General features: G+C 30.6%; 56 protein-coding genes and 2 tRNA genes (1 of these 58 cut by a window edge). 51 read left to right on the top strand and 7 right to left on the bottom strand.

Annotated elements, in window-relative coordinates:
- Nucleotides 1-700 carry the 3' portion of an aspartate-semialdehyde dehydrogenase gene (gene asd, locus J3477_RS08990; RefSeq protein ID WP_206869438.1) on the top strand. 380 nt of this gene lie to the left of the window's left edge, so 700 of the gene's 1080 nt are visible here — the last part of the coding sequence; the start codon falls outside the window, past its left edge; the stop codon is at nucleotides 698-700.
- Nucleotides 701-752: 52 nt separating this feature from the next.
- Here asd and J3477_RS08985 read toward each other — a convergent pair whose 3' ends face one another.
- The 3 genes from J3477_RS08985 to J3477_RS08975 form a co-directional block, all read right to left on the bottom strand.
- A complete protein-coding gene (locus J3477_RS08985; protein ID WP_206869436.1) occupies nucleotides 753-1850 on the bottom strand; it encodes a GerAB/ArcD/ProY family transporter in 1098 nt (365 codons plus the stop codon).
- 229 nt (nucleotides 1851-2079) lie between these two features.
- Complete coding sequence (locus J3477_RS08980) at nucleotides 2080-3225, bottom strand: Ger(x)C family spore germination protein (protein WP_206869435.1); 1146 nt, start codon at nucleotides 3223-3225, stop codon at nucleotides 2080-2082.
- 4 nt (nucleotides 3226-3229) lie between these two features.
- A complete protein-coding gene (locus J3477_RS08975; protein WP_228731236.1) occupies nucleotides 3230-4747 on the bottom strand; it encodes a spore germination protein in 1518 nt (505 codons plus the stop codon).
- 332 nt (nucleotides 4748-5079) lie between these two features.
- On the opposite strand from J3477_RS08975, the gene J3477_RS08970 reads away from it, so the two are divergent.
- The 9 genes from J3477_RS08970 (at nucleotide 5080) to J3477_RS08935 (ending at nucleotide 13052) form a co-directional block, all read left to right on the top strand.
- The gene (locus J3477_RS08970) at nucleotides 5080-5766 is read left to right on the top strand and encodes an ABC transporter ATP-binding protein (protein WP_206869434.1); all 687 of its coding nucleotides are present in this window, start codon (nucleotides 5080-5082) and stop codon (nucleotides 5764-5766) included.
- Nucleotides 5767-5790: 24 nt separating this feature from the next.
- Nucleotides 5791-8310, top strand: a complete 2520-nt coding sequence (locus J3477_RS08965) for an ABC transporter permease (protein WP_206869432.1) — start codon at nucleotides 5791-5793, stop codon at nucleotides 8308-8310.
- A 20-nt stretch (nucleotides 8311-8330) separates the two neighbouring features.
- The gene (locus tag J3477_RS08960; RefSeq protein ID WP_206869430.1) at nucleotides 8331-8714 is read left to right on the top strand and encodes a hypothetical protein; all 384 of its coding nucleotides are present in this window, start codon (nucleotides 8331-8333) and stop codon (nucleotides 8712-8714) included.
- A gap of 207 nt (nucleotides 8715-8921) precedes the next feature.
- Entirely contained in the window at nucleotides 8922-9053 is a 132-nt protein-coding gene (locus J3477_RS26285) for a hypothetical protein (RefSeq protein WP_284691987.1), read from the top strand.
- Nucleotides 9054-9090: 37 nt separating this feature from the next.
- Nucleotides 9091-9792 carry a response regulator transcription factor gene (locus tag J3477_RS08955; RefSeq protein WP_206869428.1) on the top strand — a complete coding sequence of 234 codons (702 nt, stop codon included), beginning with the start codon at nucleotides 9091-9093 and terminating at the stop codon, nucleotides 9790-9792.
- A gap of 12 nt (nucleotides 9793-9804) precedes the next feature.
- A complete protein-coding gene (locus J3477_RS08950) occupies nucleotides 9805-11052 on the top strand; it encodes a sensor histidine kinase (protein ID WP_206869427.1) in 1248 nt (415 codons plus the stop codon).
- 503 nt (nucleotides 11053-11555) lie between these two features.
- Entirely contained in the window at nucleotides 11556-12071 is a 516-nt protein-coding gene (locus tag J3477_RS08945; protein ID WP_206869425.1) for a hypothetical protein, read from the top strand.
- Nucleotides 12072-12090: 19 nt separating this feature from the next.
- Nucleotides 12091-12579: a flavodoxin family protein gene (locus J3477_RS08940; protein WP_206869422.1), complete on the top strand. Its 489-nt coding sequence runs from the start codon at nucleotides 12091-12093 to the stop codon at nucleotides 12577-12579.
- Between the two features lie 215 nt (nucleotides 12580-12794).
- Complete coding sequence (locus J3477_RS08935) at nucleotides 12795-13052, top strand: hypothetical protein (protein ID WP_206869420.1); 258 nt, start codon at nucleotides 12795-12797, stop codon at nucleotides 13050-13052.
- 67 nt (nucleotides 13053-13119) lie between these two features.
- Here J3477_RS08935 and J3477_RS08930 read toward each other — a convergent pair whose 3' ends face one another.
- A complete protein-coding gene (locus tag J3477_RS08930; RefSeq protein WP_206869418.1) occupies nucleotides 13120-13542 on the bottom strand; it encodes a hypothetical protein in 423 nt (140 codons plus the stop codon).
- 482 nt (nucleotides 13543-14024) lie between these two features.
- Here J3477_RS08930 and J3477_RS08925 point away from each other — a divergent pair, with 482 nt between their 5' ends.
- The 12 genes from J3477_RS08925 to rho all read left to right on the top strand — a co-directional run bounded on the left by J3477_RS08925 (nucleotide 14025) and on the right by rho (nucleotide 29021).
- Complete coding sequence (locus J3477_RS08925) at nucleotides 14025-14222, top strand: alpha/beta-type small acid-soluble spore protein (protein ID WP_183278749.1); 198 nt, start codon at nucleotides 14025-14027, stop codon at nucleotides 14220-14222.
- 280 nt (nucleotides 14223-14502) lie between these two features.
- Complete coding sequence (locus tag J3477_RS08920; protein ID WP_206869417.1) at nucleotides 14503-15048, top strand: hypothetical protein; 546 nt, start codon at nucleotides 14503-14505, stop codon at nucleotides 15046-15048.
- 367 nt (nucleotides 15049-15415) lie between these two features.
- A complete protein-coding gene (locus J3477_RS08915) occupies nucleotides 15416-15652 on the top strand; it encodes a Veg family protein (protein ID WP_183278747.1) in 237 nt (78 codons plus the stop codon).
- A 465-nt stretch (nucleotides 15653-16117) separates the two neighbouring features.
- On the top strand, nucleotides 16118-17683 hold the full coding sequence (locus tag J3477_RS08910; RefSeq protein ID WP_206869416.1) for a DUF3794 and LysM peptidoglycan-binding domain-containing protein: 1566 nt from the start codon (nucleotides 16118-16120) through the stop codon (nucleotides 17681-17683).
- Between the two features lie 323 nt (nucleotides 17684-18006).
- A complete protein-coding gene (locus J3477_RS08905; RefSeq protein WP_371876582.1) occupies nucleotides 18007-18822 on the top strand; it encodes a cyanophycinase in 816 nt (271 codons plus the stop codon).
- Nucleotide 18823: 1 nt separating this feature from the next.
- On the top strand, nucleotides 18824-21463 hold the full coding sequence (gene cphA / locus J3477_RS08900) for a cyanophycin synthetase (RefSeq protein WP_206869414.1): 2640 nt from the start codon (nucleotides 18824-18826) through the stop codon (nucleotides 21461-21463).
- Nucleotides 21464-21682: 219 nt separating this feature from the next.
- Nucleotides 21683-22531, top strand: coding sequence for a 4-(cytidine 5'-diphospho)-2-C-methyl-D-erythritol kinase (gene ispE, locus J3477_RS08895; protein WP_206869413.1), 849 nt, complete (start codon nucleotides 21683-21685; stop codon nucleotides 22529-22531).
- 64 nt (nucleotides 22532-22595) lie between these two features.
- Nucleotides 22596-23276: a stage II sporulation protein R gene (spoIIR, locus tag J3477_RS08890; RefSeq protein ID WP_206869412.1), complete on the top strand. Its 681-nt coding sequence runs from the start codon at nucleotides 22596-22598 to the stop codon at nucleotides 23274-23276.
- 360 nt (nucleotides 23277-23636) lie between these two features.
- Nucleotides 23637-24059 (top strand): YwiB family protein, encoded by a 423-nt coding sequence (locus J3477_RS08885; protein WP_206869410.1) that lies wholly within the window; start codon nucleotides 23637-23639, stop codon nucleotides 24057-24059.
- 808 nt (nucleotides 24060-24867) lie between these two features.
- Nucleotides 24868-25155 (top strand): hypothetical protein, encoded by a 288-nt coding sequence (locus J3477_RS08880; protein ID WP_206869409.1) that lies wholly within the window; start codon nucleotides 24868-24870, stop codon nucleotides 25153-25155.
- A gap of 164 nt (nucleotides 25156-25319) precedes the next feature.
- On the top strand, nucleotides 25320-26930 hold the full coding sequence (gene pyrG / locus J3477_RS08875) for a CTP synthase (protein ID WP_206869408.1): 1611 nt from the start codon (nucleotides 25320-25322) through the stop codon (nucleotides 26928-26930).
- Nucleotides 26931-27548: 618 nt separating this feature from the next.
- Nucleotides 27549-29021 carry a transcription termination factor Rho gene (gene rho / locus J3477_RS08870; RefSeq protein ID WP_206869406.1) on the top strand — a complete coding sequence of 491 codons (1473 nt, stop codon included), beginning with the start codon at nucleotides 27549-27551 and terminating at the stop codon, nucleotides 29019-29021.
- Between the two features lie 39 nt (nucleotides 29022-29060).
- Here the strand turns inward: rho and J3477_RS08865 are convergent, their stop codons facing one another.
- A complete protein-coding gene (locus J3477_RS08865) occupies nucleotides 29061-30164 on the bottom strand; it encodes an MGDG synthase family glycosyltransferase (RefSeq protein ID WP_206869405.1) in 1104 nt (367 codons plus the stop codon).
- A 260-nt stretch (nucleotides 30165-30424) separates the two neighbouring features.
- Entirely contained in the window at nucleotides 30425-30631 is a 207-nt protein-coding gene (gene rpmE, locus J3477_RS08860; protein WP_183279837.1) for a 50S ribosomal protein L31, read from the bottom strand.
- Between the two features lie 426 nt (nucleotides 30632-31057).
- Between rpmE and J3477_RS08855 the strand changes: the two genes are divergently transcribed.
- The 26 genes from J3477_RS08855 (at nucleotide 31058) to J3477_RS08730 (ending at nucleotide 55724) form a co-directional block, all read left to right on the top strand.
- A complete protein-coding gene (locus J3477_RS08855; RefSeq protein ID WP_206869404.1) occupies nucleotides 31058-31651 on the top strand; it encodes a thymidine kinase in 594 nt (197 codons plus the stop codon).
- A gap of 44 nt (nucleotides 31652-31695) precedes the next feature.
- On the top strand, nucleotides 31696-33447 hold the full coding sequence (gene prmC, locus J3477_RS08850; RefSeq protein WP_206869403.1) for a peptide chain release factor N(5)-glutamine methyltransferase: 1752 nt from the start codon (nucleotides 31696-31698) through the stop codon (nucleotides 33445-33447).
- A gap of 193 nt (nucleotides 33448-33640) precedes the next feature.
- Nucleotides 33641-34723, top strand: coding sequence for a peptide chain release factor 1 (gene prfA, locus J3477_RS08845; RefSeq protein ID WP_206869402.1), 1083 nt, complete (start codon nucleotides 33641-33643; stop codon nucleotides 34721-34723).
- Between the two features lie 73 nt (nucleotides 34724-34796).
- Nucleotides 34797-35384 (top strand): hypothetical protein, encoded by a 588-nt coding sequence (locus J3477_RS08840; protein ID WP_206869401.1) that lies wholly within the window; start codon nucleotides 34797-34799, stop codon nucleotides 35382-35384.
- A 22-nt stretch (nucleotides 35385-35406) separates the two neighbouring features.
- Nucleotides 35407-36456 carry an L-threonylcarbamoyladenylate synthase gene (locus J3477_RS08835; RefSeq protein ID WP_206869400.1) on the top strand — a complete coding sequence of 350 codons (1050 nt, stop codon included), beginning with the start codon at nucleotides 35407-35409 and terminating at the stop codon, nucleotides 36454-36456.
- Between the two features lie 13 nt (nucleotides 36457-36469).
- Nucleotides 36470-36925: a low molecular weight protein arginine phosphatase gene (locus J3477_RS08830; protein WP_206869398.1), complete on the top strand. Its 456-nt coding sequence runs from the start codon at nucleotides 36470-36472 to the stop codon at nucleotides 36923-36925.
- Between the two features lie 41 nt (nucleotides 36926-36966).
- Nucleotides 36967-37416, top strand: coding sequence for a ribose 5-phosphate isomerase B (gene rpiB, locus J3477_RS08825; RefSeq protein WP_206869397.1), 450 nt, complete (start codon nucleotides 36967-36969; stop codon nucleotides 37414-37416).
- An 18-nt stretch (nucleotides 37417-37434) separates the two neighbouring features.
- Nucleotides 37435-38064: a uracil phosphoribosyltransferase gene (gene upp / locus J3477_RS08820; protein WP_200269629.1), complete on the top strand. Its 630-nt coding sequence runs from the start codon at nucleotides 37435-37437 to the stop codon at nucleotides 38062-38064.
- 159 nt (nucleotides 38065-38223) lie between these two features.
- A complete protein-coding gene (locus tag J3477_RS08815; RefSeq protein WP_206869395.1) occupies nucleotides 38224-38712 on the top strand; it encodes a deaminase in 489 nt (162 codons plus the stop codon).
- Nucleotides 38713-39000: 288 nt separating this feature from the next.
- Nucleotides 39001-40128, top strand: coding sequence for a non-hydrolyzing UDP-N-acetylglucosamine 2-epimerase (gene wecB / locus J3477_RS08810; RefSeq protein ID WP_206869707.1), 1128 nt, complete (start codon nucleotides 39001-39003; stop codon nucleotides 40126-40128).
- Nucleotides 40129-40557: 429 nt separating this feature from the next.
- Nucleotides 40558-41739, top strand: coding sequence for an acetyl-CoA C-acetyltransferase (locus tag J3477_RS08805; RefSeq protein ID WP_206869393.1), 1182 nt, complete (start codon nucleotides 40558-40560; stop codon nucleotides 41737-41739).
- A 1146-nt stretch (nucleotides 41740-42885) separates the two neighbouring features.
- Nucleotides 42886-43257, top strand: a complete 372-nt coding sequence (locus J3477_RS08800) for a hypothetical protein (protein WP_206869392.1) — start codon at nucleotides 42886-42888, stop codon at nucleotides 43255-43257.
- 1 nt (nucleotide 43258) lies between these two features.
- The gene (locus tag J3477_RS08795; protein ID WP_183278724.1) at nucleotides 43259-43945 is read left to right on the top strand and encodes a F0F1 ATP synthase subunit A; all 687 of its coding nucleotides are present in this window, start codon (nucleotides 43259-43261) and stop codon (nucleotides 43943-43945) included.
- 26 nt (nucleotides 43946-43971) lie between these two features.
- Nucleotides 43972-44196 (top strand): ATP synthase F0 subunit C, encoded by a 225-nt coding sequence (gene atpE / locus J3477_RS08790; RefSeq protein WP_183278723.1) that lies wholly within the window; start codon nucleotides 43972-43974, stop codon nucleotides 44194-44196.
- A 94-nt stretch (nucleotides 44197-44290) separates the two neighbouring features.
- The gene (locus J3477_RS08785) at nucleotides 44291-44770 is read left to right on the top strand and encodes a F0F1 ATP synthase subunit B (protein WP_206869706.1); all 480 of its coding nucleotides are present in this window, start codon (nucleotides 44291-44293) and stop codon (nucleotides 44768-44770) included.
- Between the two features lie 2 nt (nucleotides 44771-44772).
- Nucleotides 44773-45312, top strand: coding sequence for a F0F1 ATP synthase subunit delta (locus tag J3477_RS08780; RefSeq protein ID WP_206869391.1), 540 nt, complete (start codon nucleotides 44773-44775; stop codon nucleotides 45310-45312).
- Between the two features lie 10 nt (nucleotides 45313-45322).
- Nucleotides 45323-46831: a F0F1 ATP synthase subunit alpha gene (atpA, locus tag J3477_RS08775; RefSeq protein ID WP_206869390.1), complete on the top strand. Its 1509-nt coding sequence runs from the start codon at nucleotides 45323-45325 to the stop codon at nucleotides 46829-46831.
- A 38-nt stretch (nucleotides 46832-46869) separates the two neighbouring features.
- The gene (atpG, locus tag J3477_RS08770) at nucleotides 46870-47730 is read left to right on the top strand and encodes an ATP synthase F1 subunit gamma (RefSeq protein WP_206869389.1); all 861 of its coding nucleotides are present in this window, start codon (nucleotides 46870-46872) and stop codon (nucleotides 47728-47730) included.
- Between the two features lie 15 nt (nucleotides 47731-47745).
- Nucleotides 47746-49137, top strand: a complete 1392-nt coding sequence (atpD, locus tag J3477_RS08765) for a F0F1 ATP synthase subunit beta (RefSeq protein WP_206869388.1) — start codon at nucleotides 47746-47748, stop codon at nucleotides 49135-49137.
- A 25-nt stretch (nucleotides 49138-49162) separates the two neighbouring features.
- Nucleotides 49163-49558 carry an ATP synthase F1 subunit epsilon gene (gene atpC, locus J3477_RS08760; protein WP_206869387.1) on the top strand — a complete coding sequence of 132 codons (396 nt, stop codon included), beginning with the start codon at nucleotides 49163-49165 and terminating at the stop codon, nucleotides 49556-49558.
- Between the two features lie 344 nt (nucleotides 49559-49902).
- Entirely contained in the window at nucleotides 49903-50565 is a 663-nt protein-coding gene (locus J3477_RS08755; protein ID WP_206869386.1) for a hypothetical protein, read from the top strand.
- A 20-nt stretch (nucleotides 50566-50585) separates the two neighbouring features.
- Nucleotides 50586-51854 (top strand): UDP-N-acetylglucosamine 1-carboxyvinyltransferase, encoded by a 1269-nt coding sequence (gene murA / locus J3477_RS08750; RefSeq protein ID WP_206869385.1) that lies wholly within the window; start codon nucleotides 50586-50588, stop codon nucleotides 51852-51854.
- Nucleotides 51855-52089: 235 nt separating this feature from the next.
- The gene (gene spoIID / locus J3477_RS08745; protein WP_228731235.1) at nucleotides 52090-53142 is read left to right on the top strand and encodes a stage II sporulation protein D; all 1053 of its coding nucleotides are present in this window, start codon (nucleotides 52090-52092) and stop codon (nucleotides 53140-53142) included.
- Nucleotides 53143-53501: 359 nt separating this feature from the next.
- On the top strand, nucleotides 53502-54236 hold the full coding sequence (locus tag J3477_RS08740; protein WP_206869383.1) for a M23 family metallopeptidase: 735 nt from the start codon (nucleotides 53502-53504) through the stop codon (nucleotides 54234-54236).
- 113 nt (nucleotides 54237-54349) lie between these two features.
- Nucleotides 54350-54604 carry a sporulation transcriptional regulator SpoIIID gene (gene spoIIID / locus J3477_RS08735; protein WP_183278713.1) on the top strand — a complete coding sequence of 85 codons (255 nt, stop codon included), beginning with the start codon at nucleotides 54350-54352 and terminating at the stop codon, nucleotides 54602-54604.
- An 88-nt stretch (nucleotides 54605-54692) separates the two neighbouring features.
- Nucleotides 54693-55724 carry a rod shape-determining protein gene (locus J3477_RS08730; protein ID WP_200269598.1) on the top strand — a complete coding sequence of 344 codons (1032 nt, stop codon included), beginning with the start codon at nucleotides 54693-54695 and terminating at the stop codon, nucleotides 55722-55724.
- Between the two features lie 217 nt (nucleotides 55725-55941).
- On the opposite strand, the gene yyaC is transcribed toward J3477_RS08730, so the two are convergent.
- Complete coding sequence (yyaC, locus tag J3477_RS08725; protein ID WP_206869381.1) at nucleotides 55942-56472, bottom strand: spore protease YyaC; 531 nt, start codon at nucleotides 56470-56472, stop codon at nucleotides 55942-55944.
- A gap of 110 nt (nucleotides 56473-56582) precedes the next feature.
- Here yyaC and J3477_RS08720 point away from each other — a divergent pair, with 110 nt between their 5' ends.
- The 3 genes from J3477_RS08720 (at nucleotide 56583) to J3477_RS08710 (ending at nucleotide 57671) form a co-directional block, all read left to right on the top strand.
- Nucleotides 56583-57239, top strand: a complete 657-nt coding sequence (locus J3477_RS08720) for a hypothetical protein (protein WP_206869380.1) — start codon at nucleotides 56583-56585, stop codon at nucleotides 57237-57239.
- Between the two features lie 256 nt (nucleotides 57240-57495).
- A tRNA-Tyr gene (locus tag J3477_RS08715) sits at nucleotides 57496-57580 on the top strand.
- 19 nt (nucleotides 57581-57599) lie between these two features.
- Nucleotides 57600-57671 (top strand) — tRNA-Val (locus tag J3477_RS08710).

The raw sequence follows: 57671 nt of genomic DNA, 5'->3' as shown, positions 1-57671 counted from the left end.
CCCTGAAATAAACGGAGAGCATATAGAAATAATTAATAGCCAAAGAAAAAGACTTGGAACTAACAAAGGATTTATAGCAGTAAAGCCTAACTGCTCAATTCAAAGTTATGTACCAGCAATAAGTGCCTTAGCTGAATTCAAACCTAAAAGCATATTAGCGTGTACCTACCAAGCGATTTCAGGAGCAGGAAAGAATTTTGAAGATTGGCCAGAAATGTTAGACAATGTTATCCCATATATAGGGGGAGAAGAGGAAAAGAGTGAGACTGAACCATTAAAAATATGGGGGAAAGTTAAAGACAATAAGATAGAGCACGTTAAAGAACCAATAATAACAACTCAATGTATTAGAGTGCCGGTTACAGATGGTCATTTAGCAGCTGTTTTTGTAAGCTTTGAAAGTAAACCATCAAAAGAAGAAATAATAAAACTGTGGGAAACCTTTAATATACCAGAATCAGTGAAAAACCTTCCAAGTGCTCCTAAGAGGTTTCTTAAATATTTTGAGGAAACTGATAGACCGCAAACAAAGCTTGATAGAAACTTTGAGAATGGAATGGGAATAACCATGGGAAGACTTAGAGAAGATAAAGTGTACGATTATAAGTTTGTTTGTATTTCTCATAATACCTTGAGAGGTGCAGCTGGTGGAGCAGTATTAATCGCAGAACTTCTAAAAGCTCAAGGATATTTATACTAAAAAGTCAAGATAGATATTTAGCCTAGGATGTGGTTCTCCTAGGCTAAATTTATTAGTTGCAAGAAACCTGTTTTAGTTTTTTCATCTTAAAGTGTGCAAATAGTAACGTAATGACAGGTATTATAACTTGAAAAGGAAAAGCATAGTATTTGTAAACATGTACTGCCCAATATTGCATTTCCATAGTACTGTCATAAATATTATAGGCTAAGTAACTCATCAATAATCCGGTTTGAATTATTAAGGATTTATAATCTTTAAGTCCAAAAAGTTTACTAATTCCATTGCTTGTAGCTATTAGACAAAAGCTAACCTTTATGAATATTGCACTTACAAAAACTATTGCTACTGAAACCTCCACACGTTGGATGAAGTCTCCTAAATGTATCCTGCTTATAGCAACATAAGAAGGAAAATATAGGAGGCCTAATGTACTTGGACCTAATATCATTATATTCCGCATTGATATATATATAATGTAAATTGAAGCAATGATGACTCCTTTAATAAGCACTTTATAAGAAGAATTTTTTTTCTCTAAGCAAGAAAAAACCCCTGTCAAAACAATTACTTCAGCAAAGGGGAATGAAAAAGCTGAGAAGGTACCATTTAAGAAAGCACTAATTTCTACACCCAAAAAAGGTTTTAAATAATGAAATCTCATTTGGGATATTGATAAGCTTGCAATTATAAATACAAAAATTATGCAAATTATTAAGAGGATTCTTGAAGTCCTGGCCATAACTTCTACTCCATGAGTTGAGCTCCATATACATAATAAGGATATACCCATTATGGGTAGTAGTATTGGTGTTTCTGGTAAAGCTAGAGTATTCATGAATTCTGCGAAGTTACGAATAACCAATGCTCCCAAGTGGAAAAAATACCATATATATAATATGCAAATAAATTTACCTACATACTTTCCATACAGCAATAGAAATATATCAAATATATCTTTTTTGGGAAATAGGGATAAAAGTCTACAATATACTAACAGCAGAGGTATTACTAAGATAGTTGCAGCTATAATAGCAAGCCAGCTGCTATTTTTTGCTTCTCCTGCAGCACCAAGTATCATGGTACTGCCAAATACAAATAACATAACTGTATTAAGAGCAAGTTTATCACTAATAACTTCATTTTCCATAAATGACCACCTGTATAATTATTTTTGTAACATAAATTTTAAAAAATTTTCTATTGGCTTGGAAGGGCTAAAAATATCTATTTTAAGAGCTAATGACACAGCTATAATAAAGGATAAAATACACATTAAGCTGCTTATATAAAAATCTTTCTTAAGCCCCTGCTTAAATAGATTGACCTGATCTACTAAAATAATTACTATGTAAAACAAAATAACTACTATCAACATATTAATCACCTATTTCTATCGGTTTAGAGGTAGTAGCACTGTTCTTTATCTTAATTTTAGAAGTAACGGATACTGGTATATCTTTGAAATTATCGCTCCAGGATGTGGATAGTTTTTTCCAAGCCTTTGGCATATCTTCCCGTACTTTTGTTCCAAAACCCAATATATCACTACCGTATTCTTCTTGAACTTTCCTTATAGAACTATATATAGAGTTTTCAAGAGCTAAAGAAGCATTTCTTTCTATTTGTTTTCTCTGTTCCTCTTTATAAAATTCAATTAAAGGTTGATCTTCAGCGAGAGCTACTACAGTTTCTGTCATAATATTAATATTAAGAGAATCACCTTTTAAAACAGGCTTTATTTTAGTTTTACTATGGAAGATTTCTAATGTAAGTGGTTTTTGATTTTCGGTATATACTAGCAAAAGACCACCTTTGATTTGATTAGTGGCGAAGAGTAAATACTTAGTTTCAGTTCCTTCAATTATTCCAATTAAAGCATCTTTTTTGAATACAGCGATTCCATCTATACTTGGAGTTGGGGAGCCAGATTGCCTGTTTAGTAAGACTCTTGGAACAGTAGCACTTCTCCCTTGCTGTATTAAGCTATCAGCAAAGTCCCAAAGATCAAGTATAGGGGCTCTAGAGGCAAGTTTTTGATTTTTTAATTGATTAGCGAGTTCTAATGACATAATCTTACCAGAGGTTGGTGAAGCAGTAATTATTTCCTTAGCGGTTTTTTCACTGGAAACTAATAGATACATATCTGATCTAGTTTCTGCATCTCTAATAAACCAGTCAACAATGTCTCCAAGGCCCTCTCTTGCTAGAGAAGTGCTTACTATTATGCACTTAGCATGGCTCCAGTAAAGCTTTCTATCAGAAATGGTAATCATGTTTCTAGCTATATCAAAAATAGAATCACCAGTGAGAGTAATATATCTTGGAACTGATTTTGAATCTTTACCACTTTCAATATCGATAATTTCAGCTGTCATTTCATATTGTTTGCTAGTTTGACTTCTATCAATAGCTACTCCAGCAACTATAGCCATACTTTCTATCTCTCTATAGTTCCAACAGCCTGTCAAATTAAAAGTAGTAATTAGTATTAGTAAGATTGAAATAGCTTTTGAGATTTTCATTATATCACCTATTTTTTCCTTTAATACGACCTTTTACAGAAATCTTGTAATTGTGTAAGCTTAGATACCACCAAGGAGCTCTTATAGTTGAATCGGATATAGATTTAGAATCAAAAGATCCTACTGTATTCATATAGTGAACTCCAAAAGAACGCAAATTCATGAGATAGACAATAAATCCTATTACACCAAAGAGGTAACCATAAATGCCTAAAAAAGCTGATAAAAAAAGAAAGATAAATCTTAGAAATATGGTAGCACCAACTATCTTTATATTTAGTAGTCCTACTATTCCTGTTATGGCTACAATTATAACCATAGGTGCACTTACAAGCCTAGCATCTACTGCTGCTTGACCTAATACTAGCGCGCCAACTATACTTATAGCTTCTCCTAAATCAGAGGGTAACCTTGTTCCAGCTTCTCTTAAAACCTCGAAACTAAAAATCATTAATATAGCCTCAACAATTGTTGGTAGAGGCACATTTTCTCTAGCTGCATAAATACTGAGTAATAAGTTGGTAGGGATCATTTCTTGGTTGTAGGTCACTATGGATATATATAGTGCTGGAACACTTACTGTAAATATGAAACCAATTATTCTTATAATACGATTGAAAGACATAAAAAAGTAATTGTTATAATAATCCTCACCAGTTTGAAAATACTCGATGAATAAAAAAGGAACAGTTAATGCAAAAGGAGTTCCATCCACTAATATAGCAACACGGCCTTCAAGAATTTTTCCAACTACAACATCTGGTCTTTCTGTGCTTCCAACAGTCTCAAAAAGAGATAATGGGGCATCCTGTATCATTTCTTGGATATATTCAGAATCAAGTAAACTGTCAATATTGATTTGATCTAATCTAGTAATCAATTCATTTAATATCTTGTCTTGAACCTTACCTTCTATATAACATAAGCATATAGTTGTATTGGTTTCTGCACCTAGTTGTCTAAATTGGAATTTCAAATTAGTACTTTTAGCTCTTCGTCTTATTAATGATAAGTTAATGATTAGACTTTCAGTAAATCCTTCCTTTGATCCTCTCAGAGCCTTTTCAGAGGTAGGTTCAGTTATTGCTCTAACCTTAAAATCTTTTGAAGCAATTATAAGGGCGGATGAGGAGTGGTCTACTAGAAGTATAGTATCACCACCTATAATACAATTTACGATTTCATATATATCTGTAGATTCTTTTACATCGCTAGAAGGTATAATCTGATTCATTAGTTTATGAAAGATATTATCTGTATTATCTCTAGAAAGATCAGCATTCAAAATAGGTTTTATAATATTTTCACTTATATAATCATCGTTTATCATTCCATCAATAAAGATAGTAGAACATCTTATACTGCTTTGGTATTGATTTTGAATATTTCGTATCCTAAAGGTATCATCCTTTTTAAATATTTCTTTAAATAATTCAATATTTGAATCAATTGAATTTGAAAGCTTTTTGTTATATTCAGCTTTTGATGGATTTTGTTTTTTTGGACTATCATTTATATTCAATAATGTGACACTTCCTTCTAAGGTTCACTCTATGTAATTCCAAGAACCTTCTGTAAATATGGTAAATACAGAAAATCAACGGACATTGATGAAAAAATATATAACTATTGTTTCTATATAAGTTTTTATTTATTCATATTAAAATCAGTATGTAATGAGTTCAATATAGTTAATTTAAGGATTAGATAATACAAAAACTTTTGTCTTACAGTTTTGTAAGACAGAGAACTATTTTGTAAGCGTACTGATATAGAGCAGAAAACTAATAATGGATATAATTAGAACATGATAAGAGATATTGATTTATAAAAAGTTAAGGGAGAGATTTTTAAATGGAAATATTGAAGGTTGAAAGTTTAAATAAAACCTATGGAAAAGGGGATAACAGGGTAGATGCTTTAAAGAATGTAAGTTTATCTATTAATAAAGGTGAGTTTGTAGCAATAGTAGGGGCTTCAGGCTCAGGAAAGAGTACATTGTTACATCTTCTAGGCGGTTTAGATATACCAACTAGTGGAAGAGTAGTGATTGATGGAGAAAGTATATATGACTATAAAGAAGAAAAGCTAGCTATATTTAGGAGGAGAAAGATAGGATTTATATTTCAGTTCTTCAACTTAATACCTGTGCTTGATGTAGAAGAAAATATTTCCCTGCCAGCACTTTTAGATAATGAAAAGGTTGATAAGAATTATTTAGCTGAAATTGTTGAGATTTTGGGACTAACAGATAGAAGAGGGCACTTGCCTTCAGAGCTTTCTGGAGGTCAGCAGCAAAGAGTGTCTATTGGAAGAGCTCTTTTAAATAAACCTTCAATAATACTAGCAGATGAACCTACAGGAAATCTTGATAGTAGAAATTCTAAAGAGGTTATAGAACTTTTAAGATTCACTGCGAGAAAATATAACCAGACTTTGATACTTATAACTCATGATGTAAATATAGCAACTATGGCTGATAGAGTTATTACTATTGAAGATGGAATGATAGTTTCAGATAAAACTTTGAAAAGCAAATAATAGTAGAAGAAAGGGGGGAAAGTCATGATAAGTAGCTATAAAGAAATAACTAACCGATACCTAAAAGCTAATAAAAAGAGAGCTTTACTGACCATAATAGGGATAGTTTTGTCGGTGGCATTAATCTCAACAATTGGGTTGTTTTTTAAAGGAATGCAACAGGTTGAACTAGACAATGCGAGAGATAACTATGGGTCTTTCCATGTCATGTATAAAGATGTAACAGACAAGGTTTTTGAACAGGTTGTGAACAATCCTAAGGTGGGCAAGTATGGATATTATAAAGTAGATGAAGAGATAAAATTAAATGACAATATAATTGCAAATAAATTAGTAACTACAAATAAGGCATTAGATTTACTTCCGTTTAAAGTTAAGGAAGGAAGAATGCCTAAAAACGAGCAAGAAGTTGTTGTTGAGAGATGGGCTATTAGCTATATATCAAAGTCGATAAAAGTTGGCGACAAAGTAAATCTTGGCGATAAAGAGTATACGCTTGTAGGAATACTTGAAGATAGCGCTTCTACTCAAGACGGAAATAAAGCAAGAATAATTACAAAGAATGATAATTTATCTAAAGAAGATTCAATACTTTTAGTGCAAGTTAAATCAGGTACAAATCTTAGAAAAGCAGTAAATGAGTTAACAAAGATAGGAGACGAGAAAAAGGTTTCAGAAAATGGACCAGTCTTGAGACTTGAAGGTGCTGGTACAAAAAATGATGGTATGGGAGGATTATTGTCAGCTATAGTCATAATAGTTTCTATTGTAGTAGTTTGTACGGTAGCAGTTATATATAACTCTTTTCAAATTAGTGTTGTTGAAAGAATGAAGGAATTTGGTCTTTTAAGAGCCGTTGGAACTACCCCTAAGCAGATAAGATTTATAGTGCTTAAGGAAGCCACTATACTTGCTTTCATAGCGGTACCGATTGGGTTGATATTTGGACTGATAGCTATAACTATACTATCTTTTGTATTCAAAATGATAGGTAGTGACTCTGTAGTAGCTACGAAGCTAGTAATAAGCCCAATTATTCTAATAGTTAGTTTCATAGTTGGTATTGTATCTGTTTATCTATCCGCGTTATTGCCGGCTATATTTGCGGGAAGAATATCTCCACTTTTAGCTATAAGCAGTAGAAATTCAATAACAAAAGCAAAGATAAAGAAGAGTGAAAATAGAATAATTAAAAAACTTTTTGGTTTTGAAGGAGCTATGGCTGCAAAGAATATAAAGAGAAATAGAAAAAGATATAGAATAACAGTATTTTCTATAGTTATAAGTATAGTGCTTTTTATAACCTTTAGTTCCTTTATGGATATGACGCTTACTGTAACCAATGAGCCTAATGAATCAAGAGATATGCATTTCACAATCTATAATAATGATTACGATGAAAATAAAACTAATATTAGTCTAAGTTCTATGACTGAAGAGGTAAAGAAACTAAACTCTGTAAAGGACGTTTATAAAAATTATAGATATTATTATTTTAAAGCAGCAATCGATAGCAGCAAGGAATTAAAGGAAGTAAAGAATATTGATAATGTATATAAAAGCCTAAGTTATAATGGTAAGGAACAAACCCTAGTAACTTCCTCAGTTCAGCCGTTTGATGATAAATCTTTAGAAGCATCTAAAAAGTACTTAGTTGAAGGAAGTATTGATAAAGATAAATTAGAGAAGGAAAATGGAGTAATCCTAATAAAGAAAGATAAAATATATAATGAAGCAACTAAGAAAAAATATCTAGGACCTATAGCAAATATAAAAGTTGGAGATAAGATTTCAATACAGTATGATGAAATAGCTAATGTTCCAAACCAATCTGAGGCAGAGGTAAAACCAAAGGAATTTGGAGAAGGAAAAGTAGTAACTGTTAAGGTTATGGGAATAGTATCAACTGATCCTTTTGATAATAGTGGTACAGCTAATGGATTAAAGTTTATTACAACAGAAGCGCTTACTAAAAAATTTATAGAGAAGGATAAGATTGAACCAACCTCTCTATTAATAAAAATTAAAGATATAAAGGCAGATAAAACTGCAGAGGAACAAATAGAGAATCTTGCTAAATCTAATAATTCGCTTTACGTATACAATCAAATAAATGGCAACAAAAGAGAGAAAGCAAGTACTCTAATGGTACAAATATTGATATATGGATTCATTACTGTAATTTCTCTTATAAGTTCAGTAAATATAATAAATACCATAACTACAAATATAATTCTAAGAAAGAGAGAATTTGCAGCACTTAAATCTATAGGACTTACTCAAAAAGGACTTAAAAAGATGATTGTGCTGGAAGGTATTTTGTATGCTGTAGCTGGAACAATATATGGCTCCATAATAGGCTGTGGATTGTCATACTTGTTGTATAAGGCTATTGCAGATGTGAGAGAGTTTGCATGGAAGATACCTATTGGTGCTATGATTATATCATTTATTGCAGCATTAATAATTGGGTACTTATCTGTACTTTCTCCACTTTCAAGAATTAAGAAAACTAATTTAATAGAAGCTATAAGAGAGGAATAGAAATACAAATAGGAGGATCTATGAATAAGAAAAATAAAATTTTAATAGGTATGGTTGTAGTTCTGGTCCTAGTAGCTATTGACATTATGAAATTTAGTAGTAGGTATAAAATAGATATTAATAATAAATCAGATAAAACTGTAAATAACTTAGAATTGAGATATAAAGTTAATGGTACAATACAAAGTATTTCACAGTTAGAGCCTAAAAAGTTTTGGGAATATAAGGTGGACACTAGTGAGCTTAAGAGTGAAGATCAAATATTGTTGACATATAAAGATAGTAAAGGCAATTACTATGAGCATTATCTAGTTGGGTATTTAGAAAAAGGTTATAGAGGAAAAGTGAATGTAGTTATAAATAAAATTGATGATGATGGTAAGTTAGATGTGAAGGTAGAATAAGCAAAAGAGTTTGTATTAGTAGGTGCTTATAATATATAGTAAGTTATAAATAAAGGTAGTGGGAGTTTGTCTTACAGATCTGTAAGACAAGCTCCTTTTCTGTAAGTTCCCATTTATAGAGTAAAGTATAGGATAACTATATAATTAAAACATAGATAAAGAGAGTAATTAAAAATAATAAAAGCACATAACAAAGGAGAAATTACTATGAATAAGTTTATGGAAATAATTAAGGTTGTATATCTATGTATAGGATTAATGTTTTTTGCAAAAGAAGTAGTTAACAGTAATTTTAAAGATAATAGTGAAGATTTGCAGAATTATGGTGTTTCTATATAATTGTATATAAAGAATATTATTTAATGAGGTGCATATAATGGCAAGTACACTTCTGTTAGTAGAAGATGATCAGTCGCTGGCTCTTGGTATAGAATTTACACTTAAAGACGAAGGCTATGAAGTATTTAGAGCTTCAACCTTACAAGAAGGTAGAAAACTTTTTAATGATGAAAATGTAGATTTAATAATACTTGATGTGAATTTACCTGATGGAAGCGGATATGAGCTCTGTAAGGAATTAAGAGAAAAAAGTGATATTCCAATCATGTTTTTAACTGCGTTAGATGAAGAAGTAAATGTGGTTTTAGGACTAGAAATTGGCGGGGATGATTATATAACGAAACCTTTTAGAGTGAGAGAGCTTTTATCAAGAGTTAAGGTTCTTCTTAGAAGGTCAAATAAAAATCAGTCATTTGGAAATAAAGTTAGAAGTGGGAATATAGTAATAGATACATCCAGTGCAACAGTTGTGAAGAATGATAAAGATATAGTACTTACGGCTCAGGAATATAAGTTATTATTAATATTTATAAATAATCCAGGAAACTTAATGAAGAGAGATAAAATTTTAGAAGAACTTATAGAAGGGTCAGAAGCTTTTTTTGATGAAAATACTTTAGCTGTATATATTAAAAGGATAAGAGAGAAGATTGAGGATAATCCAAAGGAACCAGAATATATAGTTACCCAGAGAGGCCTTGGCTATAAGTGGAACAAGGAAGTTACTAGTTTAGGGTAGGGAGAATTTAATATGAAGAAGTATTTTTCTAATCCTGAGCTTAAATTAAGCTCAGTTATTATTTTTTTATTAACTATCATATTTTTATTTATAACTTTATTTTTTATAAAGATATATAACAAAAATCTAAAAGATGATTACATAGAGAGTGTGGGGAGCATAGCAGCTAGAGTTATAGATAAGGAGCCTTCATTAGAAAAGGAAATTATTCCTCTTATAACAAAAGAAACTAGTAATGAGGAACGGGAAAAGGGGAAGATGCTTTTAAATAAATACGGGCTTACTGAAAGTTTAGACAATGAGCTATTTCCTTACTTGAATAATGTCACTAAAAAGAATGATTATTCTATGATATTGGTGTTTTTATTGATATCTATTGTATTCTTTGCTCTCAACTATATACAATATACCTTTTTTTATAATAGGATAAGAGGATTAACTCTAGGCGCTAAGAAGGTTATTGAAGGAGAGTATGATATAAGCATTAATGAAAACAAAGAAGGAGATTTTTCTAAACTTGCAGTTTCCTTTAATTCAATGAAGGATATTATAAGAAATAATATAAATGAACTTGAAAAAGAAAAACAGTTCTTGGTTGATTTACTTTCAGATATATCACATCAATTGAAAACCCCACTTTCATCAATGATGGTATATAACGATATACTTTTAAATAAAGATCTGTCTAAAGATCAGAGGCAAAATTTTCTAATAAATAATGAAAATCAGCTAGATAGAATGAATTGGCTTATTCAAAGCATGCTAAAGCTCGCAAAACTAGATGCTAAAGCCATAGAATTTGATAAAGAAAGTCAAAGTCTTAATGAGACCATAAGTGAAGCAATAAATGCCCTTGATACTAAGGCTGATAAAGCTGAAGTGATGATAAATTTTAAAGAGGATAGAGATATATTGTTCTATCATGATAGATTATGGTTAGAAGAAGCTATAATTAATATAGTCAAGAATGGCATAGAGCATGCTCCTAAAGGAGGAACAATTAATATAAGCTTAGAAGAGAATCCAGTGTATAGAAGAATCACAATTGATGATAATGGTGAAGGGATAAGTGAAGAAGATTTACCCAATATCTTTAAAAGATTTTATAAAGCAAAAAACTCCAAAAACAGTGATTCAGTAGGTATTGGATTAGCCTTATCTAAGTCAATAATAGAATCACATAATGGTATTATAGAGGCGAAAAGTAAATTAGGAGTTGGAACAAGATTCATATTAACTTTTCATAGTTATAATTTATAAAGGTCAGCATATCCATGTATTACGACAAGTTTTTATAGAGCTTTTGAACAATGGTTTTAGTAATTTTTATATTAAAAATATGGTTTGTAGTTATGTACAAAAACCTTGTATTTTTTATGGAAATTATATTAAAAAGTTAATAATAATTAACACATTATTATCACAAAAGATATAATTTATTAATAATTATTGTTTATAATAATATCATAGGATTTAGAAATGAATAAGTTAGCAAAATGCCATTAACAAAAGAGCGTTTAATGTTATTGATCCCCTAATAAATAGCAGCTAGATTACCCCGATCTAGTTGCTTTTTAAAATGTTACAGATGCAAAAAGTTTCATTCGAAAATATCTACGAAATAACTCACCTTCAATAAAACACACTTATATTTAACAGGTCAATTAGGAAATTATCTTTAAAGTGCTTATAAAGTTTATGAGAGAATTTATAAAAGTTAATAAAATTGTATATTACTTAATTAATAAAAATGGAGAGGGAATATGAGGAAGCCATCTAAAGGTATTTCTGTTATCTTATTTATTATGGTAGCTTTTTTTTCATTTCAAATTATTAATGTATACCAATACTTTTCTAGCGTAAGATCTACTCTAAAGAATAACTTCAGCATAGATGTGCCGAAACCAAAGCATGAAATCAAAATTATGTCTGATATACAGAGGATGCCAGCAGAAGGAAGAGCGTACTCAGTTTTAGAATATGATGAAAATAACGCTAAAAAACTAAAGGATTTTAGTAAGTGGAAGTTAGTTGATAAAGAAAGTAAAGATGAAGTAAATGAGTTTGTAGATAAGTTTAAAGATTGTCTATCAGTTAATAATAATGAGAAAGTTGAGTTTAATAAATATATTCCGCAAGTACGGGAGAAGACTTTATACTATTTTAAGCCAAATAAAAATGATTACGCAATTTTGCTATTCAATGAAGATGAAAAGAGAATATATGTGTTAGAATATATTGATAGGTTTGAGAAATATAGTATGAGTTTTAAAAATTAGACTATAGGAGTTGTTATAAATGAAGGCTTTAGTAGTTTTTTATTCGCTAGAAGGTGACACTAAGTTTATTGCAGAAACTATTAGCGAAGAGTTAGACGGAGATATAGTTGAAATAAAACCGGTTAAACAAATACCTACAGGTGGATTTAGAAAATATTTATGGGGTGGAAAGCAGGTTATGTTTAAGGATAAACCGGATATTGAACCAATAAATGTAGATTTATATAAATATGAGCTTATCGTTCTAGGAACTCCAGTATGGGCAAGTAGATTTGCACCTGTGTTCAATACATTTCTAGAAAAGTATCAAATTGAAAATAAAAAAATCGCTTTGTTTTGCTGTCATGGTGGAGGAAAAGAAGGAAAGACTTTTGTGGATTTTAAAGAAAAATTAAAAGCAAATGACTTTGTAGGAGAGATCGCCTTCGAAGATCCTTTAAAGAAAGATAAAGAAGATTGTTTATTAAAAGCAAAACAATGGATAAGAGCTATAAAAAAACATTTATAAAAAAAGAATCCCCAATATTACTTTAAATATAAGGTATGTTGGGGATTTTGTATTATTGTAGCATTGATGCCATTTAGCACTTGTTCATATTTATTATTTATTTTGTATGAGTTGTAGATATAGGATAATATTTACAAATAATCCATAATAATTATTGATAATAAAAAAGTATTTTGATAAAATATATACGAACATATGTGCGTGGTGGTGAGATTTTGAAGATTGTTGCTAAAAGTATTGAAATGGTAGCTTGGTTTGATATAAATGGTAAACCTCATCCTGTAAGATTTAAGGTTAATGAAGAGAAAGATTATGTAATTAAAATTGATAGGATAATTAAATCGTATAAGGAACGAATAGCAGGAAATGATATGCTTATTTTCATTTGTCAAAGCTCAATTGCAGGCGATGAAAGATTATATGAGATTAAGTACGAAATGTGCACTTGTAAATGGATGTTGTTTAAGTTTTGATTTTGAAATTTATTGGAATATAAAGGGTCTAGGGAAAACCCCTAGACCTATTGAAAATATAAATTGTTTATTCTGAAAAACTGCTCTTTGTGATTAAAGCATCAAGATAGCCTTTAAGATCGTCATCTTCCAAGTTTCCTTTTGAGAAACGTAAAAATACTAAAGCTAATACTGCTATTGCATAATTATCTACTTTAACTGTTACTTTATTTCTATTGTTACCTATATCACCGAAAGTAACGCTATCAGTTTCATAGTCAGATTGGCCTTGAAGTTGTTTTTGGTCTTGATCCTGAAGTTGTCTTTGATCTTGATCTTGAAGTTGTTTTTGAAGTTGTTTTTGATCTTGAAGTTGTTTCTGTAATTGAGCTTGTTCCTGAAGTTGTTTCTGCAATTGAGCTTCGAATTGTTCTTGTTTTTGTATTAGTATTTGAAGTAATTCATATACATCTGAAGGGGTCTTTTGTTTATCATTATTACTATATGCCATTATTTACACCTCATAATTTTATCATATTGTTTGAAGTTTATTAGTTGTAATAGTTGTAATAGTAGTATAGTTGTCCATTATAGCAGCGTATAAATGAAAGTTATTTACACGGCACTAATAAACTTGCTTAAAAGCCTCATATAAATAAGCCTTATAGTATAATATATGTTTGAATTTATAATATGTTCTTAGAAATTTAAACATATAGATTAATTAAAGTTTTATGAAAAATTTTTAAGAGATAAAAATATTAGATATATTTAAGAAAAGATTTTTATACATTTTTTAGAAAGGTTGATTTGTTTTTTTATAAACATTGGCTAAATTTAAATTAACTATAAGACTTAGATGGAAGATAAAGATGTTATTTGTAATAATGGATAAAGATAAATTAGTTTCCAATAGATATATATAATAAGAATCCTTATTCTGAGCAATATATTAGTGTAATAAAAATTAATTATGTTAAGGAGGAAATTATCATGGCAAGCAGAGGAAATAGAATTTTAGTTCCAGAAGCAAAAGATAAATTAAGTCAATTTAAGTTTGAGACAGCAAGAGAACTAGGTGTTAACTTAACTGAAGGCTACAATGGTAACTTGACTTCAAGAGAAAATGGTTCAGTAGGCGGATACATGGTTAAGAAAATTATAGAAAGCTATGAAAATGGTCTTAAATAGTAATTCTTTATAAGCTTTGCTATATAAAGAATTAGAATAAGAATGTATTTACATATCTTGGTGATATATAGTTACAAGCTAAAAAGTAAAGCAGTTCCTAGTTGGAGCTGCTTTATTGCTGTATAGGAAAGTATAAAGTTTTCATCACTGCTAATACGAAATATTTTAATGTTCTTTGAAATTTTTAAATAAAAAGATCTTTTGTAAAATATTGGAAGGAATTTTACAATGTGTATAGAAATAATTATATAAATATATATGTTTTTAAGGAGTGGGTGAAGTGATAATAATAGCTTTAATATCAATAGGGGCTTTGATAAAGAGTATATCAATGTATCTAAATTCTTCTGAGGTTAAAAATATGAATGCAAATAACTTGAATATTAGAGTAAATAAACTATACTGTATTTATGGAATTGTTCTTATTTCATTTTCTACTTTAATATCCCTTTTAGGTAGCTATATAAATGTTGCAAAGGAAAATATTTTTATTACATTGTTGTCTACAATACTTCTTTGTGTAGGATCGTATATGGTGTTGTATTGGAAAAATGTTGATATAAATATAACTGATAAAGAAATACAATATATAAATATATTTAAAACAACAGAAGTTATAAAATGGGATGAAGTAACTGATATTAGATTTAGTTATAGAACAAGAGAATTAATTATGGAGGTATACGACATAAAGATAAAGATAGATATTTCAAATTCATCAATAGAGGCCTTCTTAGATATTATGAAGCAAAATCTAAGTCAATACTTTTATAATGATGCTCTAGAAAAAGTTCTAAAACATAAAAAGGTTATGCAGCTTAATTAAAATATATTTTAGTAAATGACAGTCTTAATAAAATATTAGCAATACTTTGTTAAAAAGAAAGTGTCTATAATAAAAAGGCACTTTTTATTTTTTGCTGCAATTGATAGCCGAACTATTAAGCTTTTACGTGAATTAAATCAATAAATAAAGTTGGTTTACATAAAAATACAACAGTTTATAAAGAAAAATATAGATAGAAAGAATAAAATTCACTTTTATGAAGAAACTATAGAAAGATGTGAAAAATTCATAAAATATTAATAGAAATTTTACATTGACAAAACAAAACAAATAGTGATAAAATATTTGGTTAATTTGACAGTTAGGTTATTTAGAGGTATAATATAATAGGAAAGAGGGTGTTCATATGGAAAAGAGTAAGACATTATCTTCCATAAGGAAAGACATAGAAGGTCATATTGGTGAAAAAGTTATACTTAGAGCTAATGGAGGACGAAGAAAGGTTCTAGTTAATAATGGTGTACTTGAGAGTGTGTACCCAAGTATTTTTGTTATTAGATTAGAAACTGACACCCAAAGGACTGTGACATATAGTTATTCAGATGTATTGACAAAGACTGTACAGCTTGTATTTAAAGGATAATTAAAAACCCCGTTTTGTGGATTTGAAGTTATACATGTATGAATATGTTGCAATTATATAACTAATTTATTTTGTGATATATGATTCATAACTATAAACTTTAAATCCCGACGGGGTTTTTAGTTTTTTTTGTATTATATAAGATAAATATTAAATTAAGATTTTATTTTTAAATTATAATTAAATTAAACGTTTACAAATAAAACAAAAAAAGAAAGATGGTGGGTTTCCATCTTTCAACTATGGTATAAAAGGGTATTGAGAATTTATGAGAGGTTATATGGTCAATAACCTCTTTTATAATACGACATATTTTTTAACTTGTCAACCTAAAATGTAAAAAAAACTCGTTTAATTTCGACAAAATTTGCAGAAATAATTAAGCAAATTTATATAAATATTTAATCATAATTTTGAATCCTCCAGTGTATATATTATAGTAGGTATATTATGGGAGGGATGAATTTGGCAGGATTAGATGTGATAAAAGAAAATATCGAATATGAAAGACTTTTCAGTATAAGCTCATCTGATGCAGTATTGAAAGGTGAATACTTAATTCCGGATACCCATCCGGATGTGGTGAGAATACTTACTGTAGAGGCTAAACCTGTTATTACTAATAAGGAAGTAGTACAAGAAAGGGTTTATGTTGAAGGTCAAGTGGAGTACAATGTAATCTATTTAGCTAAAGAAGATGAAGGATTAGGAGTCCATACAATTACTTATAGCGATAAGTTTGCAAACTATATTGATGTTGCTGGCGCTGAACATAGAATGGTATGCGATGCAGAAAGTGAAGTTGAACATATTAATTCAAACATAATAAATGAAAGAAAAGTTAGCTTAGAATGTATTTTTTCAACAAAATGCACTGTGTACAAGAAAGATAACTTTGAATTTGTAAAAGATATTGAAGGTTCTGGCGATATTGAAGTTAAAAAGAAAGTTGAAGCATTTGATAAGCTTGTTTATGAAAAAGGTTTTGATTTATCAACTAAAGCAAGCTTACAAATTGGAATGGATAAACCACAGATAGGAAAGATCATCAAAATAAATGTGCAGCTCCATAAAAAAGAAATAAGGGCTTTAGATGGTAGAGTTCAAATATCTTGTTACTGTAAGTTAGATTTATTATATAAAGCTACAGATTCGAGAGAATTAGTTCCTATAGAGGATGACTTGTTTTTAACAAAGGAAGAAGATGCTGAGAGTGTTTCTTCAACTATGCTTACTGATGGTGAATTCAGAGTTGCAGGAACTGAATACAGTATTAGTCAAGATGACTTAGGTGAAGCTAGAACTCTTGATATTGAAGTGCTACTAGGTGGACAATTAAAAGTATATAGCAAAGATGATTTAGAAATAATTGAAGATGCATATTCTCCAGTTAGAAATATGGAACTAAAAAAAGATAATGTAGAGATGACTGTGTTACATGGTCAAGGAAGTAATGAGACTATTATAAAGGACAATTTAGAGCCGGAAGAAAATTCTAATGAGCCATTACAAATATTAAGTACCACAGGAGAAGTAGTTTCATTAGAAAACAAAATTGTTGATAATAAGGTTGTTATCGATGGTATTGTAAATATTAATGTAATATACAAGACTGCTGACGCAGAAAATAATGTTGCAAATATGAAGTCTGAAATTCCGTTCACTACAAATGTAGATATACAAGATATAAAGGATGATATGAAATCTATAGTGAAAGCATGGATAGAAAGTATTCAGGCATCTATAGAAGCACATACAATTGCTATAAAGGCAGTTATAAATGCAAGCGCTAAAGTGTACCTTTTGAGCAAAAAACAATATATTTCAGAGGTAGAGGAAAAAGAAGGCGAAGTTGCAGGAAAGAAAGCATCTGTAACAATATACTCTGTACAGAAGCATGATACTCTTTGGAGTTTGGCTAAGAAGTTTAATACTACAATGGCTGAATTGTTAAAGATAAATAATTTAGAAGGACCAGACTCGATTTGTGTAAATCAAAAGCTTATAATTCCTGGAAGGGCTGTAATATAGTTTTTGTAGATTATTAATATTTATTTATAAATGAACTTTTAAGTGAAAGTATGCTTAAAAGTTCATTTTTTTACTGCGAAAATTTTTGATTGAGTACTAATTGATAAATAAATCAGGTGTTAAAAATTGAAAGTATTTTTTGTATAGTGGTAGGTAAAAATATAATTACTGTTGCCTTATAAAATAATAATTTATATATATAAGTTATAACGATGAAAATAAAAAGATAGTTAATATGTCTATTGTGGAAGCAACTGGGCAAATGAATAAATCTAAACAACATGGTTAAAATAAAAAAATGAATGATTAGAGGTGATTTTTTTGTGAATATAAAATCTGAAGGAAATTTAATCATTATAGGAGGAGCAGAAGATAAAGAGGGAAATAAAGAGATATTGAAATATGTATGTTCTAAAATAAATAAAGAAAATGATGTGTTGGCTGTGGCTACTATTGCTACAGAAAACCCCGAAGAGGCAAAAGATAAATATAAAAAAGTTTTTACGGAATTAGGTGTTAAAAAAATAGAGATATTGGATGTGAAACATAGAGATGATTGTTCTCTTCAAAAAAATATAAATATAGTAAGAGAAGCTTCTATCATATTTTTTACTGGAGGAGATCAGTTAAGAATAACAAGTATAATTGGAGGAACGCCAATATATCAGGAGATAATTAGTGCTTCTGAAAGAGGTTGCTATATGGTTGGGACTTCAGCAGGAGCATCTGTTATGAGTGACACCATGATTGTGACTGGTGATGACGAAGAATCTCCTAGAAAATGTACGTTAAAAATGTCTCCAGGTCTTGGACTTGTGAAAAATATAATAGTAGATCAGCATTTTTCTCAGCGAGGAAGAATAGGGAGACTTTTAGCTGGAGTAGCGCAAAATCCTCAAGCTTTAGGAATAGGTATTGATGAGGATACAGCTATAGTTATACGTAGGGATGATCACCTTAAAGTTATAGGTTCAGGTGCTGTGTATATTTTGGATGGAAGCGAAATAACATATACAAATGTTTCTGAGCAGCATCAAGATGATTTGCTTAGTATTTTTAATGTAAAAATGCATGTTCTTGCTAAAGGACATAGATTTGATCTAGTTAGTAAGGCACCTTTTGAGGAGGAAAGTAATTAAAATGAAGCTTATTAAAGAAATAGTTTATGATGGGAAAAACATATATTCCCATAAAAAATGCATAAGAGCAGATGTTGATTTGGAAGGTTATTGTGAGATTCCAAGTAAAGATATTCCTAATTTTAATGATACTCTTGTAAAGATGTTACCAGAATTAAATAAGCATAGATGTGGAATTGATGAGGATAATGGTTTTGTAACAAGATTAAAAGAAGGTACATATCTTGCTCATATATGCGAACATATTACTATTGCTATTCAAAATATATTAGGTATAGATGTAGCTTATGGGAAAGCCCGAGAGATAAAAGATGACCTATATTATATGATAATCCAATATGAATATAAAAATACGGCATTAGGAGCTATATATCTTGCCATAGATTTAATAAATTCTTTGATAGAGCAAAAACCAATTAACTTAGAAGAAAGATTAGAATACTTAAAGCAAACAATGTCACAAGAGATGATGGGACCAAGTACTAAAGCTATTTGTGATGCAGCTCAAAAAAGAAAACTTCCAGTTATTAAGCTTGGAGATGGCGGAATGTATCAAATAGGATACGGGAAGCAAGGGAGGGTTATAGCTGCAGCCTTAGGGGATTCTACTAGATGCATAGGAGCTGATATAGCTTGTGATAAGATGCTTACGAAGCAACTTTTAAAAGCACAATTTATTCCTGTCGCTATAGGTGAAAAAGTGTTTAATACTATAGATTTATTGCAGAAAGCTGATGATATAGGATATCCGGTAGTGTTAAAACCCCAATTTGGAAACAAAGGCAAAGGGGTTATACTTAATATAACTGATCAAAAGTCATTGCTCAAAGCTTATAAAGTTATAAATGATGATTATAAAGATATACTTATCGAAAAGTATGTAAAAGGAGAAGACTATAGAGTCTGTGTTGTAAACAATAAAGTCATAGCTGCTGCAAAAAGGTTACCTCCTTTTGTAATAGGAGATGGAAGTGCTAACATTAAAGATTTAATAAGAAATTTAAATAGCGATCCTAGAAGAGGAGAAAAGCATGAAAAACCATTAACAAAAGTGAAGATGGATGAATGTTTAATTAGCTGTATAAAAAAGCAAGGTTTTAATATTTCATCTATACCAGTGAAAGGTGAAAGAGTGTTTTTGAGAGAAAATGCTAATTTATCTACAGGAGGTATATCCATAGATTGTACTGATGAGATATGTGAAGAAAATATAAAGCTGTGTATTAGAGTGGCAAAAACCATAGGGTTAGATATTTGTGGAATAGATATATGTACAGAAAATATATCAGAACCAATTTCAGGTAGGGGAATCATAGTTGAGGTAAATGCAGCTCCTGGAATTAGAATGCATCATTATCCAACCTTCGGCAAAGAAAGAGATGTAGCTGGAGCGATTGTAGATATGATGTATGAAGGAAATTTAAAAAATATACCAGTTATTTCTGTAACTGGTACTAATGGCAAGACTACTACAACTAGATTAATAGCTCATGTAATAAGTCTTGTGGGATATAGTGTTGGAATGACAACTACTTCAGGAGTAGTTATAAACGGAGAATATATTGATACTGGTGATGATACTGGTCCTAAAAGCGCAAAATCGGTATTGTTAAATAAAGATGTAGATGTAGCGGTGCTTGAAACTGCTAGGGGTGGAATTGTTAGAAATGGATTAGCTTATGATGCTGCAGATGTAGGTATTATAACAAATATCACTGAAGACCATCTTGGTATAGATAACATAGATACAATGGAACAACTAGCTTTTGCAAAGGCTTTAGTTGCTGAAGCTGTTAAAGAAGAAGGGTATTCTGTTATAAATGTAGATGATGCATGGAGTATTAAGGTGTTAGATAGAATAAAAGATAAAAAGAAGATATTATTCTCTATGAATAGAAATAACCCATATATTAAAGGAAATATCATGCAAGGTAATCCTGTTGTTTATGCCTCCGATGGGGCTATATATGTTGAAAATAATAATAAAAGATATAGTATATGTATGATAAAAGATATTCCTATAACTAAGAACGGAAATTTAAAGTATAATATATATAATTGTTTAGCAGCATGTAGCGCATTAGTGGGTATAAATTTGGATTATGCTATAATTGCTAAAGGGTTAACAACCTTCTTCGGTGATGAAAACTCCAATCCAGGAAGGTTCAATGAGTATGATATTAATGGAACTAAGGTGATTTTAGATTATGGGCATAATATAGATGGATGTACCTGTGTTTTAGATGCGTTAAAAAGTATGCCTCATAATAGATTAATAGGAGTGATTGGTGTTCCAGGTGATAGGAGCGATGATAGCATACAAAGATTAGGTGCCATATCAGCTCAGTTTCTAGATAAGATATATATAAAAGAAGATCTTGATAAAAGAGGACGGAGGCAAGGAGAAGTTGCTGATATACTCTTAAAAGGAGCATTGGAATATAAGTTAGAAAAAGATATACATGTAATACTTGATGAAGTAGTAGCATTAGATAATGCCTTAAATGATTCAATTCCTGGTGATGTAATAGTTGTGTTTTTTGAAGGATTTGAAAGATTGGTTAATTATATCAAAGGTAAGTCTGATGAAGTTGTTGAAGTTGTTGATTTAATTGAATTAGAAAATGTAGTTCATATATAAAAATATATCATCTATAATAAAATCATCAAAGAGACTTATTATAAAAACAACAGTGTGATAGCTTAATTTTAGCTATAACTGTTGTTTTTTATATTATTTTAAACCCAATTTAAACCTATTTTATTAATTATATAAGATAAAATCCCATCAAACTATATATTGCATTTATTGCGATAAAATATATAATTATTATAGAACAAGGGGAAGGGTTGAAAATAAATGATACTAAAAGCTTATGCTAAAATAAATATAGCCTTAGATGTTGTTGGTAAAAGAGAGGATGGTTATCATTTATTAAGGATGATAATGCAAACAATTGATTTATATGATGTTATTCATATTAATAAAGAATTGAGCTGTGATGATATAATTATAACTTGTGATAACCCATTTATACCAACTGACAGTAGGAACCTTTGCTATAAAGCCGCTAAACTATTTAAAGAAAAGTATAATATTTCAAACGGAGTTAAAATTGATATAATAAAAAAAATACCTATGTCTGCAGGTATGGCTGGTGGAAGTACAGATGCTGCTGCTGTAATTAAAGGTATGAATGATATATTTGAAATCAATGCAACTGAAGAAGAACTCTTAGCTTTAGGGCTCCAAATAGGTGCTGATGTACCTTACTGCATGAAAGGTGGAACAGCACTTTGTGAAGGGATAGGAGAACAAATCAAGCCTCTTAAGCCTTTTAAAAATTATATATTAGTTGTTGTTAAACCGCCATTTGGTGTTTCTACTAAAGAAGTATATGGATTACTAGATATAAAACGTATATATAAGCATCCTAGAGTAAATAATTTAATCCATGAAATGAACTGCGGTAATATAAAATTTGTAGCTGAGAATATGAAGAATGTACTAGAAAATGTAACTATCAGAAAGCACCCGTTAATAAAAGGAATAAAAGATAGTATGATTAACTTGGGTTGTTTAGGAACATTGATGAGTGGTAGTGGTCCTACAGTTTTTGCTTTCTTTGAAGATATGGTAAAAGCTCAAAATTGCTATGAGAAGATGAAAGAAAGATATAGAGATGTATATATAACTAGAACAATTTAAAATAAAAATGTATAAATGGAAAACCCTTTGGCAATAATTACAAGTGTCAGGGGGTTGATTTTTTATGAAAAAAATATTATTTATTGTGACTATTATATTTTCATTAACTATAGGAATATTTTCCTATAATACTTTAAACAAGATAACTGTATATGGTCAGGAAGACGGAAGTTCTGTAAGTGAGGAAATAAAAGATAAATTGATAAGGTTCCATGTAATAGCAAATAGTGATGATAAAAAGGATCAAGAGCTAAAACTTAAGGTAAGAGATGAAATATTAAAATATATAACTCCAAAGTTAAAAGATTCAAAATCCATAGATGAATCAAGGAAGATATTAAAGGAAAACGATGAACAAATAAAGAAGATAGCAAGTAAAGTGATAAAGGATAACGGCTATACCTATGAGGTAAATAGCACATTAGATCATGAAAACTTTCCAGTGAAAACTTATGGTAATATAACATTGCCACAAGGTAATTATGAGGCTTACAGAGTTATCATTGGATCAGGAAAAGGACAAAATTGGTGGTGTGTTATGTTTCCTCCTTTATGCTTTATTGATATAACAAAGGGACAAGTTTCCTATGATGAAACAGAAAAGCAAATGAAAAGAGTTTTAACAGACAAAGAGTATGACGAAGTTGATAACCAAGGTAAATTAGGTAAAGACAGCTCTAGCGATAAGGTTGTATTCAAGTTTAAAATAAAAGAAATATTCGATGATATTATAAAAAAAATATAGCAATACAAGGTTCTGTTTCCAACTATTAATTTGTTTTGGAATAGGACCTTATATTTTTATTCTCTAGGAAATTATATCTCAATTATATCTGTGGATAATTATGCGAACAGACTTAAGACATAGTATAAGTTAAAGAATAAAAAAATAAGAATATGTAGCCTGCCAGATTTTCCTCATATACATTCGGAAAGGCAGATGCGTTAAAAAAGCTCACTGAAGAAGTTCGCTTCAGCGACTTTTTTATAAATAAATATTTCATATAACACTTGAATAAAGGACTTAAAATTATTAAACTATTATATAGTTGTAAATTAATATGCTTACGATGCAAAAAAAGCGTATGTAAGCTAGGAGGAAAAAATGAAGAAGAAGGCAATAATTTCAATAGCAAGTAATCAAGTGCCAGCTGATAAAGAAGATCTAATTGAAGTAGTAACTCCAGGGGAGTTTTTAATTAAAGAAGATGGATACGAAGCAACGTATGATGAAACAGAAATATCAGGCATGGAAGGAACAAAAACTAAAATATCTATAACTTCTAATGAGTTGATTCTTGAAAGAGAAGGCACTACTGCCACTAAGATGAATTTTCAAAAAGATAATAGCTCAGTAAGTCTTTATAATACCCCTTATGGGATGTTAGAGCTTAAAATAGATACTAAAGAGTTGAAGATAGATATAGATGAGCATGGTGGAGATGTGTTTATTGATTACAATTTAAGTGTAAGTGGCCAAGAAAGTAATAATACTCAACTGAAAATAAATATAAAGACAAAAAACTAACCTATAACAAGGTTTTTAAGCATGCTGATTTAGGGAACAAGGCGCTGTTAAAGCACTGTGTTGAAATTAATTGGTTAATCATCCGACGCTTTAATAAGCTTACGCAAAGAATCAATATGATTTTTTCATATTACATGGCTAAAACTGTAAACTCACTACGTTCGAACAGTACAGTTTTACTTTTTAATAATTAATACTTTTTATAAATCTCTCATATCTTAAATTTAAGAAAATAAAAAAGATGTCTGAATTAAAAAGTAAAAAATAAAATTATATCGCCTGCCAGAATTTCTTCACATACGTTCAGAAAAGGCAGATGCGTAAAAAAATCACTAATGAAGAACGATTAGCGATTTTTTAGAGCCATTCCATCTGAAAAAATCATTTAATTCTAATAGCTCGCTCATATAGCGTCTCCTGTATAACCAATTAATTTCAACAATATTCTTAAACATAGACATAAACAATATAGAAAAGTTTTGTGTTTAGTATATGTTTTAAAAGATAAATAAGTATAACATATCAAAATTATGAAGAGATTTAGGATTTTTTACTAGATGATTCTTATTGCAGGAATTATCTACAATTAATTCTAAATCTTTTTTGCATATAGACAACTATAAGGTTTTTATGCAGAGTAAATCTAGAATTTTAAAGGTTTTACAAGTCTTTATTGATATACAGTAAAAAAACAAAATCTATTTTGATACTAAATTTTCATCATAATATAAAAATATAAATTTAGGTAAAAGAAGTTTAACTAGCAAGTTAAATGGCAATAATTACAATAAAAGTAGAGGTGAGGAAATTGTATGAGAGATACTATAAGATAATTGAGTTGTTATGCCAATATCATGGAATTAACATAAATGAGCATAAAGATTTTTTGAAAAGCAGAGAAAATAAATATATGCTTTTGTTATTGATGAAAAAGTATGACTGTATAAAAAAAGAAGAATTGTTAAACATATTGAGAGCTAAGTCTTCTAGAAGTATTAATTATAATGTAAAAAAGGCCGAAGAAAAGTTTTTAATAAATAAGGAATTCAGAGATAAATATCTATATGTTGAAGAAGAAATAGAAAAAATGCTATAAAAACATAAAAAAAAGACTAGAATAAGAATCTGATATGTGATAAAATACTATCATTGTGTTTAAGACAACAATTATCCATCTTAAATGGTGGGTAATAACTATTATAATAAATAATTATTACAGTGTCAATAGTTTTTTTAAATAGATTCTTAGGAGGAAAAAGTATGAGCAAGAGAACCACAAAGTATGTATTTGTCACAGGGGGAGTAGTTTCATCATTAGGTAAAGGAATCACTGCTGCGTCTTTAGGAAGATTGCTTAAGAATAGAGGGTTAAAAGTCTCAATACAAAAGTTTGATCCGTATCTAAATGTGGATCCAGGTACTATGAGCCCATATCAACATGGAGAAGTGTTCGTAACAGATGATGGAGCTGAAACAGATCTTGACTTAGGTCATTACGAAAGATTTATCGATGAAAATTTGACTAAGAACTCAAATGTAACTACAGGAAAAGTATATTGGTCTGTTATTTCTAAGGAAAGAAAAGGCGAATACTTAGGTGGAACAGTTCAAGTAATTCCTCATATAACTAACGAATTAAAGAACCGTGTTTATAGAGTAGCTAAAGAAAAGGATGTAGATGTAGTAATAACTGAAATTGGCGGAACTGTTGGGGATATTGAATCACTTCCATTTTTAGAAGCTATAAGACAAATTAAGTATGAAGTAGGTAGAGAAAATGCATGCTTTATACATGTTACACTAGTGCCATACCTAGGAAAAGCAGGAGAGTTAAAGACTAAACCTACTCAGCACTCAGTTAAAGAATTGACAGGAATTGGTATACAACCAGATATTATCGTTTGTAGAGCAGAGAAGCCTTTATCAGATGATATTAAGAATAAGATAGGTTTATTCTGTAATATAGATGGAAGATCAGTAATACAAAATCTTGATGCAGAAGATTTATATGAAGTACCGCTTATGTTACATAATGAAGGTTTAGATAAGTTGGTAGTTGAAAAGTTAAATTTAGGATGCTGTGACATTGATAATTCACAATGGTCTCAAATGGTAGATAGAATAAAAAATCTTTCCAAAGTAACTAAGATAGCTTTAGTTGGTAAGTATGTAGAGCTTCATGATGCATATATTTCTGTAGTTGAAGCTTTAAATCACGGTGGATTACATAATGATTCTAAGGTTGAAATAGAATGGATAAATGCAGTTGATGTTACTGCAGATAACGTAAATACCTTACTTTCAGGTGTTGATGGGGTTTTAGTACCAGGAGGTTTTGGAGATAGAGGTATAGAAGGTAAGATAGAAGCTATAAGATGGGCTAGAGAAAACAAAAAGCCATTCCTTGGTATATGTTTAGGTATGCAATGCGCTGTTATTGAGTTCGCTAGAAATGTTCTTGGATATACTGGAGCTAATTCATCAGAAATTAATCCAGAAACTAATTATCCAGTGATTGATTTAATGCCAGAGCAAAAAGATGTAGAAGATCTTGGTGGAACTATGAGACTTGGGTTATATCCATGTAAATTAGAAGAAGATTCTTTCTCAAAGTTAGCTTACTCAGATAGCTTAATATATGAGAGACACAGACATAGATATGAATTCAACAATGAGTTCAGAAGTTCGATAGCAGATGCAGGAATGAGAATAGCTGGAACATCTCCAGATGGAAGATTAGTAGAAGTGGTAGAAATAGCAGACCATCCTTGGTTTGTAGCTGTTCAATATCATCCAGAATTAAAATCAAGACCTAATAGACCGCACCCACTATTTAAAGACTTTATAGGTGCAGCTATAGATAATAAATAATATACATGTAAATTTATAGGTTTAACAAGAAATGTTCTTGTTAAACCTTTTTCTTAGTTATCTTAAAATAGAACTTAAGAAGTTACGTGTATCAATAAAAAGTAACGGACTATTTTATTTGAAAAACTATATACTTTGTATATAAATAGTGAATAAAATTATCATTATTACTCAATAATTATATATATGAAAAAAAATACTTGAAAATATGTTTCTAATAAAGCATAATATAAATGCTAATTGTATTATAAATGTTACTGAAGCTAAATTATGTTTAGTACAGAATAAATGCTCAAAAGACCAAAGTCTTTCTTGTTAGTCATTTCTAAATATTTTCAGTACTAATAAATCAAAACAAAGAAGATTTTATGATAGTGGATCAATAAAATGGGGTTTATGAATTGCTAATATTCCTCTTAATGTTATTGTGTTTATTTATTTTAATTGCACGCCGATATTTGGTATATTGCAAAAAATTCAAATATGTAACAACTCAAGATTTGTAAATTAATAAGTTTATAAGACTCATATATTTTAGATTTAGATATAATTAACCTTATACTTTCATTTCTATTGTTTCCTTTGTTGATTCCATTAAAAAAATATGGAGGTGTCATTTTGACAGCAGAATTTTACGAAAAGAAAACCTTAACTGAGCTAAAAGAATTAGCTAAAGATTTAGGGATAAAGAATATTTCAAAAAAGAAAAAAAATGAACTTATTGAAGAAATAGTTAAAAGTTCTCCTAATGTTATAAAAAAAGATGGGGTTGAACTAAGAGAAAAAATTGCTCCTAAGTCAACCGATGTAGAAAAAGAAACAAAAACAGTTGATAAACCTGCAGAAAGAATAGAAGAAATAAAAGCTGTTACTGAAAAGGTTGAAGAGCATCAAGAAAATGCAAGTGAAGAAAAGGTTGGAGAAAAGAAAGAACGACTAAAGGAAATGATCAATACCTCTAATTCCGCTAGAGGAATATTAGAAATAATGGAGACAAATAATTTTGGATTCTTAAGATGCAGAAATTATTTGACTTCAGATCAAGATATATATGTATCGCCATCTCAGATAAGAAGATTTAACTTGAGAACTGGGGATGAAATTGAAGGTAAAGTAAGAGAAGCAAAAGAAGGCGAGAAGTTTAAAGCTTTATTGTATGTAGAAAGAGTTAATGGAGAGAGACCAGAGACTGCTATTGGGAGAAAGTACTTTGAAAACCTAACTCCTATTTATCCAAATGAGAGATTAAGACTAGAGACTAATGATGAAAAGGATTTATCATCAAGACTTATGGATCTTGTATCTCCTATAGGTAAAGGACAAAGAGGGATAATAGTTGCTCCACCAAAGGCTGGTAAAACAACTTTACTTAAAAAGATAGCTCAGAACATATCAACAAATTATCCAAATGTTACATTGATGGTATTATTAATAGATGAACGTCCAGAAGAAGTTACGGATATGCAAAGAAGTATACATGGTGAAGTAATATACTCAACATTTGATGAAGAACCAATAAATCATACTAGAGTGGCACAATTGGTTTTAGATAGAGCTAAGAGAATGGTTGAACACGGTAAAGATGTAGTTATTTTGCTAGATAGCTTAACTAGACTATCTAGAGCTTATAACTTAACAATAACGCCAACAGGAAGAACTCTTTCAGGCGGATTAGATCCAGGAGCTCTTATAATGCCTAAGAAATTCTTCGGTGCAGCGAGAAAGATAGAAGAAGGCGGAAGTCTTACAATACTTGCAACTGCTCTTGTTGATACAGGAAGCAGAATGGATGATATGATTTTTGAAGAATTTAAGGGAACTGGAAATATGGAAGTTCACTTAGATAGAAAACTTCAAGAAAGAAGAATATTCCCAGCTATCGATATCTACAAGTCTGGAACAAGAAAAGAAGATCTACTTCTTAACGATGATGAAAAAGAAGCAGCATATGCTATAAGAAAAGTAATGTATAGAGAAGGTAATGTTGAAAGTATAACTGAAAAATTGATTGCATTACTTTCGAAAACTAAAAATAATAAAGAATTCTTAAATATGTTTGATAAAAGTATTTTAGATAACAATTCAAGATAAAAATAAAACAGGCTGTAAGTAAGGATACTTGCAGTCTGTTTATTTTTTTAGTATATCATCAGCTAATGAAACTATAGCTTCTAATGAAAATTCTGAGGAAAGTCTGTAAAGGTTTTTCTTTAAAGCCTGTAACGATTGGGGATCTTCTATTAAATTATCTAAGGATGAATTTAAGTCTTTGAGGTTATTTACATAAATCGCACAGCCTTCACTGGTTAGAAAATCAGTGTTTTCTGTTTCTTGACCAGGTATAGCGAATGGAATCACAAGTGGTAAGTTTTTGACTATTGATTCTGTAACTGTGAGTCCGCCTGGTTTTGAGATAACAATATCGCTGTAATCCATTATTGCAGATATATCGTTGGTATAACCAAGGATATGAATCTTTTTGCCTTCAATAGGAGCAGAATATGAACTTAGAAGCTTATTTTTTAAGTTGGTATTTTTTCCGCAAACAACCGTTATCCTAAGTTTATGTTTGTTGTTAACTAGCTCCTTAAGTACATAATATATATTTGTAAGTCCCATACTACCGCTCATAAGAAGTATATTGAAATAATCGGAATCTTTTACTTCTTCGTATTCACGATTTTTAACGTAAAACTCTCTTCTTATTGGAATTCCGTAAGGAAAAATCAAATTAGAATCTATACCACGAGAAACTAAGTCGTTTTTTGTATACTCACTTCCGGTTACATACGCATCTACGTACTTAGATACATAAGTGTAATGAGCTTTGAAATCAGTGACTATAGAAATAAAAGGCAGCTTTGTAAGATGGTTTTTTTTAAGCATTGATACTACATTTATTGTAAAAGGGTGAGTGCCTATTATTAAATCAGGTTTGTTTTCCTCTATAAATCTTAATAACTTTCTTGATGTATTCCAAAAGGAGACTTTTATTATGTTATTCATAGATTTTATATTTGTAGCTTTGTAAAATGTACCGTAAAGGTTTGGGGCTTTTGTAGCGAATAGTTCATAACCTACAACGATAACATTATTAAGTAACTTACTATTGTTATATAAAAAATCGTATTTAATAACTTCATATCCAAACTGGGAAAAGGTTTCAACTAAGGAGTCCGCTGCTTGATTATGACCTTGTCCTGTAGATGCTGTTAAAATAAGAAGTTTCTTCATGTTTCTCACTCTCTTTGCCGATAAAATAATATAGAAAAATGTTTTTTAGAATATAATTTTCATTTAATTTATATTTTAACATTTATTTCATAATAAAGATATATAATTCATTAACAGTTGTTTGAGAAAAAATCAGTTGATTATGTTAATGTTAACAACTATATAAGGCATCCTCAAAATAGCTAATTAGGTACAAGCTATTATTGAAGATGCCTAAATTTCAAACAAAAATGGGAAAGAGTTTATCTTTCCCACGATTGCTACTTTTCAAGACCAAATCTCTTCTTGAATTTATCAACTCTACCGCCAACATCAATGATTTTTTGTTTACCAGTGAAGAATGGGTGGCATTTAGAGCATATTTCTACCTTAAGTTCTGATTTAACTGAACCAGTTGTAAATGTGTTTCCACATGCGCACTTAACCACAGCGTCGTTGTGGTATTCTGGATGTATGCCTTCTCTCATCTTGTTCACCTCTTTCGAAATAAATACTGTCGCTTTTGCAACTACTAAAGTATAGCATGACATAATACGGGAGTCAATAAGGAGGTAATAATAAATATGTCTATTAAACTACAGTTATGACATTTCATGATTGATGATGAAGATTTTACTAATTGACCAAGTAATTATAAACAAAATAGAATAATATTATGTACATTATAGATAATAAATAAGGTTTAATAATTGATAAAATGATTCTATATTAGTTATGGTTTTAATAGTTTGGGTTATTAGTTGATTTGCTTTGCGGCTTAAAGCTTCCTTATAATATAGTATATTTTTAGGAAAATTTGAAAATATAAATTTAAATTATGAAGTGGTTCATCTATACATATAATGATATAATCATATCAAACACGTTTGAGGATGAAAAAAGGAGATTATTTTATGAGTAAATTATATTTTAGATACGGTGCTATGAATTCAGGAAAGTCAACTCATCTTATGCAGGTAGCACATAATTATGAAGAAAGAGGAATGAATATTTTAATTATAAAATCATCTACTGATAAAAAAGGTGGAGACAAGCTAGTGTCTAGGTTAGGTGTAGAAAGAACTGTAGATTTACTTGCTAAAAAAGATGATAATATTTTTGAAAAAGTATCTCAGTGGGTAGAACTAAATGGTAAAATACATTGTATTTTAGTGGATGAAGTTCAGTTTCTTAAAAGTTATCAAATTGATCAGTTGCTTGAAATTGCTGTAGTTAACGATATACCTGTAATATGTTATGGATTAAGAACTGATTTTCAAATGAACGGCTTTGAAGGAAGTGAAAGATTACTACTGATTGCTCATAGTATCGAAGAGATGAAGACTATATGTAAGTGTGGAAATAAAGCTATATTAAATGGAAGAAAAATAAATGGTCATTTTGTTTTTGAAGGTGAGCAAATAGCTATAGATAATGTTGATGATGTAGAATACGAGTCTTTATGTGGGGACTGTTATTTTAAATATAAAAAATCAAGAAACGAATAAAATGGATAACAATAAAAATATTCAGTATAAAAAGGAGGGTATATATGAGGAAAACTAAGGTTGGAGGCCAGGCAGTACTTGAAGGAGTTATGATGCGAGGGGTTAGTGGTTTAGCAACTGCTATAAGAACTCCCGATGGAAATATAGAAGTTGATTTTAAGAACACTGTACCAGTATCTAAAAGATATAAAATACTTGGCGTGCCTGTAATAAGAGGGTTTATATCCCTTGTTGATTCTATGGTTGAGGGCATCAAATGTATTAACTACTCTGCATCATTTTTTGAGGAAGAAGAAGAGCCTTCAAAGTTTGACAAATGGATAAATGATAAATTTGGTGAAAAAAGCAATGATATAATAATGGGATTTACATTGTTGATATCTTTGATATTTTCAGTTGGGCTATTCGTAGCTATACCTACTGCAATTACTTCGCTGTTTAAACATTTAGGTATAGGTGTAGTAGGACTGAATATGATAGAAGGTGTAATAAGAGTAATAATACTCTTAGGGTATATGTATATAATAGGAAGACTTGACGACATAAATAGGTTGTATCAGTACCATGGAGCTGAACATAAGACTATATTTTGTTATGAGAATGAGATTGAACTTACTGTGGAAAATGTAAAGAAGTTTGAAAGATTTCATCCAAGGTGTGGTACTAATTTTATGCTTCTAGTAATGCTAGTAAGTATATTTGCTTTTTCTTTTACTGGTTGGACTTCGCTTCCAGAGAGAATACTATCTAGAGTTATTTTGCTACCTTTAGTTTCTGGGGTGACTTTTGAACTTATAAGATGGATTGGAAAAAGCGAAAGCTTCTTATCTCATTTAATTGCAGCACCAGGATTAAAACTTCAAAATCTAACTACCAGAGAACCAGAAGATGACCAAATTGAAGTTGCTATAAGAGCGCTTAAGGCAGCTGAAGGAATAAAGGATGATGAAACTATAGGTAAGTTGCTTAGTAAGGGTAATGAAAAACTTAAAGCAGCAGGAATAGATAGTTATGTTTTGGATTGTCAACTTATTTTAGGAAAAGTAACAGACAAAGATAAACTTTATCTGATTACTCATAGAGAAGAATTGGTTGAAGAAGAAAAATGCAAGGAATTCTATGCTCTCATTGAGAAAAGAGAAAATAAAATGCCTATAAAGTATATTCTTGAGCAAGCGGAGTTTTACGGAATAGAATTGCATGTTGAGAAAGGTGTTTTAATTCCTAGATCAGATACTGAGGTTTTAGTGGATGAAGTTTTGGGTATAATTAAGGATGAGGAAGCAATTGATTTATGTGACTTATGCTGCGGTAGTGGTGCTATAGGTATTGCAATAGCAAAAAATCAAAAGAATGTTAAGGTGGATTTTATTGATATTGAAAATACACCAGAGTTAGTTACGAAAAGAAATATCAGTGATTTAAACTTAGAGGAAAGATGCAGATTTATAAAAAGTAATCTATTAGAAGAGGTTATAAAAGAAAATAAAATTTACGATATAATTGTTTCTAACCCACCATATATTAAGGAAGATGTTATTCCTACATTAATGGAAGATGTTAAGGATTATGAGCCTATGGTAGCACTTAGTGGAGGGGAAGATGGACTTGATTTTTACAGAAGAATAATTCATGACAGTGTAAAAGTTCTAAAGGAAGGTGGAACAATAGCTTTTGAGATAGGATATGATCAAGGTGAAGCTGTAAAAGAATTACTGCTTGAAAAAGGATATAAAAATGTTAAAATAGTTAAGGACCTAGCATCGCTTGATAGAGTTGTAACTGGAGTTAGATGATGAATATCTAATGTTTTTAAAGGTGAATAACTCTAAGAATGAAACTATTTCTATAATTTTGAAGGTTTCTCACAAAGAGCTTTTAAATTATAAATTTAAGTATAAAGTGGTGCATATATATTTCCTATTGATATGATAGGAATATATATGATATAATAAAAAAATATGAAATTTATTATTACGGAGTGATAGGATGATATTAGATAGATTAAACTTTATAGAAAATAAGTATGATGAACTTTCGGTAAAAATATCAGACCCATCTATCATGGCTAATCAAAACGAGTGGAGAAAACTTTGTAAAGAACATGCGGAACTAGAAATAGTTGTGAATAAGTATACACAATATAAAGATGTTTTAGATGAGATAGAAACCAATAAAGAAATGTTAGCTGAAGAAAATGATAGAGAAATGAGAGAAATGGTTCAAGAAGAGATAAAAGATCTTTCTGAACAAAAAAATACATTAGAAAATGATTTGCAAGTTTTATTGCTTCCAAAAGACCCTAATGATGATAAGAACGTATTTATAGAAATCAGAGCAGGTGCCGGTGGAGAAGAAGCAGCTTTGTTTGCTGCAAATCTTTTTAGAATGTATACAAGATATGCTGAAACCCATAGATGGAAAGTGGAACTTATGAGTACAAATGAAACTGATATTGGTGGTTTTAAAGAAGTTGTATTCATGCTAAGAGGTGACAGTGCATATTCAAGACTTAAGTTTGAGTCAGGTGTCCATAGAGTTCAAAGAGTTCCTGATACAGAATCAAGTGGTAGAATTCATACATCAACTGCTACAGTGGCTGTATTACCTGAAGTTGATGATGTAGAATTAGATATCAGTGAAAAAGACATTAGAATCGATGTATTTAGAGCATCTGGTCACGGTGGACAGTGTGTAAATACAACAGATTCAGCTGTAAGAATAACGCATCTTCCAACAGGACTTGTTGTATCCTGCCAAGATGAAAAATCACAGCTTAAGAATAAAGAAAAGGCTATGAAAGTTTTGAGATCAAGACTTTTTGAAAGAGCTGAGGCTGAAAGAGCAGCTGGTATAGCTGAAGATAGAAAGAGCCAAGTTGGAACAGGGGATAGAAGTGAAAGAATAAGAACATACAATTATCCTCAAGGAAGAGTGTCAGATCATAGAATTGGATTAACACTTTATAAATTAGATTCATTCTTAAATGGAGATATGGAAGAAATGATCCAAGGTCTTATAACTGCAGACCAAGCTGAAAAGATGAAAGCTATGGGAAATACTGAGTTTTAATTAGTTTGATTTTTAAGCCTTACATGAAAATGTAGGGCTTAAATAATACGATTAATAAAGGAGAGTAGCTACTATGCATATCTCAAAGGCGGTAAAGAAGCAAAAAAAGTCGTATAGATTATTTTTGTTAAGTATGTTATTTCTCTTTTTGGCTCTACCTATAATAGTATTTCTTCTAGGAAAAACTACAATATTCTATACTAGTTATTTAGCTTTTTTAGAGGTCTTCATATTGATTTCTATTATAGCTGTAACAAACAGTATAGCGATTGATTTTCAGTGTTCAAATAATAAACTAAGGATAAGAACAGGAATTTTAAAAAGTGAAAATGTTATATTGTGTGATAAAGTTGTTTTAGTACATACTGAAGGAAAAGATGAAAATATGGAAATGATAATTGTCACTACAGTGAAGCTTAGAAATAAATTTATGAAGCCAATAACAAAAAGCTTTTTTAAAAAATATCCCTATGTTGCTAATGAATATAGAAAGATAAAAATACTTAAGCCTGAAGAACTGTATTATTTTACTATTATAAAGCATGGAGGACTCTTAAAATATCAGTTGTTAGATTTAGTATATAGGAATTGTGTTAAAGCCGTATATACGGATTTAAGTATAGAAAATGTGAAGATTGCAAGAGGCCAACTTGAGATTTAAGATCTAGAGGAAGTGAATTGTTTTGAAAACCGAAGTAAAAATAATTAATAATGTTGAAGAAGATGTAAATTATATTAAAAGAGCGGCAGAATGCATAAAAAATGGTGGAACTGTAGTTTTTCCAACTGAAACTGTCTATGGGCTTGGAGCGGATGCTTTAAACGAGAATGCAGTAAAAAAAATATTTATTGCTAAGGGAAGACCTCAAGATAATCCGCTTATCATTCATGTTGCAAGTAAAGATGTAGAAAAGTATGTTCAAGATATTCCAGAAGTGGCAGAAAAACTAATGAATAAGTTTTGGCCAGGACCACTTACTATTTTGTTCAATAAGAAGTCGATTGTACCAGATATTACTTCAGCTGCACTTAGCACCATTGGAATAAGGATGCCAGAGGATAAATTAGCACTTAAGCTTATAGAATTTTCTGAAACAGCTATTGCTGCTCCATCTGCTAATATATCTGGTAGACCTAGCCCTACTGATATATATAGATGCATTGAAGATTTAAATGAGAAGGTTGATTTTATAATTGGAGGCAATGAAAGTAATGTAGGCTTAGAATCAACTATAATTGATTGTACAGTGACTCCACCTTGCGTACTAAGACCAGGAGGTATAACTTTAGAAATGCTTAAAGAAGTAGATCCTGAGGTATATATTGATGCTGCGATTATGAAGAAACCATCAGAAGATATTAAGCCTAAGGCTCCAGGTATGAAGTATAGACACTATGCACCTAAGGCTAAGGTTTCAATTGTTGAAGGTTCTTTAGAAAAAAGTGTTGAAAAAATAAATGAAATAGTGCAAAATTATATAGAAAAAGGGTTTCAAGTTGGAATTATGGCTACAGAAGAAACTAAGGACCTTTATAAAGACGGAAATATTATTTCTCTTGGCAGTAGAAATGATATTGAGGAAATAGCCAAAAATCTTTTTGAAACATTAAGGAAGTTTGATGATTCAGCAGTAGATTATATTATTAGTGAAGCATTTACTGAAGAGGGTATGGGGCTAGCTATAATGAATAGATTAAGAAAAGCTGCTGGGTTTGATATAATAAAAGCTTAAATTGGAGGGAAGTATGAATATTCTTTTTGTGTGTACAGGTAACACGTGTAGAAGTTGTATGGCTGAAGCTATATTTAATAGCATCTGTGATATCGATGGTGTAAGTGCCTATTCAGCGGGGATTTCCATTGTTCCTGGTAGTAAGACTTCCAAACACTCGGCTAGTTTGGTTATGAATAATCTATCACATGATATTAGCAAAAGATCAGCAGTGCAACTAACTTCTGATATGATAAATAATGCTGATTTAATATTGACTATGACTAGCTATATGAGAGATTTAATAGCTTCAAATTCTCCTAAAAAATCTAATGATGTATTTTCATTATGTGAATATGCTGGCGTAAAGGGTGAAATTTCAGATCCATACGGTGGTTCTATTGACGTCTATTCAAAAACATACGATCAATTAAAAAATATAATAGGTAAAGTATTGATAAAAATAAAGGAAGATAAAGGCATTTTTTAATGCTTTAGTCTTCTTTTTTTATAAATTTTGGAGGTGCAATTATGAGGATAGCAATTGGAAGTGATCATGGTGGATTCAGACTTAAAGGTGAAGTCATAGAACACTTAAAATTAAAAGGGATAGAGATAAAGGATTTTGGTACATTAACTGAAAGTTCTTGTGATTATGCAGATTATGCCATTCAAGTTGCAGAAGCAGTAGTGACAAAACAGTTTGATTTTGGTATATTAATTTGTGGCACTGGTATTGGAATTTCTATAGCTGCAAATAAAGTTCCAGGGATAAGAGCAGCAGTTTGTGCTGATACTTTTAGTGCGCATGCTACAAGACAACATAATGATGCTAATATTTTAGCTATGGGTGAAAGAGTAGTAGGTACTGGGTTAGCTTTAGATATTGTTGATACATTCCTTTCTGCTGAATTTGAAGGTGGAAGACATGCAACAAGAATAAATAAAATAGCTGATATAGAAAAAAAATATAACAAATAATATTGGAGGAATTTTTTTATGAGTAAAGTTACACAGATTGGACATCCATTAATATTACACAAGTTGGCATTTATAAGAGATAAACATACTGGATCAAAGGACTTCAGAGAATTAGTTTCAGAAGTTTCTATGTTAATGGCATATGAAGTTACAAGAGATTTCCAAATGGAAGAGGTAGAAATAGAAACACCTATCTGTAAAACAAAATGTAATATGTTAGCAGGTAAAAAGGTTGCAATAGTTCCAATTCTTAGAGCAGGTCTAGGGATGGTTGATGGTATGCTTAAACTTATACCGGCTGCAAAAGTAGGACATATAGGTTTATATAGAGATGAAGAGACTTTACAACCAGTTGAATACTTCTGTAAGTTACCTCAAGATATAGCAGAAAGAGATATAATAGTTGTTGACCCTATGCTTGCAACTGGTGGTTCAGCTGCTGATGCAATAACTCTTTTAAAGAATAAAGGTGGTAAGAATATCAGACTTATGTGTTTAATATCATCACCAGAGGGGATAAAACATGTAACAAGTGTTCATCCTGATGTAGATGTTTATGTTGCAGCTATAGATGAGAAGTTAAATGAGCATGGATATATAGTTCCAGGACTCGGGGATGCTGGCGATAGATTATTTGGTACTAAGTAAGAGGGCGATTATGCCCTTTTTACTCTATAAAAGATTATAAATGTTGGATGGATTCGTATTAGCGAAAATTCTACTTTATAGAAAAATACATAAATTTCATAATAACTCACTGAAGAAGGTAACTTCAGCTACTTTTTTATTAATTTGGGGTGGAGTATAATGGATAGAAGAGATAAACACAATTATTATTTGGATATTGCAGAAACTGTTCTGGAAAGAGGAACTTGTTTAAGAAGAAATTATGGATCTATAATAGTAAAGAATGATGAAATAATTTCTACTGGATATACTGGAGCACCAAGAGGAAGAACTAATTGCATTGATTTGAAAAAGTGCAGAAGAGAAGAGCTTAATGTACCGAGAGGTACTCATTATGAACTTTGCAGAAGTGTTCATAGTGAAGCTAATGCAATAATAAGTGCTTCGAGAAAAGATATGATTGGTGCTACATTATATTTAGTAGGTAAGGATGCAAATACAGGTGAATTTGTAAAAGATGCTAATTCCTGTGCGATGTGTAAAAGGCTTATAATAAATGCAGGGATTGATATGGTTGTTATAAGAGATACCAAAAACGAATTCAGGATTGTTTATGTTGATGAATGGATAATAAATGATGATTCTCTTAGTGCGCAAACCGGTTATTAAACTTTTTACTATTAATACACAACGAATTGAAAATTATATAATTATAATATAGAAGTATATTGAATTTAAATTTGCATAAGTTAGTTTTAGGTAATTATAGAGTTCCTAACTCAGCTATTAATTTATACATGTTCAAAAATCCCCAGTAGCCATGATTTTTGAACAAGTATAAATTAAGTTTCGATATAGGAACTCTTTAAAACAATAACAACTTCAGTGTTGTAAAAAAATGTTCAAATTTTCAGTGTTTTGATTTTAGGAGGAATAAATTTGAATACTATAAAGATTATGACTATATTTGGAACAAGACCTGAGGCAATTAAAATGGCTCCATTAGTTAAAGAGTTGGAAAGGAATAGCAATATTATTTCTAAGGTGTGTGTAACGGCTCAACATAGAGAAATGCTTGATCAAGTACTTGAACTTTTTGACATAGTACCTGATTATGATTTGAATATAATGAAGACTAAGCAGACTTTAACAGGTATAACTAATAGAGTATTAGAGGGTCTTGAAGAGGTGTTTGAGGCTGAAAAACCAGACATGATACTAGTACATGGAGATACAACAACAACCTTTGCTGGTGGGCTTGCTGCATTTTATAAGCAAATTAAAGTTGGTCATGTTGAGGCAGGACTTAGGACTTTTGATAAGTATTTTCCATTTCCTGAAGAGATGAATAGAAAGCTTACGGGTGCAATAGCAGATTTACATTTTGCTCCTACTAAGGGCTCAAAAAATAATCTTCTTAGAGAAGGAATAAATGAAGCAGATATATTTATAACAGGTAATACTGTAATTGATGCAATGAAACATACAGTTGAAGGTAATTATGTTTTTGAACATGAAGAACTTAACTATATAGATTTTGAAAATAAAAAGGTAATAATGATTACTGCGCATAGAAGAGAAAACTGGGGCGAAGGAATAGAAAATATTTGTGATGCATTAAATCAGATAGTTGCAGAAAATAAAGATGTAGAACTTGTATATTTAGTTCATTTGAATCCAGTTGTAAAGGATGTAGTTTTCAGTAAGCTTGAGGGAAAGGAAAGGATTCACCTTCTTCCTCCTCTAGATACAAAGCAAACTCACAACTTAATTAATAAGAGTTTTATGGTAATGACAGATTCAGGAGGACTTCAAGAAGAAGCCCCTCATCTAGGAAAGCCAGTGCTAGTTCTTAGAGATGTAACTGAAAGACCAGAAGCAGTTGAAGCTGGTACAGTGAAGCTTGTTGGTACTGATGTAGATGTAATAGTAAGAGAAGCCAGTGCATTGATAAATGATGACGAAGCATATAATGAGATGAGCAAGTCAATAAACCCATACGGTGATGGAAAAGCATCTCAAAGGATAGTTAAAGCAATATTAAAGTATTTTAATATAACTTCAGAAGAAGTAGAAGAATTCTAAACTTGTTATTTTTTTAACTGGAAGTAGTAATTTTACTACTTCCTTTTTTATTTTACCTTTAGTATATTCAAAGGTACTATTCTTGCCACATAATTATAAATAAATGTGTAAAGAAATATATGAAAATTTATATAAACATATTTAATGTGAAAAAGAGATGGTAAAAATTCTAATATTGTTATTCCGTATTAATTGTAACAAGAGATATATTACCGTGCAGTCTCTGAATATGTAAGTAAATGAAAAAGGTTATTTTGTTTTAGTTTGCCAATGAAGATAATAATTAGTGAAAATAACAGCTGTATTCTTAGATTGTGTTTTTTTTAACAATAACTATTGATAAATATATGAAAAATAGTTATAATAAATAAAGAAGTTAAATATTGATAAAAATTGTCTAATAATAAATAAACCTAGGAGGTAATTTTCATGAGAGAAGTTGTTATTGCAAGTGCAGTTAGAACTGCAGTTGGTTCATTTGGTGGAGCACTAAAGGACGTTCCAGCTGTAGACTTAGGAGCAACAGTTATAAAAGAAGCATTAAATAGAGCTGGAGTAGATGGAGCTTTAGTTGATGAAGTTATAATGGGTAATGTTATTCAAGCTGGACTTGGTCAAAACGTTGCAAGACAAGCGGTTATAAAGGCAGGTCTTCCGGTAGAAGTTTCAGCTATGACAATAAATAAGGTATGTGGATCAGGTTTAAGAGCAGTTAGTTTAGCAGCTCAAATGATTAAAGCTGGAGATGCTGATGTAATAATCGCAGGTGGTATGGAGAGCATGTCTCAAGCTCCATATTTACTTAAGACTGCAAGATTTGGTCAAAGAATGGGCGACGGTAAAATGATCGACTCTATGATAAATGATGCATTAACTGATGCTTTCAACAACTATCACATGGGTATTACTGCTGAAAATATAGCAGAACAATGGAATCTTACTAGAGAAGAACAAGATGCTTTTGCTGCTGCATCACAACAAAAAGCTGAAAAGGCTGTAAAAGAAGGAAGATTTAAGGACGAAATAGTTCCAGTTGTAATTCCTCAAAGAAAAGGAGAGCCAAAAGTATTCGATACTGATGAGTTCCCAAGATTCGGAACAACTGCTGAGTCACTAGGTAAACTTAAGCCTGCATTTAAGAAAGACGGAACAGTAACTGCAGGTAATGCTTCAGGTATAAATGATGGAGCTGCAGCATTTGTTGTAATGAGTGCAGAAAAAGCTGCAGAATTAGGAATAAAACCATTAGCTAAGATAGTTTCTTACGGATCAAAAGGTCTTGATCCAACAATAATGGGATACGGTCCATTCCATGCTACTAAGAAAGCTTTAGAAATTGCTAACTTAACAGTAGAAGATTTAGATTTAATAGAAGCTAATGAAGCTTTTGCTTCACAAAGTTTAGCTGTTGCTAAAGACTTAAACTTTGATATGAGCAAAGTTAATGTAAATGGTGGAGCTATTGCATTAGGACACCCAGTTGGGGCTTCAGGTGCAAGAATACTTGTTTCATTACTTCACGAAATGGAAAAAAGAGAAGCTAAAAAAGGTTTAGCTACTCTATGCATCGGTGGAGGCTTAGGAACAGCTTTAATAGTAGAAAGAGTATAGTAAAAACAGCCCTTTAAAGGGCTGTTTTTTTCTTTATAGGAAAAGTATAAAATTTTAATACTAACTAAAACTAGTAATTGCAAGCAGTTAAAATAATTTTTTAATGAATACAGCAAATGAATCTTGTTTACCTGTTATAATTTTCTTATATACATTCAGAAAGTTTGACTAAAATAAGTTTTTTATATTATGAATAAATAGAATAAAAATATATAGAATAATTATGAGTTGAAATATATCTCGGACATCATTCACATATTTTTAAACTAAGCTTTGTTTGAAATTAAGTTGTTATACATCCGATGCTTTAATGAGCCTTCGCAAAGAATTAATATGATTTTGTCATATTACATGGCTAAAACTGTAAACTCACTACGTTCGAACAGTACAGTTTCTTAACGCCATTCCATCTGAAAAAATCATTTAATTCTAATAGCTCACTCATATAGCATCTCCTTTATAACAACTTAATTTCAACAATACTCTTAAACTAAAATCTTTTTTTTTATATAAAAATAAATATCGAAGAAAGGATTAAGGACAAAGGTATAAATACATTAGCTGAAACTCTTAAATTAATGTAAGGAATTTATATTAAAATAGTAATAACTAAATATGCAAGAAAAACTGTAGAAAGATTCAATCAATTTTTTAATTTTTACTAGGTGGGATTGTGAGGAATTCAGTAAATAAAGCATGTTTAAAGAAACCTTAGTACTGAGTGATCTAAAAATACAAAAAAAAATTTGAATAATTATAATAACGTTTATTCAATTGTGTTAAAAGATTTTAATATTAATATGTGAAAAAGTTTAATACGATTCAATATAACACTATAAAATAATGAGTTGCAAAAAACTTTATGTAATAAAATGTATTAAATATGGTTTTGAAAATGTTATCATACACTATGTTGTAGAAAAAAGTATATTTTTAAATATTCGGAAAAATGATTGAATGAATGATATAAATTGCGCGAAAAAAGAAAAATGAAATTTCCAAGAGATATATGACGTATTAATGAATTACCAAGAGATAATTTCACTTATTTAGCTTAAATAAGCTATTTAAGAACGAAATCAAAACTTTAAAGTAAGGACATACAGTAATATAATAATTTCGTGCTTGAGATTATAGGAGAATAATATGAATCAATCATTAACCAAATTTATTTTCGGAGTTTTTAAATTTAATTTGCTTGTAGGGTTAAGTGTCTCACTTATTCTTACGAAAGTATATAATGAGAATTTAGCATTTGCATTTCTTACAGGTATTATGATTTCGTCAATAACTTTTGTTATTAAAGGTTATACTATACATACTTTGTTGAATTTTTCAAAAGCTAAAAGAGTGGTAGCAGCGTATATAGGATATATATTTCAATTTATAATCATTATCGCACTAGCTTTTTTATTTATTGATGATTATACTCGTTTACTAACCTATATACTGGGTACATTTACTCAGTTCATAGGTATTATTTTATATTGGTTTATAAATAAGAAAGGAAGTGATTAGGTTGGAAGGATTAGATCCTATTGTAATTTACAAGTTGCCAATAGGGGGACTTACATTCAATATAACTTTAGATTTAGTTATTGAATGGATTGTTATAGTTATTCTTGCTGCAATATGTATAATAGCTACAAGAAATCTTAAAAAAGTTCCAGACAAGAAGCAAACTGTAGCTGAAATGCTTTATGAGTTTGCAACTAGTACTGTAGTAGACAATATGGGTGAGAACTTTAAAAGTTTTGTACCATATATAGGAACTTTAGCAATTTATCTTTTAACGTTAAATTTAGTAGGACTATTGGGTCTACAGCCACCAACAGTAAATTTTAGTACAGTTGTTTCATTTTCACTTATGACTTTTATTTTAATTCATGTAACTGGAATTAAGAGATTAGGACTAGGTCACTATATAGGTGGATATGCTAAGCCATTTTGGCCGATGGTACCTCTAAATATATTAGAAAGAGCTATTTTACCAGTTTCATTAAGTCTGAGACTTTTTGGTAATATTTTAGCTGCAACTGTTCTAGTTGACTTAATTTATCAAGCACTGCACAACTTTGGTTGGCTTGCGCAAATAGGTATTCCTGTGATTTTCCACGGATACTTTGACTTATTCGATGGGTTTATACAAATGGTCATCTTTGTAATGCTGACCATGATAAACATAAAAATGGTTGTTGAACATTAAAAACATACTAAAGGAGGATTTTTTAAATGGAGTATATTAAGTATTTAGGAGCAGGTATTGCTGCATTAGCAGGTATTGGAGCAGGAGTTGGTATTGGTATAGCGACAGGTAAGGCGGTAGAAGGTATATCAAGACAACCTGAATTAAGCGGTAAAATAACAACTACATTATTAATAGGTGCTGCATTCGCAGAAACTACAGCTATTTATGGACTATTAGTATCTATATTATTAATATTTGTTGCAAAATAATTTTTTAAATTTGTATTAAGGCAAACAATTATTATTTGAATTCTTAATATAATTATAATTAGTTTTGCTCCGAAGGGAGGCTAAGATGTAGATGTTGGAGATAGACTGGTTACATGTCTTAGCGGCGTTAATTAATCTTTTGATTTTGTATGGTTTTATGAGATACTTTTTCTTTGGAAAGATTGGAAAGGTAATAGAAGACAGACAAAACGATATACAATCAAAACTTGATAGCGCTGATGAAGACACAGAAAAAGCTAGAACTTTATTATTAGAAAATGAAAGAATCTTAAGATCTGCTAAGGATGAAGCAAAGAAACTTACTGAATCCCAAAAACACAAAGCAGATAAAGTATATGAAGAGATTGTGGATCAAGCAAAAACTGAAGCTCAAACTATATTAGATAGAGCTACTGTAGAAATAAAAAGAGAAAAAGAGAAAGCAGAGCAAGAAATCAGAGATCAAGTTGTTGATCTAGCAGTACTTATTTCAACTAAGGCTCTAGAAGAAAGTATTGATGAAGATAAACACAGAAAGCTTATAAATGACTTTATTGCTAAGGTAGGTATCTAATTATGTATGAATATTTAGATAGGAGATACGCACTTGCTCTTTATAAAGTAGCAGAAGAAAAAGGAAAAGTTGAAGAATATCTTCAAGATCTTAGGGAAATATGTGATTTAGTTTACAATAATCCTGACTTTTTTGAAGTTATTAAGCATCCACAAATAAGCACTGGAAAAAAGAAAACAACTTTCATTAATATATTTAAAGGAAAAATTGATGATGAATTACTTTCTTTTCTATTAATATTGATAGAAAAGGATAGAATACTTTATCTAAGACAGAAACTAGATCAGATGGAAAAAATCTATCTAGAAAGAAATAATACACTTATCGCTAACGTGAAAAGTGTAATTCCTTTAGAGGATGAACAGTTAAGAAGTTTAAAAGAAAAGCTTGAAAGAAAATATGATAAAAGTATTATATTCGAGCAAGAGATCGATAAGAGCATAATAGGTGGACTTTACGTTAGGGTTGGAAATGACGTTATTGACGGAACAATAAAGTTAAAGCTTGATGAAATGAAAGCCCTAATGCTTAAGAGAGAATAGAGGTGAATCCATGAATATTAAACCGGAAGAGATAACATCTATAATTAAAAGAGAAATAGAAAAATACGAAAAGCAAATCGAAACTGTAGATTCAGGTACAATTATTCAAATCGGTGATGGTATTGCTAGAGTTTACGGTTTGGATCATTGCATGGCAGGTGAACTTCTTGAATTCCCTAACAATGTCTATGGAATGGCTCAAAACTTGGAACAAGATAACGTAGGATGCGTTCTTCTAGGTTCTGAAGAAGGAATCAAAGAAGGGGATATTGTTAAGAGAACTGGAAAGATAGTTGAAGTTCCAGTAGGAGATGCCTTAATTGGAAGAGTTGTAAATTCATTAGGTATACCAATAGATGCTAAAGGACCGATAAAGAATGATGGTTACAGACCAATAGAAAGTCCAGCGCCAACAATAATTGATAGAAGTTCAGTTAATGAACCTCTTCAAACTGGTATAAAAGCTATTGACTCAATGATTCCGATCGGAAGAGGTCAAAGAGAGCTTATAATAGGAGATAGACAGATTGGTAAGACTGCTATAGCTATAGATACAATTCTGAACCAAAAAGGTAAAGATGTTATATGTATATATGTTGCTATAGGTCAAAAACAATCTACAGTTGCTCATATAGTTAACACTTTTACTGAAATGGGAGCAATGGATTATACAATAGTAGTTGCATCAACTGCAGCTGATTCAGCACCACTTCAATATCTAGCTCCATATGCTGGATGTTCAATGGGTGAATATTTTATGAATCAAGGAAAACATGTATTAGTTGTATATGATGATTTAACTAAGCATGCAGTAGCATACAGAACAATGTCATTATTACTTAAGAGACCACCAGGAAGAGAAGCTTATCCAGGAGATGTTTTCTACATTCACTCAAGATTACTTGAAAGAGCAGCAAAGTTGTCTGCTAAGAATGGTGGAGGTTCATTAACTGCGCTTCCTATAATAGAAACACTAGCTGGTGATATCACTGCTTACATCCCAACAAATGTTATATCTATAACAGATGGTCAGATATTCCTTGAGTCAGAACTATTTAATGCAGGTCAAAGACCAGCGGTTAACTCAGGTATGTCAGTTTCCAGAGTTGGTGGTAACGCACAAATAAAGGCTATGAAACAAGTTTCAGGTACATTAAGACTAGAACTTGCTCAGTATAGGGAACTTGCAGCTTTTGCTCAATTCGGTTCTGACCTTGATAAAGATACTCAAAGAAGACTTGAAAAAGGTAAGAGACTAATAGAAGTATTAAAGCAAGATCAATATTCAGGTATGGATGTTGATAAGCAAATAATAATCCTTTATACTGCTGTAAATGACTTCTTATCTGATATAAAAGTATCTGATGTAAAGGCGTTTGAAAAAGACTTCTTAGAATATATTGATACACATCATAGAGATATTCCAAAGTCAATTGCTGAAGGTAAAGTTTTAACTGATGAAATTAAATCAAACCTTGAGCAAGCAATAGCAGAATTTAAGAAGATATTTTTAGCATAGCTTTTTTAAGCTATGCAATCTTTTAGGAGGTGGAATGGATGGCAGGAGCTGGACTTTTAGATATAAAAAGAAGAATTAAGTCAGTAACCAACACCAAAAAGATAACTAAAGCCATGGGACTTGTTGCCACTTCTAAACTAAGAAAAGCTAGAATGGAATTGGAAACCAATAATAGATATTTTAATTCTATCCAGAAAGTTGCAGACGAGTTGATAAAGTCTATAGATGATGATAATAACAGTATTTACATAAAGGGAAATAAATCGGCTAAAAAACTTTATATTGTGCTAACTTCAGATTCAGGTCTCTGTGGAGGCTTTAATCATGGTGTGGCTTCTCAATTAAATGAAGTAGCTGGTTTTGATACTTTAAATAATGTTGTTATGGTCGTTGGTCAAAAAGGCATATCGTATGTAAAAAAATATGGCTTTGAGACAATAGCTGAATATGTTCAAATTTCAGATATACCTACTGTTAAAGAGGCTAAGACTGTAGTTGAGCATGCTTTAAGGTTATATAAAGATAGTGAAGTTGGCGAAGTTAATGTAGTATATACTCATTTTTATTCACCAGTTAGACAATTAGTAACTGTTGATAAACTTTTACCAATAGATAGAAATGAAGATAAAAATGCAAAAAGAAATGATTTCTTAATAGAACCTAATAGTTCTTCAATTGTTGAAAATACATTTGATATATATTTTAGGGGTAAACTTCTTAATTCATTACTTCATTCTAAGGCAAGTGAACAAAATTCAAGAATGCAAGCGATGGACGGAGCTACTAAGAATGCCAATGATCTTTTGGATGCATATAATATTAAATATAATAGAATAAGACAAGGCGCTATTACTCAAGAAATTAGTGAAATAGTAAGTGGAGCAAATGCGCAAAAATAGTGAGGAGGTATACTAATGCCTGGCAGTATAGGAAAAGTAGTTCAGGTTATAGGACCTGTTATTGATATCAAATTTGATACAGATGCACTTCCTAATATATACAATGCTATTGAAATTGATATGGGAGACCGTACAGTTATAGCAGAAGTTGAACAACATATGGGTGACGATATAGTTAGAACAATAGCTATGGAAGCTACAGAAGGACTTAGAAGAGGTATGGATGCTGTTGATAGCGGAAAACCAATTACAGTTCCAGTTGGTCAAAATGTTTTAGGAAGACTATTTAATGTTTTAGGAAAAACTATGGATCAAGAAGGGGATGTTACAAGTGAATTTAACTACCCAATCCATAGAGCAGCTCCAACTTTTGCGGAACAATCTGTTGAACCTGAAATGTTTGAAACAGGAATAAAGGTAATAGATTTATTAGCTCCGTACCAAAGAGGAGGAAAAATAGGTCTATTCGGTGGTGCCGGTGTTGGTAAAACAGTTCTTATCCAAGAACTTATAAATAACATAGCAAAGCAACACGGTGGATTATCAGTATTTACAGGTGTTGGTGAAAGATCAAGAGAAGGTAACGACCTTTTATCTGAAATGAAGGAATCAGGAGTTATCAAAAAGACTGCACTAGTATTTGGTCAAATGAATGAACCACCTGGAGCAAGAATGAGAGTTGCTCTTACAGGACTTACAATGGCTGAGTATTTCAGAGATCAAGGCCAAGACGTACTTTTATTTATAGATAATATATTTAGATTTACTCAAGCTGGATCAGAAGTTTCAGCGCTTCTTGGAAGAATGCCTTCTGCCGTTGGATATCAACCAACTCTTGCTACTGAAATGGGTGCTTTACAAGAACGAATTACATCAACAAAGCATGGATCAATTACATCAGTTCAAGCGGTTTATGTACCTGCCGATGACTTAACTGACCCAGCTCCAGCAACAACATTTACACATCTTGATGCAACAACAGTTTTATCAAGAAGTATATCAGAACTTGGTATCTATCCTGCAGTTGATCCACTAGATTCAACTTCAAGAATACTTGATCCAAGAGTTGTTGGTAAGGAACATTACGATGTTGCTTCAAAAGTTAAACATATACTTGAAAGATATAAAGAATTACAAGATATCATAGCGATACTTGGTGTTGATGAACTTTCTGAAGAAGATAAATTAATAGTTGGAAGAGCTAGAAAGGTTCAAAGATTCCTTTCGCAACCATTTACAGTTGCAGAGCAATTTACAGGAATGCAAGGAAAATATGTTCCAATTGCTGAGACTATAAGAGGTTTTAAAGAAATACTTGAAGGAAAACATGATAATCTTCCTGAGTCAGCTTTCTTATTCGTAGGATCAATTGACGAAGCTATAGAAGCTGCAAAGAAGATGTCCTAATTAGGACACATAGAGGAGATTAATTATGAATACATTTAATTTACATTTAATTACTCCTAATAGAGAGATGTTCTCTGGAGATGTTATTAAAATTCTTTCAAAAAATAGTGATGGTGAATTTGAAGTTTATGCAAATCACATTGCTTATATAACCAATACAATACCTACAGTAACTAAGTTTGTCGATGCAAATAATAAGGAATATACTGTGGTAACTTCCACTGGAATAGTTCAGTTTAAGGATAATGAGCTGATTTTTGCTTGTGATTCTGCTGAATGGCCTGAAGAAATAGATGCTGCTAGAGCTGAGAAAGCTAAAGAAAGAGCAGAAAACAGACTAGAAGGTTCTGTAGATATAGATGTTTATAGAGCTAAAGTAGCCCTAGCAAGAGCTATGGCTAGATTACAGATAAAGAAATAAACTCTTACAAAAAGCAAGTCAATTAGTGACTTGCTTTTTTGTTTTCTAAAATTAAATAAATATTATTTTACCTTATATAATTTATGATTAATTAACAAAAACTAAATACACAAAGAAATAGAAATTAATATAAATGACATTTAATGTAATATTCACATTTTTTACCAAAATAGATATATTAATAATATATCTATTAATATTCAAGCGGATTTAAGCTTGCAAGATATTTTCATGCTACATTTACTAAAGTTAAGATGTAGTTGTTTGTACAAAGGAAAAAATGGAATTATATTGAATAAAAGCATTGAACTTGGACAATAATCGAATAGAAAGGGCGGGATGTTATGAAAATAAAGTATTCTTTATTATCAGCTATTCTATTGATGTTTTCAATTGGTTTATTGTGCCAGAGCGTAAATGTTGACTATGATTCAATATCTAATAATATACTCAAAGAAAATTCAGCAAAAGTTATCGAGTGTGGCGTAAAGATACAGTATAAGTCAAAGAAAAATTTGAACGAGATTTACCAAAATATTTTTACAAATGCAAGTAGCTCATACGTTATAGTATCTAAAGAGATGGAACCAAGCTACTTTGATATAACCTTCAAAAAAGATAATATAGCTTATGAAATATTTGCGAGTGTTGAAAACAATATTACTATGGTTTCAGCAACATCTATATCCATAGATAATAAAAATGCTACAGATGATCTAAAGAAACAATTAGAAAAAGTACTATACGATGCTTCAATGGATGTACAATATTTTAGCTATGTTAAGGGCAAGATAATTACAGATAGCATTAAAAATAACATAGAATTAACAGAAAGAGCCCTTGTTAAGTATGGTGGAGCTGCAGATGTGAATACTATTAAGCTAAATTCAGGTTTTACTGGTGTAGCAAGATTAAAAGACAATACAGCCGTAAACTATGCTATTAGTGAAAATGATAAAGGAACATACTTAATTATTGGTACACCAATAATTTTTATAACATACTAACAAGGTTAATGGAGGATAATATGGATAAAATCAGAGTTAAGGGTGGGAATGAACTATCAGGTGAAATTAAAGTAAGCGCAGCAAAAAATTCTGTTCTTCCGATAATTGCAGCAAGTATATTAGGAAATGATAAAGTTAAAATAAATAATGCACCTATGCTTGAAGATGTTTATGTAATATGTAATGTGTTGCAGGAACTTGGGTGCAATATATCTTTAGATAAAGTAAACCAATCTATAACTGTTGATTCATGTAATATAAAGCCTATAAATGCGAATAATGATTTAGTTAAAAAGATGAGAGCTTCTTTTCTTATTATGGGACCAATGCTATCTAGATTAGGATATTGTAAACTTTCATTACCTGGAGGATGTAATATAGGAAGTAGACCTATAGATTTACATCTTAAAGGCTTTAAAGCTCTTGGTGCAGATATAGAAATTGGCCATGGATATGTAGAAGCTAAGGCAAAAAGGCTTATAGGAAATAGGATATATCTAGATTTTCCATCAGTTGGTGCTACAGAAAACATAATTATGGCATCAGTTTTTGCAAAAGGAACTACAATAATAGAAAATGCGGCTGAAGAACCTGAAATTAAAGATTTAGCTGATTTCTTGAATTCAATGGGTGCTATGATTGATGGTGCTGGAAGAGGAAAAATTATAATTGAGGGTGTCGATAATCTTAAAGGAACTGAGCACACCCCAATATATGATCGTATTGAAGCAGGAACTTACATGATTGCAGGTGCTATAACACATAGTAAAATTAAAGTAATAGGCACAAATGAAGAACATTTAAGACCAGTGATAGAAAAGCTTAAAGAAAGTGGAGTAAAGATTGAAATTTCAGAAGAAGAACAGAGTATAGTGGTTGATGGAAGAAATATAATAAAATCTGTAGATATCAAAACTATGCCATATCCAGGATTTCCTACTGATATGCAAGCTCAAATGATGAGTCTATTAGCTCTAGCTAATGGAGTAAGTGTTATAACTGAAACTGTATTTGAAAACAGATTTATGCACGTTTCTGAATTATCTAGAATGGGGGCAAATGTCAAAATTGATGGAAGAACTGCTCTCATAGAAGGTGTTCCTAAGATTACAGGTTGTGAGGTTAAGGCAACAGATTTACGTGCTGGTGCAGCATTAATAATAGCTGGATTAGCTGCGGAAGGCGAAACAGATATAACTGATATATATCACATCGACAGAGGTTATGTTGAAATAGAAAAGAAATTAAGATCAATAGGAGCAGCAATAGAAAGATATTCCGCAGATTAATATATTTTAGTTTTATTTAATGAATTTAAATTGAATAATTAATCTATCAATTCAATAAAACTCAGATTACGCTTAAAGTAATCTGAGTTTTATTTTTGCTTTATACAAAAATATTAAAGGTAATAATATGTTCTTCAAAGCATATAAATTTAGTATAAGAAAAAATAAATATATACAAAGGGCAAGAAAATAGGAGGCTGCGGTTTGACGTTAACATGAATTTTAGGAGGAGCTTATGAGAGTTGGTAACGGAATGAATAAAAGATATATCTGGGGCTTTGGCATAGTATTTTTTGTTTGCTTTCTTATACCTATTTTGATTTCCTTGATACAAGGGAGTAGTAGTAATTTTAATAAAAATATATCAAATATTAAGAACTTTATTTATGATAAAAATCAGGTTACAGATGGGAAGGGTATAAGTGTCAATAAAATAAGGGTATATAGAACTGAAACTAAGAAGATTGAAGAGATGGACCTAGAACAATATTTATATGGTGTAGTTGCAGCTGAAATGCCCGCTAATTTCAATTTAGAAGCATTAAAGGCTCAAGCAGTGGCTGCAAGAACTTTTGCTATAACAAGAGTGATAAATAAGTGCTCTCAGGCAAATGGCGGGGATATATGTGATTCAACACATTGCCAAGTATATCTAGATAAGGATAGTAAGTTGAATCAATGGGACAAAGATAACGCAGATGTATATTGGAGTAAAATTGTACAAGCAGTTGATAGTACTAAAGGACAAGTTCTTTCTTATGATGGCTACTTAGTAATGAATCCACAATATTTTGCTGTTAGTTCTGGCAAAACTGAAAGCTCAAAAGCGGTGTTCGGTAATGATATACCTTATTTAGTTTCGGTTGATAGCCCAGGAGAAGATAAGGCTACAAAATATAAGAGTACGATTTCTTTAACTTATGATAAATTTATTAGCTTGATCAATGGCAATTATAAAGATGCTGGACTTAAAAAGGCTTCATTGAAATCTCAAGTAAAGATTCTTTCTAGAACAGATGGAGGAGGCGTAAATGAGATTTCATTAGGAAAAGCTACTGTTAAAGGCACGGAATTTAGAAAGTTGCTTTCATTAAATTCAACTAATTTCTCTATATCTTATTCTAATGGAAAGATAGTATTTAATTGTATTGGATATGGACATGGAGTTGGACTTAGCCAATGGGGGGCAAACGCCATGGCTGGATCGGGAGATGATTACAAGAAGATATTAAAACACTATTATACTGGGGTTGATATACGCGGTATAGGAGAAGTTAAATCAAAGTAGAGAAACTCTTAAATGAAGATTTACTCATCTGAGAATATATAAACTACTCCAATATTTACCTCTAAATAAAGATTTTGATGAATCGACGAATCTTTATTTGAATAGATTTTTATATGAATAAGCTTATCTCTATATATAATCACTATTTCTCATAGCGTTATAAAAAAAGAATTGGGCAATACTAGAAATATATGTATTGCTCAATTCTTTTTTTATTGTCGAGGAAAGTATAAATAAAAATACGTTAATGCTATTTATTAATATTTTGTAGAATTTTGTTGGAATTTATATGAAAAAAATATAGAAAAAAATGTATTTTTTAGTAATGGAAGGACAGACTAGTTAATGGAGGTGTTCATATGGACAAAAAAAATAACAAATTTTTAAGCTTTTTTAAGAAGGAGGGTTTTTACGTAATTCTATTCGTGTGCTTATGTGTAGTAGCCACTTTTGCAGCAATAACTGCAAGAAATAACTCTAAAAAAACAGCAACAGAAACAAACAAGAGTGGTGTTGCTATGAACATAAATGAGTCTGATAAGTCTACTACTCAAATGCCAGATGCAGAACAAGTAAAAAAACCTGCAACTTCAAGTAATGCAACTGGAGTGACTGTTCCAAATACTAAGACTGTTACAAATACATCAAAAGTAACTTTTAGTAATCCTATTTCTGATGGAGCAGTATCTAGAGTATTTTCAGATGGATCAAAACCAATTGAGGTTAAAGGCTTTAATGTTTGGACCACAGTTGTAAAAGGCGTAGGTATTAATGCTAAGAAAGGCACTACAGTTACAGCTGCAGCAGATGGAAAAGTTACTGAGGTAGCAAATGGAGATGAATTTGTAGGAACTTATGTTGTTATTTCACATTCAAATGGAATGAAAACAGTGTATACAAATTTAGATCCTCAAGTTTCTGTTAAGAAAGATGAAGTAGTTAAGGCTAAACAAACAATTGGTAAAGTTGGTGACACAGCAAGAATGCTTAAGTTTGAATCATATGCTGAACACTTAGGATTTCAGATTATTGACTCAAAAGATCAACAAGTTGATCCAAGTAAGTATATAAAATTTAATACAGCAGCAAAATAATAATTTTTTATTCAGTCATTTTCTAAATAGAAGATGACTGAATACTTAGAAAAAGTAATTTAGTTAAAGGGTAGTGCATATTTATTAATATAGCTAATTAAGGAGGTAGCATTTTGAAAGACTACATTGAGGAAAGAGTCTTAGAAGTTGCACAGTATATTATCGATTCAAAAGCTACAATTAGGAAAACAGCAAAAGTATTCGGAGTGAGCAAAAGCACGATACACAAGGATATGACAGAGAGATTACCAAAGATTAATCCAGTAATTGCTCAAAAAGCAAAAATTATATTGGATTTGAACAAAGCTGAAAGGCACATAAGAGGAGGAAAGGCTACAAAATTAAAGTATAAAGCTATTGAAGGTTAATCACATTCCATGTATAATTTATATGATAAATTATGTAAAAAATACTCAAATTATGTTTATATAAATAGAATTTTAGGAGTGAATTGGAATGTGGTTTTTGGGAATGGGAACAGATATAGGAATTGATTTAGGTACGGCGACTGTGCTTGTTTATATAAAAGATAAAGGCGTCGTTTTAAAAGAACCATCTGTAGTTGCTATAGACAAAAACAGTAATAAAATATTAGCTGTTGGAGAAGAGGCAAGGCAGATGATTGGAAGAACACCAGGAAATATTGTTGCTGTACGTCCACTTAGAGACGGTGTAATTTCAGATTATGATATGACTGAAAAAATGCTAACATATTTTATAAGAAAAGGGTGTGGAAAGAAAAGAGTATCGGCGCCTAAAGTCATGGTATGTGTTCCTTCTCAAGCTACTGAAGTAGAAAAAAGAGCTATAATTGATGCTTCGAAAAATTCAGGTGCTAGAACAGTCTATTTGATAGAAGAACCTCTGGCAGCTGCAGTAGGTGCTGGAATCGATATAAACAAGCCAAGTGGTAATATGGTTGTTGATATTGGTGGTGGTACAACTGATATAGCCGTAATTTCTTTAGGAGGCATTGTAGTAAGATCTTCTATAAAAATTGCTGGTGACAAATTTGATGAAGTAATCATTAAATATATAAGAAATAAATATAAACTTATGATTGGTGAAAGAACTGCAGAAGATTTGAAGATTAATGTTGGATCTGTATTTAAGGATTTGAGAAATCTTACTATGCCTGTAAAAGGAAGAAACCTAATAACTGGGCTTCCAGATGTTGTAGATATAACTACAGAGGAAATAAGGATAGCTTTAAAAGAAACTGTAAGGATGATTTTAGAAGCAGTTCATTCTGTATTAGAGAGAACACCACCTGAACTAGCAGCTGATATTATAGAACATGGAATAATAATGACCGGAGGCGGTGCATTATTACATGGGCTTGATAAATACTTAGAGTCAGAGATAGGTGTTTCGGTAAGAGTAGCAGATGATGCAATTTCCTGTGTTGCAATGGGGACAGGCATTGCTTTAAAGAACTTTGAAAAATTAGAACTTAATAAGGACATGGAAGTTGAACTTGTTGAGTAATAAAAGGGACAGAATATAATTCTGTCCCTTTTACATTTAACAAATTATAATATTTTAAATTGTTGTGACTTAGATATTTCAATAGGTTTATTAAATTTTCATAATTACAGTAAAAAATAAAACTTATTCACCTGCAGCAATTTTTTTACCATGATTAAGAAAAGGCATATGATAAAAAAGCTCACTAAAGCAAGGTTGCTTCAGTAACTTTTTTATCTTATTTCTGAAAATTGCTTAAATAGTATGAATGTACTATTGAATTAACAATAACATGTGCCATTTCCATTATTAAATTTAATCTAATAGATCTACTGGTGAATATTTCAGAATTTTCACTAGAGTCAACGATACCAATTATTGAGGCGTCACCGACATCTGGAAGAGTCTTACCTACTCCTTTACCAGGATGAATAGGGTAATCTCTTGTATGAATTTCACCGATTGAGTTTGAATCTCCTAGGCATGCATCTATCCCAATTATACAAGCTTTAGGATGGCTTGAGTAAATTTCAGTTAGTTTTCTATCAAGATTTAATGCATGTATTGGCGACGCTATTGTGCCGTATATAGGAAGTGGAAAAAATTTGTCTTTCAGCATTGTACCAACTAATGGGCCAAGGCAATCTCCTATGCATTTGTCTGTACCTATACAGACTATAACGGTGTTATCTTTAATGTAGTTCTTTAAAAAGTAAGCTATCTCGTAGTAAGCAAGTGATGACTTATAATTAACTTTTATCTTATTCACTATCCCACCTCCCTCATAATAAATTTATATGAGGCAAATATATGAAATATTAAAAAAGAATAAAATATTGATATCCTGTCAATAGTTTTAATATTAGGAGGTGCTTAGATATGTATAAGAAACAAAAAAAGTATAGTTGTATAATTATTTTTATTACGTTCATTTCAGTTGGAGTAATGGTTGTAAACAATAAGTATGATAATGAAAAACTACAAGTAAGTCTCAAACAAGATTTGACTAAAAAGCAGAGCAATATTAGCAAAGAAAAACAATTAACACAAAATAATCAGAATAATAAGCAATCATCAGATAAATTAAATTCTCAGAATGAGAGTGCAATAAATACTAACATAGATAATTCAGCAAAAAGTAATGAGGACTCAAACAAACAAAATATAAGTTCAAATGATTCGGAATTAGAAAATAATTATGATGCTTATGTTAACCAAGGTGATAATTATAACAGTAGTATATTTGATGAAGAATCTATTCCTACAGTATCAATTTTTAAGATAGATAAGAATACAATATTAAATAAAATAAGCATTGCGGATAAAGCAAAATTAATATATTTATCACGAAAATTATCTCTTTCGGATTATGATTATATAAAAGATGATATGAAAAGTAGTAATGAAATAGAGGCGTCAAAAGATATATTTACTATATTAAAGAAAAAATTATCATATAGTGATTATGAAAAGGTGAAAAATATACTAAGTCCATATATAGATGTAGATTATATTGAGAAGAATATAGGAAATTAATTAAGTGGGGACAAAAAATATCGGTATAAAGTAAATTATTTGAGTTATTAATGATATATAAAATAGTATAGTATTTAGTATTAATATGAAGAAAAATGAAGGTAGAAGAAGTAGAAATATAAAAAACGGCTCAATATAGCTGTAAATTGGGGTTGAAAATAATAAGATAACATTATATACTAATCCTTGTCGATTGGCACCGACAAAACAAAACAGCAAGGATTGAACTTATCAAAAGTTTAGTTAAAGCTTATATGGAGGAGTTCCCGAGTGGCCAAAGGGGGCAGACTGTAAATCTGTTGCAAGTTGCTTCAGTGGTTCGAATCCACTCTCCTCCACCAATTTAAATTAATAAATTAAGGGCGCATAGCTCAGCTGGGAGAGCATCTGCCTTACAAGCAGAGGGTCACAGGTTCGATCCCTGTTGTGCCC

Origin of the sequence: Clostridium zeae (genome assembly GCF_017312485.1) — a bacterium.
Taxonomy (GTDB): domain Bacteria; phylum Bacillota; class Clostridia; order Clostridiales; family Clostridiaceae; genus Clostridium_AR; species Clostridium_AR zeae.
This window is presented reverse-complemented; position numbering and strand designations above follow the sequence as displayed.

Coding starts and splice junctions, on each gene's coding strand:
- J3477_RS08840 (WP_206869401.1), top strand. CDS start 34,797: ATGCATATCTCAAAGGCGGTAAAGAAGCAAAAAAAGTCGTATAGATTA.
- J3477_RS08855 (WP_206869404.1), top strand. CDS start 31,058: ATGAGTAAATTATATTTTAGATACGGTGCTATGAATTCAGGAAAGTCA.
- atpA (WP_206869390.1), top strand. CDS start 45,323: ATGAATATTAAACCGGAAGAGATAACATCTATAATTAAAAGAGAAATA.
- cphA (WP_206869414.1), top strand. CDS start 18,824: ATGAAGCTTATTAAAGAAATAGTTTATGATGGGAAAAACATATATTCC.
- J3477_RS08805 (WP_206869393.1), top strand. CDS start 40,558: ATGAGAGAAGTTGTTATTGCAAGTGCAGTTAGAACTGCAGTTGGTTCA.
- J3477_RS08865 (WP_206869405.1), bottom strand. CDS start 30,164: ATGAAGAAACTTCTTATTTTAACAGCATCTACAGGACAAGGTCATAAT.
- atpC (WP_206869387.1), top strand. CDS start 49,163: ATGAATACATTTAATTTACATTTAATTACTCCTAATAGAGAGATGTTC.
- wecB (WP_206869707.1), top strand. CDS start 39,001: ATGACTATATTTGGAACAAGACCTGAGGCAATTAAAATGGCTCCATTA.
- J3477_RS08815 (WP_206869395.1), top strand. CDS start 38,224: ATGGATAGAAGAGATAAACACAATTATTATTTGGATATTGCAGAAACT.
- J3477_RS08945 (WP_206869425.1), top strand. CDS start 11,556: ATGAGGAAGCCATCTAAAGGTATTTCTGTTATCTTATTTATTATGGTA.
- prmC (WP_206869403.1), top strand. CDS start 31,696: ATGAGGAAAACTAAGGTTGGAGGCCAGGCAGTACTTGAAGGAGTTATG.
- atpG (WP_206869389.1), top strand. CDS start 46,870: ATGGCAGGAGCTGGACTTTTAGATATAAAAAGAAGAATTAAGTCAGTA.
- J3477_RS08740 (WP_206869383.1), top strand. CDS start 53,502: ATGGACAAAAAAAATAACAAATTTTTAAGCTTTTTTAAGAAGGAGGGT.
- spoIID (WP_228731235.1), top strand. CDS start 52,090: ATGAGAGTTGGTAACGGAATGAATAAAAGATATATCTGGGGCTTTGGC.
- murA (WP_206869385.1), top strand. CDS start 50,586: ATGGATAAAATCAGAGTTAAGGGTGGGAATGAACTATCAGGTGAAATT.
- spoIIR (WP_206869412.1), top strand. CDS start 22,596: ATGAAAAAAATATTATTTATTGTGACTATTATATTTTCATTAACTATA.
- J3477_RS08800 (WP_206869392.1), top strand. CDS start 42,886: ATGAATCAATCATTAACCAAATTTATTTTCGGAGTTTTTAAATTTAAT.
- J3477_RS08965 (WP_206869432.1), top strand. CDS start 5,791: ATGATAAGTAGCTATAAAGAAATAACTAACCGATACCTAAAAGCTAAT.
- rpmE (WP_183279837.1), bottom strand. CDS start 30,631: ATGAGAGAAGGCATACATCCAGAATACCACAACGACGCTGTGGTTAAG.
- J3477_RS26285 (WP_284691987.1), top strand. CDS start 8,922: ATGAATAAGTTTATGGAAATAATTAAGGTTGTATATCTATGTATAGGA.
- J3477_RS08980 (WP_206869435.1), bottom strand. CDS start 3,225: ATGAAAATCTCAAAAGCTATTTCAATCTTACTAATACTAATTACTACT.
- J3477_RS08755 (WP_206869386.1), top strand. CDS start 49,903: ATGAAAATAAAGTATTCTTTATTATCAGCTATTCTATTGATGTTTTCA.
- J3477_RS08960 (WP_206869430.1), top strand. CDS start 8,331: ATGAATAAGAAAAATAAAATTTTAATAGGTATGGTTGTAGTTCTGGTC.
- J3477_RS08720 (WP_206869380.1), top strand. CDS start 56,583: ATGTATAAGAAACAAAAAAAGTATAGTTGTATAATTATTTTTATTACG.
- rpiB (WP_206869397.1), top strand. CDS start 36,967: ATGAGGATAGCAATTGGAAGTGATCATGGTGGATTCAGACTTAAAGGT.
- J3477_RS08970 (WP_206869434.1), top strand. CDS start 5,080: ATGGAAATATTGAAGGTTGAAAGTTTAAATAAAACCTATGGAAAAGGG.
- J3477_RS08915 (WP_183278747.1), top strand. CDS start 15,416: ATGGAAAAGAGTAAGACATTATCTTCCATAAGGAAAGACATAGAAGGT.
- J3477_RS08940 (WP_206869422.1), top strand. CDS start 12,091: ATGAAGGCTTTAGTAGTTTTTTATTCGCTAGAAGGTGACACTAAGTTT.
- J3477_RS08925 (WP_183278749.1), top strand. CDS start 14,025: ATGGCAAGCAGAGGAAATAGAATTTTAGTTCCAGAAGCAAAAGATAAA.
- upp (WP_200269629.1), top strand. CDS start 37,435: ATGAGTAAAGTTACACAGATTGGACATCCATTAATATTACACAAGTTG.
- prfA (WP_206869402.1), top strand. CDS start 33,641: ATGATATTAGATAGATTAAACTTTATAGAAAATAAGTATGATGAACTT.
- atpE (WP_183278723.1), top strand. CDS start 43,972: ATGGAGTATATTAAGTATTTAGGAGCAGGTATTGCTGCATTAGCAGGT.
- J3477_RS08730 (WP_200269598.1), top strand. CDS start 54,693: ATGTGGTTTTTGGGAATGGGAACAGATATAGGAATTGATTTAGGTACG.
- J3477_RS08930 (WP_206869418.1), bottom strand. CDS start 13,542: ATGGCATATAGTAATAATGATAAACAAAAGACCCCTTCAGATGTATAT.
- pyrG (WP_206869408.1), top strand. CDS start 25,320: ATGAGCAAGAGAACCACAAAGTATGTATTTGTCACAGGGGGAGTAGTT.
- J3477_RS08830 (WP_206869398.1), top strand. CDS start 36,470: ATGAATATTCTTTTTGTGTGTACAGGTAACACGTGTAGAAGTTGTATG.
- J3477_RS08985 (WP_206869436.1), bottom strand. CDS start 1,850: ATGGAAAATGAAGTTATTAGTGATAAACTTGCTCTTAATACAGTTATG.
- ispE (WP_206869413.1), top strand. CDS start 21,683: ATGATACTAAAAGCTTATGCTAAAATAAATATAGCCTTAGATGTTGTT.
- atpD (WP_206869388.1), top strand. CDS start 47,746: ATGCCTGGCAGTATAGGAAAAGTAGTTCAGGTTATAGGACCTGTTATT.
- J3477_RS08885 (WP_206869410.1), top strand. CDS start 23,637: ATGAAGAAGAAGGCAATAATTTCAATAGCAAGTAATCAAGTGCCAGCT.
- J3477_RS08780 (WP_206869391.1), top strand. CDS start 44,773: ATGTATGAATATTTAGATAGGAGATACGCACTTGCTCTTTATAAAGTA.
- J3477_RS08950 (WP_206869427.1), top strand. CDS start 9,805: ATGAAGAAGTATTTTTCTAATCCTGAGCTTAAATTAAGCTCAGTTATT.
- J3477_RS08955 (WP_206869428.1), top strand. CDS start 9,091: ATGGCAAGTACACTTCTGTTAGTAGAAGATGATCAGTCGCTGGCTCTT.